The sequence below is a fragment of the Cupriavidus sp. SS-3 genome (assembly GCF_035818815.1).
In the GTDB taxonomy this organism is placed as follows: Bacteria; Pseudomonadota; Gammaproteobacteria; order Burkholderiales; family Burkholderiaceae; genus Cupriavidus; species Cupriavidus taiwanensis_C.
Map to the genome: position 1 here is coordinate 222,747 of NZ_JAYLVT010000010.1, position 42,012 is coordinate 264,758.

Consider the following 42,012-nt stretch of genomic DNA (forward strand, 5'->3'; position numbering starts at 1 on the left):
CGCGTGCGGCGAGGGCAGCGCGCTGCAGGTCACCGAGCTGCAGAAGCCGGGCGGCCGCCGGCAGCCGGCGCAGCAGTTCCTGCAAGCCTTGCCGCTGCCGCCGGGCACGCGCTGCGTGGTGCCAGGCGACGGCGCAGCGGCGGCTTGATCGGGCAGCCGTTTGGCGCACATGACGCTTGATGTGCCGCGCACGGCGCCTCCCTGCCTGCGGCTGAGCAACATTGCAAAGGCCGTTGGACGGCCGTTGAATTTTCTGCGATCGGCCCCTATCTAACGGGCATCGCGTCAGCTTTTCCGGGGCGCGTCACGATTTCACGGAGATCACCGCAATGTTCAACTGGGTCAAGACCTTCATGCTGATGGCGGCCATCACGGCGCTGTTCATCGTCATCGGCGGCATGATCGGCGGACGCAGCGGCATGATGATGGCGCTGCTGCTCGCGCTCGGCATGAACTTCTTCTCCTACTGGTTCTCGGACAAGATGGTCTTGCGCATGTACAACGCGCAGGAAGTCGATGCCGGCACCGCGCCGCAGTTCTACGGCATGGTGCAGGAGCTGGCGCAGCGCGCCGGCCTGCCGATGCCGCGCGTCTACCTGATCAATGAAGACGCGCCCAACGCCTTTGCCACCGGCCGCAACCCGGAACACGCCGCGGTGGCGGCCACCACCGGCATCCTGCACGTGCTGTCCGAGCGCGAGCTGCGCGGCGTGATGGCGCATGAGCTGGCGCATGTGCGCCATCGCGACATCCTGACCTCGACCATCGCCGCGACCATGGCCGGTGCCATTTCCGCGCTGGCCAATATGGCGATGTTCTTCGGCGGGCGCGACGAGAACGGCAACCGCACCAATCCCATCGCCAGCATTGCGGTGGCGATCCTGGCGCCGCTGGCGGCCTCGCTGATCCAGATGGCGATCTCGCGCGCGCGCGAATTCGAAGCCGACCGCGGCGGTGCCGAAATCAGCGGCGACCCGCAGGCGCTGGCCAGCGCGCTGGACAAGATCCACCGCTACGCGCAGGGCATCCCGTTCCAGGCAGCCGAGGAGCATCCGGCCACGGCGCAGATGATGATCATGAACCCGCTGTCCGGCGGCGGCATTGCCAACCTGTTCTCGACCCATCCGGCCACCGAGGAACGCATTGCGCGCCTGATGCAGATGGCACAGACCGGCACCTACCCCGCCTGACCCCCGGAAATCCGGGGCGCGGCCCCGTCACAAGGTAAACTGCCCGCTGTTCCGCGTGGACCGGCGGGCTTTTTTTGGCCCGTGCTCCGCGCCTTCCCGATTCACGCCTTACCCGCTGCCTGATCCGCCGCCTGACCGATATGCGCCTGCCTCCCGATTCGCTTGCCTTCCAGATGCTTGGTGCCGCCACCGCGGTGCGCGCCGTCAGCGAAGGCACGGCCTTGCCCCAGGCGATCGAAGACGCCGCCGCGCAACTGAAGCTGGACCGCGTGCGCGACGCCGCCACGCGCGGCGCGCTGCAGGACATCGCCTACCGCACCATGCGCCAGTTCGGCACTGCGCGCGCGCTGGTGACCAAACTGGTGACGCGGCCGCCCGGCGCGCAGGTCGATTCGCTGCTGGCAGTAGCGCTGGCGCTGTTGCTGGAACACGGGCCGGGCCCGCGCGAGCGGCACGACGGCGCCGACCTGGCGCGCCACGATACCGACTCCGGCCGTCCGGGCTACAGCACCTTCACGGTGGTCGACCAGGCCGTCAGCGCGGCCGCCTCCGAACCCAAGACCGCGCATGCGCGCGGACTGGTCAACGCGGTGCTGCGCCGTTTCCTGCGCGAGCGCAAGGCTCTGCTCGCTGAAGTCAACCGCGACGAGCAGGCGCGCTGGAACCTGCCGCCGTGGTGGCTGCGCATGCTGCGCGAGGCCTACCCCGACCAGTGGATGGCGCTGGCCGCCAGCGCCAACGTGCGCCCGCCGATGACGGTACGCGTCAACACCGCGCGCGTGTCGGTGCAGCAGTACCGCACCGACCTCGCCAACGCCGGCCTGGCCGGGCACGTCGTCGGTCCGCAGGCGGTGCGCCTGGTGCGCGCGGTGCCGGTAAACCAGTTGCCCGGCTTTGCCGAAGGCGCGGTCTCGGTGCAGGACGCCGGCGCGCAACTGGCCGCGCCGTTGCTCGAGGTGGCCGACGGCATGCGCGTGCTCGATGCCTGCGCCGCGCCCGGCGGCAAGACCGGACATTTGCTGGAGCTGGCCGATATCGAAGTGACCGCGGTCGAAAGCGACGCGCAGCGCGCCACCCGCATCGGCGAGAACCTGGCGCGCCTGGGCAAGTCGGCAAAGATCGTGGTCGGCGATGCCAGCCGGCCCGCCGACTGGTGGGACGGGCAACGCTTCGACCGCATCCTCGCCGACGTGCCGTGCTCGGCCTCGGGCATCGTGCGGCGCCATCCCGATATCCGCTGGCTGCGCCGCGAAACCGATATCGCCAAGCTCATCACCGAGCAGCGCCGCATCGTCTCGCAGCTGTGGCCGCTGCTGAAGCCGGGCGGCATCCTGGTCTATGTCACCTGTTCTATTTTTCCAACGGAGGGCGAGGAGCAGGCGCGCTGGTTTGGTGAGCAACTGGCAGATGCGATACGATTGCAGGCGCCGGGACAGCTGCTGCCCGGCACCCATGCAACGCTTGCCGCGGGCGCGGACGGTGACAAGGCCACCCTTGACAGCACCGGCCGCACCGACGGTACCAGCCTGCCATCCGATCACGATGGCTTCTTCTACGCCCGCTTCCAGAAACGCGCCTGATCTGATCCGATGCCGAGCACGCCGCGCCTGTCAGGCTTTCGCGTTGAAGTGGACCTCCGCCACAGACGGCTGGCGCGCTGGGCCCTCGCGCTGCTGCTGGCGCTGGCCGCCGTGCTGTGGCTGCCGCGCGCCGCGCAGGCCCAGGTCATCGAGGCCACCGAGGCCCGCGTCGAATACCAGGACGGCGGCTTCGAGCTTGCCGCCAGCTTCGACTTCGACCTGCCGCCCGCGCTCGAGGACGCGCTGCACAAGGGCATCTCGCTGTATTTCGCGGTCGACTTCCAGCTGTCGCGCTCGCGCTGGTACTGGTTCGACGACAAGCCGGTCAACACCACCCGCAGCGTGCGCCTGTCGTACCAGCCGCTGACGCGCCAGTACCGCATCTCCACCGGCGGCCTGCAGCTGCCGTTCACGCGGCTGAAGAGCGCGCTGCAGTTTATCCAGCGCGTGCGCGGCTGGCGCGTGTTCGAGCGCAACGCGGTCAAGCCCGGCGAGACCTACAACGCCGAAGTACGCATGCGGCTGGACCTGTCGCAATTGCCCAAGCCGTTCCAGATCAACGCCGTCAACACGCGCGACTGGAACCTGGCGTCAGACTGGCGGCGCTTCACCTACACCGTGCCGACCGACCTGAGCACGCCACCCGCGCCACCGCCGCAGCCTCAGCCTCAGCCGCCGGCACCGCCACCGGCATTGCCTGCGTTGCCGGCCTCGCCCGCCATGCCTGCCCCGGCTGCGGCCTCGGCACCCGCCGCGGCCAATGAGCGTGGCCCGATGGAAGGGCGTGGCCTGTACGTGCAGGCCGTATCGTACGCCTTGTCGCCGGCGATGCTGGCGCAGCCGGCGCCGAGCCAGCCATGAGCACTCCGTTGTGGGACAGCCGGTTCCGGCGCGTGCTGTCCCGCGTCGTGGCCGGCATCATCGTGTTCCTGGCGCTGGTGCTGGTGGGCCTGCTGGCCGGCGCCTCGGCCAATACCGAATTCTTCGATCGCTATTTCACCCTGCTGTTCAAGGTGAACCTGGTGATCGGCGCGCTGCTGGTGCTGACCGTCGGCGCGCTCGCGGTCACGCTGTGGCTGCGCTATCGCCGCGGCAAGTTCGGCACGCGGCTGATGACCAAGCTCGCGGTGTTCTTCGGCGTGGTGGGCGTGCTGCCCGGCGTGCTGATCTACCTGGTGTCGCTGCAGTTTGTCTCGCGCAGTATCGAATCCTGGTTCGACGTGCGCGTGGAAACCGCTCTCGAGGCCGGACTGAACCTGGGGCGCTCCACCATCGACAGCTCGCTGGCCGACCTGCAGGTCAAGGCACGGCTGATGTCCGAACAGCTGGCCGGCGCTTCGGGCGTGGCCACCTCGCTGCAGCTGAACCGGCTGCGCGAGCAATACGGCGTGCAGGAAGCCGCGATCTTCACCGGCAGTGGCCGCGTGCTGGCATCGGCTTCCAGCAACTATGCCTCGCTGGTGCCGGACCTGCCTTCCGGCGTGCTGGCGGAACAGGCGCGGCTGGCCGGTGGCTATGCCGCGGTGGAAGGCGGCACCGATCCGTCGAGCGATATCGGGCAGGCTGCCGAGCGTGTCGACAGCAGCCACCTGTATCGCCTGCGCGTGATCATTCCGCTGGGCGCGGCGCCGGGACCCGCGCAGGATACGGTCGGTGCCGCCAGCGCACCGCGTGCGCTGTCCCGCTCGCCGCGCTGGGCCGGCTCGGGCCTGTCGGTGGAGCGCAGCCCCGAAGATTCGCCGTCGAGCGGCTTCGGCCTGGTCGGCGAGACCGTGCGCGAAGAGCGCTACCTGCAGGTACTGCACCCGGTGCCGGCGGTGCTCGCGCGCAATGCCGACGAGGTCCAGCGCGCGTACCAGGAATACCAGGAGAAGGCGCTGGGCCGCACCGGCCTGCGCAAGATGTATATCGGCACGCTGACACTGACGCTGTTCCTGGCGGTGTTTATCGCGGTGATGCTGGCGCTGCTGCTCGGCGGTCAGTTGGCGCGCCCGCTGCTGATGCTGCTGCAGGGGACCAAGGAAGTGGCCGAGGGCGATCTGTCGCCCAAGCGCGAGCTGAAGAGCCGCGACGAGCTGGGCATGCTCACGCAGCAGTTCAACCAGATGACGCGCCAGCTGGCCGAGGCGCGGCTGGCCGTGGAAGAAAACCGCGCCGCGCTGGAACAGTCGAAGGCCTACCTCGAAAGCGTGCTGCAGAACCTCACCGCGGGCGTGCTGGTGTTCGACCGCCGCTTCGTGCTGATTACCGCCAACCCTGGCGCCGAGCGCATCTTCCGCCAGCCGTTCGGCGCGGTGATGGGCCTGCCGATGGAACAGATCCCCGGCATGGGCTCGTTCGGCGAGATCGTGCGCCAGGCCTTCTCGGACCAGAACACCAGCGAGGTGCTGGGCGGCGCCGAGCACTGGCAGAAGCAGATCGAGCTGCCGCAGGGCGAAGAGCAGCCGCTGACGCTGCTGGTGCGCGGCGCGCGCCTGCCGGGCGGCGAGCGCGACGAGCCCGGCTATGTGATCGTCTTCGACGATATTTCCGATGTGATTTCCGCTCAACGCTCGGTGGCGTGGGGCGAGGTGGCACGGCGCCTGGCACACGAGATCAAGAATCCGCTCACGCCGATCCAGCTCTCGGCCGAGCGCCTGCAGATGAAGCTCTCGCCCAAGCTCGAGGGCACCGATGCCGACGTGCTCAAGCGCGGTGCCGCCACCATCGTCAACCAGGTGGCCGCGATGAAGCGCATGGTCGATGATTTCCGCGACTACGCGCGCACGCCGCCGGCGGTGCTGCAATCGCTGCAGCTCAACAGCCTGGTGGCCGAGGTCCTGCACCTGTACGGCATCGACGATCCGGCGGTGCACGAGCACCCGGTGATCCATCCGACGCTGGGCCGTGCGCTGCCCGAGATCAAGGGCGATCCGACGCAGCTGCGCCAGGTCATCCACAACCTGCTGCAGAACGCGCAGGACGCGGCCGCGGAGAACGTCGCGGCCGGTAGGGCGGCGCCCCATATCACTCTGCACACCGAGACTGTAGAATACAAAGATTCTGCCGGCGAGAACCGGCAGGCCGTCAAGCTCACCATTGCGGACAATGGTCCCGGTTTTGCACCACGCATCCTGAGCCGTGCGTTCGAGCCTTATGTGACCACCAAAGCCAAGGGCACGGGTCTCGGGCTCGCGATGGTAAAGAAGATCATTGACGAACACGGCGCGCGCATCGAACTGCGCAATCGCATGGAAGGTGCCGAGATCGTCGGTGCGCAGATCTCGATCCTGTTCGTTAAACTGGCATAGTCAACATTGGCGTCCGGTCCCGGAACGCTGCGGTGGGGTTAAGAGGGGAAGTATGGCAACCATCCTCGTAGTCGATGACGAAATGGGAATCCGGGAGCTGCTCTCGGAGATCCTCAGCGACGAAGGCCATGTGGTCGAACTCGCGGAAAACGCGCAACAGGCGCGCGATTACCGTGCGGCGGGCACGCCCGATCTCGTGCTGCTCGATATCTGGATGCCCGATACCGATGGCGTCACGCTGCTCAAGGAGTGGTCCGCGCAGGGACAGCTGACCATGCCCGTGATCATGATGTCGGGCCACGCCACCATCGATACCGCGGTCGAGGCGACCAAGATCGGCGCGCTCAATTTCCTGGAAAAGCCGATCGCGCTGCAGAAGCTGCTGTCCGCGGTGGAGCAGGGCCTGGCCCGCGGCATCGAACGCCCGCGCAGCACCACCACGGCCGCCGCCGCACCCGCCACCGCGCCGACCGCGGAGCCAGGCACGGCCGCCGCCACGCCCGAGGCCACTGCCGAAGCCGCACCCAACGGCAACCCGGCGCGCGTGCCCGAAGCGGAGATGCAGTTCTCGTTCGACATGCCGCTGCGCGAAGCGCGCGACCTGTTCGAGCGCGCCTATTTCGAATACCACCTGCTGCGCGAACACGGCAGCATGACCCGCGTCGCCGAGAAGACCGGCCTGGAGCGTACCCACCTGTACCGCAAGCTCAAGCAGCTCGGCGTCGAGCTGGGCCGCAACAAGCCGGAACCGGCCGAACACTGAGGCAGTGCCCTACATGACGCTTGACTGGTCCCAAAAGACCAGTTATAGTTTCGCTTCTTTGGCCCGGTAGCTCAGTCGGTAGAGCAGAGGATTGAAAATCCTTGTGTCGGCGGTTCGATTCCGTCCCAGGCCACCAGAACAGGAAAAGCCCGGCTCTTGCAGCCGGGCTTTTTGCATTGGGCGGCCAGTCAGTGTGGCTGCCGTGCCGCCCGCGCTGGCGCCGACGCGACGCAACACCCAATCCAGAAGTAAAAATCTTCTACTTGGCAGCCGATCCATGTCTCTCTAGGATGCCCAGACGCACCGCCACCAGGCGGGACGGGCCAGGCCGGCCAAGCCGCATTGCAACGCGCAGCCATAACGCGGATACCCCGGCCCCGCGCCGATACTTTCTTACCGGGGGTTGGATGGACACACTGATCGGGACGGACAAGCACTGGCCGCCGCAGACCGCGGCCGGCGAGCGTGGCTTGTGGAAGAGCACCGTGGCGGCGGCCAGCCAGGCGCTGGGGGCGGCGGGGCGGATGCAGCAGGCGGTGTCGCAGACGCTGAAGCTGCAGAACAAGATCCGCGCGCTGCGCGACGAGCTGCATCAGATGGAAGCCGAGCGCGATGTCTACCGCGAGCTGCACGCGCGCACGGTGGAAGAGCTGCACCAGGCCATCGACCGCAGCCCGGCGGAGATCAAGCGGCTGCGCGCCGAGGCCGAGGCCATGCAGGTGCGCCATCGCGCCTACAAGCTGCTGGTGCAGCACTACATGCGCATCGGCACGCCGATCGATCCGGCTGTGTTTGCCGAGCAGCGCAGCCGCGTGCAGCAGCACATCCTGTTCCAGCGCCGCAAGGGCATCCCGGTGGCGAATATCGTGGTCGAGGATATTGCCTTCCTGTTGCGCTGAATGGCGCTGAACGGCGCGATTCGAAACCCGGCGTCAGCACACAACATCGCCAGCGCGCATTGACGCGCCCGGGCCGCGGCGGAACACTGTCGCGACCGCGCGCGCAGCCGCTGCGCCGCGGCGTTGCCCTGCTCAGGGCAACGACCTGCCACCGTTCGAGGCGTCGTCTCAGGCGACGTTGTCTACCTTGTTGCTGCGCGCTGTCCCCATCGTTTCCGCTACTGGTCCTGATAAAAGTCCACGGGCGTGCCTTGCTCCCGCCCATGCTTCGCGCCGCTGCGCCGGCGCAGCGCAGCGATGAGTACGCTGGCGCGCCGCCTGGTGGCGGAAGGACTCGGCACCGCGCTGCTGGTGGCGATCGTGGTCGGCTCGGGCATTCGTGCCGAGCGCCTCGCCGCCGGCGATACCGCGCTAGCGCTGCTGGCTAACTCGCTCGCCACCGGCGCCGGGCTGGTGGCCTTGCTGGTGTCGCTGGGGCCGGTCTCGGGCGGGCATTTCAACCCGGTGGTGAGCCTGTCGGCCCTGGTGCAGGGCGTGCTGGCGCCGCGCGACGCGCTGCGCTATGTGCTGGTGCAGCTGACGGGCGGCGTCTGCGGCGTGCTCGCGGCGCATGCCATGTTCGGCGAGCCGGCACTGGCATGGTCGGCGCAGAGCCGCACCGGCGCGTCGATGTGGTGGAGCGAGTTCGTGGCCACCTTCGGCCTGGTCGGCGTGGGCATCGGCACGCTGCGCAGCCGCCCGCAGCTGGTGCCGTTCGTGGTGGCCGGGTATATCACCGCGGGCTACTGGTTCACGTCGTCGACCTCGTTCGCCAATCCCGCGCTGACGCTGGCCTGCGCGCTGACCGATACCTTCACCGGGATCCGGCCGCAGGACGTGCCGGGTTTCATGCTGGCGCAGATCGGCGGCGGGCTGGCGGCCACGCTGCTGTTCCACTGGCTGTTTCGCAAACCCGCCGCGGTGACATCGGCTCCGGTCAGGGTGACTAGCGGCGCAACTACCAGCGCCGATTGAGCTGCACGCCGAAGATCGAGCCGCTTGGCTGCGACGCCCACGCGTCGGCCGGCGCGGTGTAGCCGATGCCATCCACATCGCTGGCGCGGCTGTAGGTGTAGAAAGCGCGCAGGTTGGCATTGCCGGCCGACTTGCCCAGCGTCAGCGTCGGCGCCACCGTCAGCGCGGTGCGCTGGCCGCTGACGCCAAAGCCGGACGAGATCTGGTCGTGCGACACCTCGAAGTTCAGCCGGAACTGGCTGCTGGCGACGTACGCGGGACGCAGGCGCGTGGTGGTCCATTGCAGCGTGCCGACCGGCGAACGGTCGAACTGAAGGCTCTGCTCGACCGCACCGCTCAGCCCCCAGCGGCTCTTCCATTCGATCGAATCGGCCACCCGCGTGCGCGACAGCGACGGTCCCATGCCGGTATAGCCGGTCATGGCGTTGCGTGAACCCGAGCCGAACTGCACCCCCAGCCGGTTGGTGCCGAACAGCACGCCTTTCTGCTCGTGCAGCGCCGACGCCCACCACGCCCCGCCCGAGTCTTCCACCAGCGGCTGGGCTTCCACCCGCGTGAAGCCGAGCTGGACCGAACCCTGTTCATTGGTGGGGATCGGCGCGGTGCGCAGCGAGTGGTAGCTGGGCAGGTTCTGGCCGTTCGAGTCGGCGCGGGCGGTGTACTGGTAGCTCAGGCCGATATCGCCGATCAGCCTGGCGTTGTCCACGCCGAAGCGCATCGCCGTCGAATTGGGCGGCAATAGCCCGGACGACATCAGGAACGGCGCGTTGTCGCGCCGGCCGGCCCACATGGTGGCGCCGTCCAGCACCGCCAGCCCGCTCACCGCCGTATAGAACTGCGGCACCAGCGCATAGGGATCGATCGCCGCCGGGCGGCCATTGACGGTGGTGGCATCCGTGCCGCGCGCCTGCGCGATCAGCATCACCTGGGCGCCGCCGTCGAGGTCCAGCACCGACTCGCGGATCCGGACCTCGCCCGTGCTGCGGCAGGCCAGCCCGCTGCCGATGCCGGTGGACAGCGCACCACCGGGGCAGGCGCGCATGGTGGACGGGCGATCCTCGACCGCGGCGCGTCCGCTGTAGCTCAGGCGCCACACGGACTCGCCCGCCGGGTCATCGGCGGGCAGCTGGGAATGCAATACCGGCGGCGCGTCCGACGGCGTGCCGGCGTCCGCCGCGCCTTGAGCCGGGGCAGGGCGCGCCTCGGCCTGGAACTCGCCAAGCCTGGGCGGGAACAGCACCAGCGGCGGTGGCGGCGGGGCCGGGGGTTCGGGTGGGCCGACCAAGTCGGGTTCGACCGGCGGCAGGGCCGCGGCGACGCTGGTGTCCGCCGAAGCGGGTACGGTGACGCTCGCCGCGGGCGCCGCGTCGCCGGCGATCAGCGCGGCGAGCGGATCCTCGGTGGTGGCCGGCGCGGGCGCTTGCGCTGTTTCGGCGGTCGCCAGCGCTGGGGCGGGTGCCGCCGCTGACGCAGTGACGGTTGCCGGCACCACTGGCCGCGGCGCGATGCGCGGCGGCTGCAAGGCTGCCGCGGATTCGTCAGCGCTCGTCACCGGAGCGCTGGTTTGCGCGCATGCCACCAGACCCCAGGCGGCCAGCACCGCAAAGCCGACGCGGCGCAGCGGCACGCGCCGGCCTGCGCAAGCGCCAGGCGGCTTCAGGGGGGGTCGACGAGAACAAGCAGGCAATTGGTACGGCAACGGGGCGATTCAGCGGGCAACCACGATATCCGGCAGGCAGGGCTCCGGAGGCGGGACTGTTTTTTATCAGCCGAGACCATTTGACCGCAAGCCGGGTTACAAAATCCATCACACCGTGCGGCGTCTCACAATACGAAAAACAGCGGAAATGACGCAATCGACTAGCGAAAACCCGCACTTGCGCGGGGCCCCGTGCCGAAAGGGCCACCGCTATAATCGGCTGGCTTGTCTTTCGGGTAAGACAGCCCTCGGCCGCGCGCGCGGGTCCAGCGCCGGGCATGCGGGGCACGCCGCCGTGCCCGTTCGCCACAGGCACAGCGCTGCGCAGGCTGCCGTACCCCGGCGGCCGGTGCGTCACGGTCCGGCGCGCGGCCTCATGCAAGCCGTGCGCCCGCATCCGAATCAATATCTATAAGAGGAGAAGTGGAGATGGAACGTCGTTCCTTTCTGTTGAAAGCGTCGGCCGTGGCTGCCACCGGGGCACTGGCCGCGTGCGGCAAGGGTGAAGAGAAGGCAGCGCCTGCCGCCGCCAGCGGCCCGGCCGCGCCGGCCGTAGTGGGCAGCAACCCCGCCGTGGAATGGCGCCTGGCCTCGAGCTTTCCCAAGTCGCTCGACACCATCTACGGCGGTGCCGAGCTGCTGTCGGCCCGTGTCAAGGAACTGACCGACGGCAAATTCAACATCAAGGTCTTTGCCGCCGGTGAAATCGTGCCGGGCCTGCAGGTGCTGGACGCGGTGCAGAACAACACCGTGCAGATCGGCCACACCGCCGGCTACTACTACTTCGGCAAGAACCCGACGCTGTGCTTTGACACCACCATCCCGTTCGGCCTGACCGCACGCCAGCAGAACGCCTGGATGATGCAGGGCAACGGCATGAAGCTGATGCGCGAGTTCTTCAAGGAATACAACGTCGTCAACTTCCTGGGCGGCAACACCAACGCGCAGATGGGCGGCTGGTTCCGCAAGGAAATCAAGACCGTGGCCGACCTGCAGGGCCTGAAGTACCGCATCGCCGGGTTTGCCGGCGTGGTGCTGTCGCGCCTGGGCGTGGTGCCGCAGCAGATTGCCGGCGGCGACATCTACCCCGCGCTGGAGAAGGGCACCATCGACGCGGCCGAGTGGGTGGGCCCGTACGATGACGAGAAACTGGGCTTCTACAAGGTGGCGCCGTTCTACTACTACCCGGGCTGGTGGGAAGGCAGCGCGCAGCTGTCGTTCTACGCCTCGGCCAGCGAGTTCGAGAAGCTGCCGGCGCTGTACAAGCGCGCGCTGGAAACCGCCACCATCGAGGCGCACACCAACATGATGGCCAAGTACGACACGGTCAACCCGCAGGCGCTGGCGCGCCTGCTGGAAAACGGCGTCAAGCTGCGCCCGTTCTCCAAGGAGATCATGGAAGCCTGCTTCAAGGCGACCCAGGAGTCCTACGCCGACGAAACCGCGAAGAATCCGTCGTTCAAGAAGATCTACGACGACTGGCGCGTGTTCCGCAACAACCAGGCGGCCTGGTTCAACGTGGCCGAGCAGGGCTACGCCCAGTTCAGCTTCGCGCGCAAGCTTTAAGCCGCGTGGCGCCCGGGCAACCGGGCCCGCCGCAAAACCCCATGGTCCCCCGGGAGCATGGGGTTTTTTGTTGGCGGCGCCCGCACGCGGGGCGCGCCGGCGGGGATGGCGCGGCCCCGGTAGAATCGCCGGCATCGATTGGAAAACCTTATGCAACTCGGCATTCTCTACGCCCTGCTGGCGTACCTCATCTGGGGCCTGCTCCCGCTCTACATCAAGTCGCTTCCCGGCATCGCCCCGATGGAGATCCTGCTGCACCGGATGGTGTGGTCGCTGGTCTTCCTGGGGCTGATCCTGGCCTGGCGCCGCCAGTGGGCGTGGCTGGGCCAGGTGGTCAGGGACCGGCGCCTGTTGCTGTCATTTGCCGCCAGCGCGGCGCTGCTGTGCGCCAACTGGTTCCTGTATATCTGGGCGGTGTCGGCCAACCGCGTGGTCGACGCCAGCCTGGGGTATTTCATCAATCCGCTGTTCAGCGTGCTGCTCGGCGTGGTGTTCCTGCATGAGCGCCTGCGCCGGGTGCAATGGCTGGCGATCGCGGTGGCGGCCGCCGGCGTGGCATGGCTGACGGTGGCGGCAGGACAGCTGCCGTGGATCGCGCTGGGCCTGGCCGCCAGCTTTGGCGGCTACGGGCTGCTGCGCAAGACCGGTGCGCTGGGCGCGCTGGAAGGGCTGTCGCTGGAAACGCTGCTGCTGTTCCCGCTGGCCGCGGCGGCGCTGGGCTGGCTGTTCGCCACCGGCCAGGACAGCTTTACCCACGCAGCGCCGGGTACGCAGTGGCTGCTGTTGCTGGCCGGGCCGGTGACGGCGGTGCCGCTGCTGTTCTTTGCCGCCGGCGCACGGCGCATTCCGCTGTCGCTGCTGGGGCTGCTGCAGTACACCGGTCCGACCCTGCAACTGCTGCTGGGCGTGTGGCTGTGGCACGAGCCGTTCCCGGCGCAGAAGCAGGTGGGCTACGCGCTGATCTGGCTGTCGCTGGCCTTGTATGCGGCCGAAGGACTGTGGATGAATGCGCGGCAGAAGCCCGCTGGCATCCAATCTATCAATGAGACGACCTGAAAATCGATATCAGACATTTATCCCGTTGATAATCCGCAGATAGCCGCTCCGCATCCCGGCCCCAATGTCCGCCCCGCCTGACGCCACTGCCGCGGTCCAGCGCAAGATCATCCATTGCGACTGCGACTGCTTCTACGCCTCGGTCGAAATGCGCGACGACCCGTCGCTGCGCGGCCGGCCGATGGCCGTGGGCGGCGCGCCAGACCGGCGCGGGGTGATCGCCACCTGCAACTACGAAGCGCGTGCCTACGGCGTGCGCTCGGCGATGGCGTCGGCGCAGGCGCTCAAGCGCTGCCCGGACCTGCTGATCGTGCGCCCCGCGATGGACAAGTACCGCGAGGTCTCGCGCCGCATCTTCGCGATCTACCGCGAATACACCGCGCTGGTCGAGCCGCTGTCGCTGGACGAGGCCTACCTCGATGTCAGCCTGTGCACGCACCATGCCGGCAGCGCCACCCGCATCGCCGAAGAGATCCGCCAGCGCGTGCGCGAGGAAGTCGGGGTGACCGTGTCGGCCGGCGTCGGCCCCAGCAAGTTCGTCGCAAAGATCGCCAGCGACTGGAACAAGCCCGACGGCCTGTTCGTGGTCCGGCCCGCCGCGGTCGATGCCTTTGTCGCCGCGCTGCCGGTCGAGCGCATCCATGGCGTGGGCAAGGTCACCGCGGCCAAGCTGCGCCGGCTGGGGGCCGAGACCTGCGGCGACCTGCGGCCGTGGTCGCCGGACCGCCTGCATCGCGAGTTCGGCGTGTTCGGGGCGCGGCTGTACAAGCTGTGCCGCGGCGTCGACGAGCGCGCGGTCACGCCCGAGCGCGAGCGCAAGTCGATCAGCATGGAAGAGACCTATGCCGACGACCTGCCCGACCTGCAGGCCTGCCTGGCCGAGCTGGAACCGCTGATCGCCATGCTGGAGGCGCGCATCGCGCGCGCCCAGGCGCACGACACCATCGACAAGCTCACGGTAAAGCTGCGCTTCTCCGACTTCCGGCAGACCACGGTGGAATGCCGCGGCCATGCCCCGGACCGCGGCGTCTATGCACGGCTGCTGGCCGAGGGCCATGCGCGTCGGGGCTTGCCGGTGCGGCTGCTGGGGGTTGGGGTGGGCACGAGCGACCGGGATACCGCGCAGCTGGAGTTGTTCGATTGATCGCTGGTTTATTTACGTGATTTATCAGCAATGAAGAACTAAGCGCGGGTCGATAATTCCCATCGATAAACCGGCTTACTGCAGGTCGTTGCGCATCACCAGCAACCACGGCATATGCGAGTTGGTGATCCCGTCGAGCCGACCCGAATCGCCCAGCTCGATCTCTTCCATCGATACCGATTGCTGGACGTTGCCGCCGATGGCCCGCACCACGCGCGCCGCCGGATCCACGGCGACCACGATGTCGCAATGCATCGGCGTAGTGCCGAAACCGATCTCGGCGATGTCCTCGAGATAGCGGTCACGGCCGCGACCGGCGCAGATGATGTCGCCGGGGCGGGGCATCGCCGGCACGGGCTCGATGCGGAAGGCGGGGCGGGGCAGGATGCCGTCGCGGGCGTCGACCACGTACATCGAGTGCGACTGGCCAGTCAGGAACTGGCGCTCGTCCAGCCCCGCCTTGCGCAACACCCATGACACAAAGACCGCCGACCAGGCCCAGGCGCCCTGCGTGACCTGCCTGCAGCTGGGCGTTTCGCCGACGATGCCCCAGTAGCGGCGCGCCAGCGTGCAGCCCAGCGGCGTGGCCTCCATGCCGGTGCCGTCCGGGAAAGAAAGGCAGCTGGCTGCCGGCGGCGGGTTGCCGTTGGTCTTGGACTCGGTATCGGTGGTGGCCACGGCGGGCGCTGCGGCGTCGGTCGGGGACGCCAGCGGCAGCTCGGGAGGCAATTCCGGCGCCGGCACCGGACTGTAGGTCACGCAAGAGGTGTCGTCGCGGCCCAGCCGCACCACCTGTCCGCCCCAGCGGGCCCATTCCTTGGTGGCGATCTCGACGATGCGCTCGCGCGGCGTGGCGCCCGGGCTCGTCACCGGCCGCTCGGTGTCCGGCAGCGCCCGCGCTTGCGGCCGGGCCGGTTCGATAACGGTGGTGCAGGCGCTCAGCAGCGCCAGCAGCGCGGCCGCGCCGGCGGCGCGCAGCGGCGCACGCGCCTGTGGAGAACGCTGTGGAATCGGCTGTGGAAAGCGTTGTGCATAACGCTGTGGAGATCTGCGGCGCTGCGGACGGGCAAACATGTTGGCCCCACATGGCACGGCGCCCGGCATGGCGAGTTCTGGCCAAGGCTGGACGCCTGTTGGAAGACTTGGCGCGCGATCGCCCAGGCGCGGAGCGGGCGATGCGGCGGATACTGCAGGATATTCAGGTCACGACTGTGGATAACGTCCCCCGCCTGGCGCGCGCCTGCGCCCTCGGGCACCGGGGCGGCGGCATGGCGGGGTCAGGCAATGCCGGGCTCTGCAGTGCAGCCCGTCGGGATCACTGGTTGACAGCGTCCTTGAACTTCTGGCCCGCCTTGAACTTCACGGTCTTGGCGGCTTCGACCTTGATTTCTTCACCGGTACGCGGGTTGCGCGCCATGCGCTCGCCACGCTCGCCCTTGCTGAACGTGCCAAAGCCGATGAGGCTCAGCGTGTCACCCTTGGCCACAGCGTCCATGATGGCCGACAGGGTCACGTTCAGTGCCTGTTCCGCCTTGGCCTTGGTCAGACCGTCCACCCCGGCTGCGATAGCGTCGATCAGTTCGGTTTTCGTCATGCTTCACTCCGTATCGAGTTGATAAAACACAGGCGTCCGCGGCCGGGCGGCCAGGCTGGCACCGCTCCGGCAAAGACGCCGCGGGCCACATGATACCGTGTCGGACAAGGCGCACCGGGAACAGATTGTTACCTGGCAGTTTCCGCAAGGCCGCGCCAGTACGGGGCTGGAGGCAAATCGCACTCGCTGGAAGGGGGTCCGCCGTCGGCGGGATAGCGGCGCAAACGGCAAATGCGCGGCAAATCCCGTACCTCACGGAACCTGGCTGCCGCGATCGGTGTAGCACGGTATACCCGCATGCCAGGCGCCTTCAGAAGGCCGCTGACAGCCCGGAGATCCGTTCCGAGGGTCTGGGCACCCTCGAGCTCCTGAACGGGCAGGAGGCGCTATACGGGCTGCAACGCATCCAACTGCACTATGGTGCATGCCCAGAAGCAAGTTTCCGCCGGCCTTGCCCGGCGTTATTCGGCGCATGCATGGACCCTCGATCCCACCGAACCGAGATCCGCCGGCATCCGCGTATACCGCGATAGCGGTCCCGCTGCCCGGTATACGGCATCGGCGGTATACGCGGCGCCCGAACGGGCAAACAGAAAGTCTCTCGCAAACCCGCCGTTTACGCCTGTCGCCTTTCGAACGATGCCGCGGGCCTGGGATCGTTCTTTCGGTTTACCTTTTTCTTTCATGTATACAGATAGTAGTAGTAGGTAAACACCCGCAGCCGCTGTGGAAAACCCCGTAAACATCTTTGCCTTCAAGGGTTTACGTAAACGAGAAGTGGTCTCATCGAATGTTGGCCGAAGTGGAAGACTCCGCCCAATGGATGAGGGGTGGGCCGAACCCCCTCCGACTTATGCCCGAGGCGTCCCCATGCCAGCCCCAGGCAGCCCACACCCAATCCGCGTGCTTGTCCACAGATCGGGGCGGGGTTATCCACATGCGGGGTGGTAAACGGGCGCGGCGTATACCGGGTGCGCGACACGGCGGGGAGGGGATGTATACGTCGTTCGTGCCGGCTGCAGCCACGCACGTCAGCGTTGCCACGTATACGTGTCGCGGTCGCCCCGGTATCATCCCCGATCGCGCCGGGCGGCCGGCACCGGCCACCACCCAGGCACAACAGGCGAAAGCACGGAAAGGCAAATGGCGGACAAGGCAAAGCGCAAGGCAGCGGGCGAGGGCAGCAAGAAAACGGCGAGCGACCGGATCGAGGTGCGCCAGTCAGGCGTGCACGGCAAGGGCGTCTATGCCATCGCCCCGATTGCCGAGGGCGAGCGCGTGATCGAATACAAGGGCGAGCACATCTCGTGGAAGAAGGCGCTGGAGCGCCATCCGCACGATCCCAGCGATCCCAACCACACCTTCTACTTCAGCCTGGACGACGGCAGCGTCATCGACGCCAAGTACGGCGGCAACCGCGCGCGCTGGATCAACCACGCCTGCGAGCCCAACTGCGAGGCGCGCGAAAAGAAGGGCCGCGTCTTCATCCACGCGCTGCGCGACATTGCCCAGGGCGAGGAGCTGTTCTATGACTACGGCCTGGTGATCGACGCGCGCTATACCGCCAAGCTGAAGAAGGAATTCGAATGCCGCTGCGGCAGCCCGCAATGCCGCGGCACCATGCTGGCGCCGAAGGAAAAGAAAAAGAAAGCCAAATAAGGCCGCTACCCGCGCAGCCAGGGGTTCAGGCCACCGACCCTGCCGGCTCGCACGGGATCCGGATCACGAAGCGCATCACCGCGCGCCGCTCGGGCGTGCTGTCCGTGACGGAAGGTTGTGTCGCAGCGCCTGGCGCTGGCGGCACGTCCTCGATGCGGATGCTGCCGTGGTGCAGGGTCACGATCTCATGCACGATGGCCAGCCCCAGGCCGGCGCCGCCCGCCTGGTCGGCGCGGCCGCCGCCGGGCTCGGGGGCGCGGTCGCCGCGGAAGAAGCGCTTGAACACCTCCTCGCGCCGCTGCGGCGGGATGCCGGGGCCGTTGTCTTCCACCATCACCACCGCCATGCCGCGGTGGCCCATGGCCTCGCCGCCGGCGCGCACCGTGATGCGCCCGCCCGACGGCACGTATTTCACCGCATTGTCGATCAGGTTGGACAGCGCCTCGCGCATCAGCAGCCGGTTGCCGCGCACCACCGCCGGCGCGCTGCCGGTGAAGGTGGGGCCGGGCAGGATCTCGAAGCCCAGGTCGATGCGGCGCGCCAGCGCCTGCGGCACCCATTCGGCGCCGATTTCAAAGGCCAGCTCGGCCAGGTCGAAGTGTTCCACCGGCCCCAGCCGTTCCAGCGACAGCCCCGGCTCGGCCCGCGCCAGCGACAGCAGCTGGTTGGACAGCCGCACCGCGCGGTCGGCTGCGGTCTGCACCTCGCGCAGCGCATGGCGGGCCACTTCCAGCGAATCGGCGGTCTGCGCCCGGTCGGCATGCAGCTTGACCGCGGTCAGCGGCGTGCGCAGCTGGTGCGCGGCATCGGCAATGAACTTGCGCTGCGCGTCGAGCGCGTCGCGCAGCCGCGCCAGCAGCGCGTTCAGGCCGCGGATCAGCGGCGCCACCTCGGCCGGGACCTGGGTTTCGTCCAGCGCCGCCAGCGAGCGCGCGGTCTGGCGGTTGAGCTTGTCGGCCAGGATCTGCAGCGGCACCAGTTCTTCCTTGAGCACGTGCGACAGGATCAGGCTGCCGACCAGCAGCAGCAGGATCAGCGGCACCGACACCGACAGCAGGATCTCGTTGGCGGCGGTCTCGCGCCGGTCCAGCAGTTCCGCCACTTCCACCACGATGGGCCCGCGCGCGGGCTTGCCGGCCTCGCTGGTGCCAAGCTCGTCGACTGCGGCGCTGGGCAGCATCACCGGCAGCCGTACCGCGCGCACCTGGCGTCCGCTGAACCAGGCGTAGAACAGCCGCGCGTCGTGCAGCGTGGTCTGGCCGGTGCCGTACCCCAGCCAGGTATCCATGCCGCCGATCAACCCGTCGGGACCGTGGATGCGCCAGTAGATGCGGTCGGTGCCCTCGGCCTCGACCAGCGTCTGCGCGATCATCGGGATGTCCTGTTCCAGCCGCGGGCCGGCGATGCGGATCTGCTGGGCGATATTGTTGGCCACCCCGTACAGCGCGCGGTCGAACACCTGCGTGGTGTAGTGCGCCGCCAGCCAGTAAGACAGCGAGCCGCTGGTCAGCACCAGCGCGAACAGCGGCGTGGCCAGTGCGCGCAGCAGGTGCACGCGCAGGCTGATGTTGGAGCCGGGGCGGGCGGCCTGGCGCGGCGATGCGGGCGCGGCGCCGCCGGTGTCAGCCGCAGCGGAAGCGGGAGGCACATTGCGCGTTGCAATGCGCGAGGCGGTGCGCCAGGAGACTCGAGAGGAGGTGCGGGAGCGGGGCCACATTGCCGGTTGGGCCTGGGACAGCGCCGGGGATCAGCGTGCGCCGGGCGGCGCAAGCGGCAGGAGCGCTTTCATTGTCCGGCGCGGATCTGCAGCAGGTAGCCGAAACCGCGCACGGTCACGATCTCGACGTCGCTGTCCTCGAGCTTCTTGCGCACGCGGTGCACGTAGACCTCGATCGCGGTGTCGCCGACGGTATCGCCGCCTTCGCCGGCGGGGTGGGCAAAGGTGGCCAGGTGGTCCTGCAGCTGGGCCTTGCTGACCACGCGGCCCTGGCGTTGCAGCAGCAGCTCCAGCACCGCGAACTCGCGCGGCGACAGCTCCAGCGGGCGCGCGTCGATAAACATGCGGCGATCGTTGCCGGACAGCCGCAGCCGGCCCAGGCGCACGTCGCGCTCGGGCGCGGCCTCGCCATGCTGGCTGCGGCGCAGCAGCACGCGCACGCGCGCTTCCAGTTCCGGCAGCGCGAAGGGTTTGATCAGGTAGTCGTCGGCGCCCGCGTTCAGGCCGGAAAGCTTGTCTTCGAGCTCGTCGCGCGCGGTCAGGATAATGACCGGGGTGGTGCGGTTGCGGGCGCGGTAGCGCGCCAGCAGCGTCATGCCGTCGATACCGGGCAGGCCCAGGTCGAGGATGACCAGGTCGTGCTGCTCGCGCAGCAGGTGTTCGGTGGCATAGACGCCGTCGTGGACGACGCGTACCTGGTGGCCGGCGCGGGACAGGCCGGCTTCGACGCCGCTGGCAATCTGGCGGTCGTCCTCGATCAGCAGGATACGCATGGCGGCAGCTCGGGAAGGACGTTGGGCATGGCAGGCAGGAAAAGGCCCCATGGCACACACGGCGGTGCGGGCCTGCCGCAGATTGTACTAGGCGCCGCCCCGCGCTTCCTTACGGTTAGCCTACAGCCGCCCGCCAGGGCGGCCGCGCCATCAGTTGGTCACCGCGTCGGCGGCGCGCTCGATGAAGTGGGCCAGGTCGATGTCGCGCTGGGTCAGGCCGTTGGCGTCGTGCGTGGACAGCGTGATGTCGACCCGGTTGTAGACGTTGAACCATTCCGGGTGGTGGTCGGCCTTCTCGGCCTGGATTGCCACGCGCGTCATGAAGCCGAAGGCGGCGTTGAAGTCGTGGAAGGTAAAGCGCTTGAAGATCGCATCGCGGTCGGCGACGGTGGTCCAGCCGGGCAGGTCGGCGAGCAGCGTGGCACGGGCTTGCGGGGACAGAGGGGTCATGGTGGGCTCGATCTGGTTCTGGGAAAAAACGAAGGCCGCGCAGTGCGGCGGATGCGCACCATGCGGACAGCCGGCCCGCCCGCGCCTGGGCGGCGGGCATGCCGGCATTGTTTCACAAAGCGGGGAATGGGGCAGGGCGGGGCAGCGGTGTGGCAGGCCGCCCCGGGGTTTGCGCGCGCGCGCCGGATCAGATGTCTTCGGTATCGGCCCAGCCTTCACGGGTGCCGGCGTTGAGCACGAGGTCGCCCTCGGCGATGTCGCCCGCGCCCAGCGTCGGCTGCGCGCGCAGGGCTTCGTACAGCGGCGCGAAATCCGGGCGCGTGGCGTCGAACAACTGCTCGAAGCTGTCGATCACGAAGTAGGTCTTCTGGAAGGTGTCGATGCGGTAGCGCGTGCGCATGATGCGGCGCACATCGAAGCCGATCCGGTTCGGGCTGGCCGAGTCCAGGCTGTAGATCGACTCGCCCTGGCTGGAGACGATGCCGGCGCCGTAGATGCGCAGTCCCTGCTCCGTGCGGATCAGGCCAAACTCGACCGTGTACCAGTACAGGCGCGACAGCATGTCGAGCGCGCCCAGGCCGGCCGCCTTCAGGCCGCCCTTGCCGTAGGCCTCCATATAGTCGGCAAAGACCGGGTTGATCAGCAGCGGCACATGGCCGAACACATCGTGGAAGCAGTCGGGCTCCTGCAGGTAGTCGAGCTGCTCGGGCTTGCGCATCCACCAGCTGGCCGGGAAGCGGCGGTTGGCCAGGTGGTCGAAGAAGACCTCGTCGGGCACCAGCCCGGGCACGGCCACGACCTGCCAGCCGGTGGCGCGCATCAGGGTTTCGTTGAGCTGGTCGAAATCCGGCACGCGGTCCTTTTCCATGCCCAGCGTGGCCAGACCCTGCAGGAATTCGTCGCTGACGCGGCCGCGCAGCATCTCGGCCTGGCGCTCGTACAGCTTGCGCCAGATGGCGTGGTCGATGCTGGTGTAGCGGTGCACCGGCTGGGCGATGGTGAAGTCCGGGCGCAGTTCCTGGCCCGACAGCAGGCCGGCGTCGAACTGTTCCTTGAGTTTGTCGGTCAGGGTGCCCTGGAAGGCGCCGGGGGCTTCGCTGGCCATGGCGATGGACATAGTGCTGGTGTCTCCTGGAATGCGCGCTGGCTGCATAGGCGCCAGCATGGATGCGGATTTACTGCGTAGTTTAGGCGCCGGAAGCCGCAAACTGTCCGCATAGTCCGCTCGATTTCGATGGATCATGCATATAATGCGCATTCATGGATTGAGATATGCGGGATTTGTGTATGGCGGCCCATAGTGTTTCCCTCGATGCGTATGACCTCGCCCTGCTGAGCGCGCTGCAGGCCGACGGCCGCACCACGCACCAGCAGCTGGCCGAGCGCGTGCACCTGTCGCCCAGCCAGGTTGGGCGCCGGCTGGCGCGGCTGGAAGCCGACGGGGTCATCACCGGGTACCGCGTCACCCTGTCGTCGCAGGCGCTTGGTTTGGGCGTGGTGGTCTTTGTCAGCGTCAAGCTGGCGCATCACGGCGATACCATCATCGAGCGCTTCCGCGAAGAGATCCTGCTGCTGGAAGAGGTGCAGGAGTGCTATTCCGTCGCCGGCGAGGCCGACTACCTCATCCGCGTGGTGGTGCCGGACCTGCCCACGCTGGCCGAATTCACCATGAAGCGGCTGATGCGCGTGCCCGGCGTGGAGAGCGTGCGTTCGAACATCGTGCTGACCGCGATCAAGTGCGAGGGGCCGCTGCCGCTGTCGCACCTGCGTTGAAACGCTGGCCGGTGCGCGGCGGCCTTGCGCTCTTGTGGCGTGCGTGTCACCCTCGCCGGGTGCCGCAAACGTGGCGGGAACGGAGGATGGCAGGATGAAGGGAATCGTCGCCCGAGCCGATCGGGGTCTTGGCAGTTCGCTACGGCAATCGCACCTGGCGCGGGCATCCGCGGCGGTGGCCCTGGTGGCCGCGCTGACCAGCCTGGCCGGCGGCGCGCTGGCCGCGCAGGTGAGCCGGTTCTCGCCGGAAGGCACGGTGGGGCAGGTGCGCCAGGTGGCGATCCGCTTCGACGAAGCCATGGTGCCGATGGGCGATGTCCAGGCCACGGCACCCGCGGCGGTTTCCTGTACCGGCGCCAGCACCAGCGGCCAGGCCCGCTGGATCGACGCCAAAAACTGGGTTTACGACTTCGCCAGCGACCTGCCGCCAGGGGTGCGCTGCACCGTGCGCATGCGCGCCGGCCTGCGCAGCGAGGCCGGCAATGCCTATGCCGGCAAGGCCGAATACCGCTTCGAGACCGGCGGCCCGACCGTGGTCTCGAGCCGGCCTTCTGGCGGCGAGATCGAGGAAGACCAGGTCTTCGCCCTGCGCTTCAACGGCGCCGCCACCGCGGCCTCGGTGCGCGAGCACGCCTGGTGCCAGGCGCAGGGGCTGGGCGAGCGCATTCCGGTGCGGCTGCTGTCCGGCAAGGAGCGCGAGGCCGTGCTCGAGGCCATCCGCTGGGATCGCCTGGCCAAGCCGGTGCCCGATGCGGTGCACCTGCTCGCTTGCCAGCAGCGGCTGCCGGCCGCGGCGCGGGTGCAGCTGGTGCTGGGCGCGGGCATTGCCACGCCGTCGGGCGTTGCCACGCGCGAGGAACGCCGCTTCGACTACACCGTGCGCGAGCCGTTTACCGCCAGCTTCAGCTGCGAGCGCGAACACGCGCAGTCACCTTGCACGCCGCTGCGGCCGATGTCGGTGACCTTCTCCGCGCCGGTGCCGCGCAAGCTGGCCGAGAGTGTGGTGCTGAAGACCCCGTCCGGTCCGCGCGCGCCGCAGTTCGACCCCGACCTGGCGCCAGACGCCAGCGTCAGCGCGCTCACCTTTGCCGCGCCGTTCGCCGAGAAGGCGCAGTTCACCATCGAGGTGCCGCGCAAGCTGCAGGACGACAGCGGCCGCGCGCTGGCCAATGCGGACCTGTTCCCGCTCAAGGTGGCCACGGCCTCGATGCCGCCGCTGGCCAAGTTTGCCGCGGCGCCGTTCGGCGTGGTGGAGCGCTTCGGCGAGCTGCCGCGCGGCAAGTCGGCGCAGGACTACCCGCCGCTGCTGCCGGTGACGCTGCGCAATGTCGAAGCTGACCTTGCCGTGCGCGGCGTGCAGGCCCGGGCTGGTACCGTAATGAAGCTGCGCGTCGACGACGACGCCGCCGTGATGCAGTGGCTGGGCCTGGTGCGCCGCCTGCACGAGGCCAGCTATACGCGCGGCGAGCTCGACGCCGTGCTGGCGGGCCGCTCGCCGTACCGCGTCAACAATCCGCGCAACGCGGTGTCGATCGAAACCCGCTCGGTGTCGCTGCTCGAGCGGGCCTCCGGCGTGCAGAAGCTGGCGGTGCCGAAGCCGTCGGGCGATGCACCGCGGCCGTTCGAGGTGGTCGGCATCCCGTTGCCGGAGCCCGGCTTCCATGTGGTCGAGATCGCCTCGCCGATGCTGGGCGAGGCGCTGCTGGGCAAGCGCGCGCCGATGTACGTGCGCACCGCGGCGCTGGTCACCAATCTGGGCGTGCATTTCAAGCTGGGCCGCAGTACCGGCAACGAGGATGACGGCAGCCGCAGCGGGGTGGCCTGGGTCACCGCGCTGGATGACGGCAAGCCGGTGCGCGACGCCGCGGTGGCGGTGCGCGACTGCAGCGGGCGCCTGCTGGGTGAAGGCCGTACCGATGCCGGCGGCGTGGCGCGCTTTGCCAGGCTCGCCGCGGCGCCGGAGAGCGCCTGCGACCAGAACGGGCTGTCTGGCTACTTCGTTTCCGCCCGCATCGCCGCGACGCACCAGCAGGCACGCGGCAAGGCCGACATGGCCTTCGTGATGTCGGACTGGAACCGCGGCATCGAGAGCTGGCGCTTCAACGTGCCGACCGACACCAGCGCCACGCCCACCGTGCGCGCCCACACCATCTTCGACCGCACCCTGCTGCGCGCCGGCGAAACCGTGTCGATGAAGCACCTGATCCGCGCCGAGACCGCGCAGGGCTTTGCCTTGCCGCCGGCGAGCCGTCCGCTGCCCACGCGCGTGACCATCCGCCATGAAGGCAGCGGCCAGAGCTACGAGCTGCCGCTGCAATGGCGCCAGACCGCGACCGGCGGACGCAGCGCGGAAAGCACCTTCCAGGTGCCCGCGGCGGCCAAGCTCGGGGTCTATACGGTCGAGCTGGAGACGCAGAAGGCCGAGGGCGCGCACGACGACGGCGGCGCCCGCAGCTACACCAGCGGCAGCTTCCGGGTCGAGGCCTTCCGCCTGCCGGTGCTGGCCGGCACGCTCCAGGTAGCGGGCAAGGCCGGCCCGGTGGTGGCGCCGGCCGAACTGCCGGTCGGGGTCGAGATCCACTATCTGTCCGGCGGCGGCGCGGCCGGGCTGCCGGTGCGCGTGTCCGCGCTGCTGCGCGACAAATACGTGAGCTTCCCCGGCTACGACGAGTTCTCGTTCACGCCGCCGCGCGCGCAGCGCGAGAGCGGCGGCGACGAGGAGATGGACGAAGACCAGCAAGGCGATGCCAGTGCCGACGGGCAGCAGCTGGTCGCCGACAAGCTGCCGCTGACGCTGGACAAGAACGGCAATGGCAGCGTGACGCTGCGCAAGCTGCCCAAGACCGACGCGCCGCGCGACCTGGTGCTCGAGGCTGGCTTTGCCGATCCCAACGGCGAGATCCAGACGCTGCGCCAGAGCGTGCCGGTATGGCCGGCGACAGTGGTGGCCGGCATCCGCACCGAGGCTTGGGTGTCGGTGAAGCAGAAGCTGGCGGTGCATGGCGTGGTGCTGGACGTCAACGGCAAGCCGGTGGCGGACGCGCCGGTCAAGATCAACGCGCGCGCCCGCATCACCACCTCGGCGCGCAAGCGCGTGGTGGGCGGCTTCTACCGCTATGACAACCGCACCGAGACGCGCGACCTCGGCACCGTGTGCGAAACCCGCACCGATGCGCAGGGGCGCGCGCGCTGCGAGGTGACGCTGGAGCAGGCCGGCCAGATCGAACTGGTGGCGAACGCGCGCGACAAGGATGGCCGCACCGCGCAGGCCGCCACCACGGTGTGGGTCACGCGCCAGGGCGAGCTCTGGTTCGGCGGCGAGAACCATGACCGCATCGACCTGCTGCCAGAGAAGAAGTCCTACGCGCCGGGCGACACCGCGGTGTTCCAGGTGCGCATGCCGTTCCGCCACGCCACCGCGCTGGTGGCGGTGGAGCGCGAAGGCATCTACCAGACCGAGGTGGTGGAACTGCACGGCAGCGATCCGACCGTGCGCGTGCAGGTCAAGCCGGAGTGGGGGCCCAATGTCTACGTGTCGGTGCTGGCCTTGCGCGGGCGCCTGCACGAGGTGCCGTGGTATTCGTTCTTCAGCTGGGGCTGGCGCCAGCCGGGCGAGTGGTGGCGCGCGTTCCGCAGCGAAGGGCGCGAGTATGCGGCGCCGACCGCGCTGGTCGACCTGTCCAAGCCGGCCTTCCGGCTGGGGCTGGCCGAGATCCGCGTCGGCAATGCCGGCCACCGGCTCGACGTCGCGGTGACCCCGGACAAGACCAGCTACCCGGTGCGCGGCAAGGCGCGCGTGGCGATCCAGGTCAGGCTGCCCGACGGCAAGCCCGCCGCCAACGGCGAAGTCGCGCTGGCCGCGGTGGACCAGGCGCTGCTGGAACTGATGCCCAACACCAGCTGGGACCTGCTCGACGCGATGCTGCAGCGGCGCGGCTACGGCGTGGAAACCTCGACCGCGCAGATGGAAATCATCGGGCGCCGCCACTATGGGCGCAAGGCGGTGCCGGCGGGCGGCGGCGGCGGCAAGAGCCCCACGCGCGAGCTGTTCGACACGCTGCTGGTGTGGAACCCGCGCGTGCAGCTCGATGCCGAGGGCCGGGCCAGCGTCGAGGTGCCGCTCAACGATTCGCTCACCAGCTTCCGCATCGTCGCGGTGGCGGACCTGGGCCTGGGCCGCTTCGGCACCGGCAGCGCCACCATTGCCGCCACGCAGGACCTGCAGGTGATCTCAGGCCTGCCGCCGCTGGTGCGCGAGGACGACCGCTACCGCGCCATGTTTACGCTGCGCAATACCACCAGGCGTGCGATGACGGTGCAGGCCAGCGCGCGCGGCACGCTGCTCGGCAATGAAGCCGGCCTGCCCGCGCAGACCGTGCAGATTCCCGCGGGCGAAGCGCGCGAGATCGGCTGGGACGTGACCGCGCCCTGGCTGCTGGCCTACGCGCGCAGCGGCACCGTGATGTGGGAGGTGCAGGCCAGCGAGCAAGGCGCCGGAGGCGCTTCCGACCGCATCAAGGTATCGCAGCAGATCGTGCCGGCGGTGCCGGTCACGGTGCAGCAGGCCACGCTGGCACAGGTGGCGCCGTCGCTGTCGATCCCGGTCAAGGCGCCGCCGGGCGCGCTGGCCGACCCGGCCGGCAAGGTGCGCGGCGGGGTGCAGGTCAACTTCCAGTCGTCGCTGGCAGGCGGCATGCCGGGGGTGCGCGAGTGGTTCCGCAACTACCCGTTCACCTGCCTGGAGCAGCGCGCCTCGAAAGCCATCGGCCTGAACGACGGCGCCGCCTGGGAGGCGCTGATGGCGCAGCTGCCGTCCTACCTCGATGCCAACGGCCTGGCCTCGTACTTCCCGCTGAACAGCGACAGCGACCACGGCAGCGAAGTGCTGACCGCCTACCTGCTGGCGGTGACCGACGAGGCCGCGCGCGCCGGGCAGGCGCTGCGCATTCCCGACGCGCAGCGCGCGCAGATGGAGCGCGGCCTGGCCGACTTCGTCGAGGGCCGCATCCGCCGCGACAGCTGGTCGCCGGCAGGCGGCACGCAGTACCTCGAGGTGCGCAAGCTGGCCGCGCTCGAGGCGCTGTCGCGCACCGGCCACGCGCAGGCGCGCATGCTCGGATCGATCCAGATCCTGCCGGCGCAATGGCCGACCTCCGCGCTGCTGGACTGGACCCTGCTGCTGACGCGCGTGCAGGACATCCCGCAGCGCGAACAGCGCCTGGCCGAGGCGCAGCAGCTGCTGCGCTCGCGCCTGACGGTGCAGGGCACGCGCCTGGCGTTCTCCACCGAGCGCAACGACAACTGGTGGTGGATGATGGCCGGCGGCGACGTCAACGCCGCGCGCCTGCTGGCGCTGGCGTCGGAACTGCCGGGCTGGAAGGACGATGCGCCGCAACTGGCCACCGGGCTGCTGGGACGCCAGGTGCATGGCGCCTGGGGCACCACCACCGCCAATGCCTGGGGCATGCTGGCGGTGACGCGCTTTGCGCAGGCGTTCGAGAAGACGCCGGTGGCCGGCACCACGCGCGCCAGCATCAGCCATGCCGGCGACGCCGCGCGCAGTTTCGATTGGGCGCGCGCACAGCGCAGCGACGGCGTGGCGCAGGGCAGCGTCGAGCTGCCGTGGCCGGCTGGTGCCGAGGGCGGCACGCTGCAGGTGGAACAGGCCGGCGCCGGCCAGCCGTGGGCCACGGTGCGCGCCATGGCGGCGGTGCCGGTGACCGCGCCGCTGGCCGCGGGCTACCGCATCCAGCGCACCGTGACGGCGCAGGAGCAGGCGGTGCCGGGCAAGTGGTCGCGCGGTGACGTCTATCGCGTCAAGCTGGAGATCGATGCGCAGGCCGACATGACCTGGGTGGTGGTCAGCGATCCGGTACCCGCCGGCGCCACCATCCTCGGCAGCGGCCTGGGCCGCGACTCGGCCATCGCCACGCGCGGCGAGCGGCGCCAGGGCGCGGCCTGGCCGGCCTATGTCGAACGCACGCCGCAGGCCTACCGCGAGTACTTCGGCTACTTGCCCAAGGGCAAGGTCTCGGTCGAATACACGGTGCGGCTGAACAACGCCGGCGACTTCGCGCTGCCGCCAACGCGGGTCGAAGCGATGTACGCGCCCGACGTGTTCGGCGTGGCGCCCAATGCGCGGCTGGCGGTCGGGGCGCGCCCATGAGCTGGCTTTCCGCGATGATGCCGGCGCGCGTGCGCGAGTGGTGGCTCGCGGGCGCAATGGCCGGCCTCATCTACGGTGCGCTGCTGGTGCAGGTGGCGCTGGACCTGCCCGACGGCGCGCCGCTGACCGGGCATATCGCCATGCAGCCGGCATGGAAGACGGCGATGGCGGTGCTGCTGGCGCGCGCCGCGTGGTTCCATCGCGTGCCCGGCGAGCGCCGCTGGCTGGTCACGGCGCTGCTGTGCTCGGCGCTGGGCGATTTCCTGCTGGCGGTGCCGACGCTGTCGTTTTCGTTCGTCGGCGGGCTCGGCGCCTTCCTGCTGGCGCACCTGGCCTACCTGCGCCTGCTGGTGCCGCTGGCGGGCGACACCCGCCCGCACCGGCTGATTGCCTGCGGTGCCATGCTCGGCGTGGCGGGCACCATGCTGGGCCGCTTCTGGCCCAACCTCGGCACGCTCGCGGTGCCGGTGACACTGTACGTGGGCGTGCTGGCCGCCATGGTGTGCAGCGCGCTGGTGGCGCGCCTGCCCACGCCGCTGGCGGCGCTGGGCGCGCTGTGCTTTGCCGCGTCGGACCTGATGATCGGCATCGCGCGCTTTTTGGTGCCGTTCGAATCGTTCCAGCTCGGCATCTGGTGGGCCTACGCCGCGGCGCAGGTGCTGCTGGTGGCCGGGCTGGTGTCGGGACGCACGCAGCCATGACGCGGCGCCTGGCCCTGGTTGCGATGGCGACGGCGCTGGCCTGGCCGGCGCTGGCCGCGGCCTTGCCCACCTTCGCGCAGGTGCGCGCCGACTGGCGCAGCGCCGACGTGGTGGTGCTGGACCGCGACGGCGAGCCGGTGGGCCGTGTGCGCGACGACTTCGGCGCCCGCCGCGGCGACTGGGTGGCGCTGGCCGAGACCTCGCCCGCGCTGCGCACGGCCATCGTGCTGTCGGAGGACCGGCGCTTCTATGCGCACAGCGGCGTCGACTGGCACGGCGTGGCCGCTGCGGCCTGGGCCAACCTGTGGAACACGCGCACGCGCGGGGCTTCCACGCTGACGATGCAGCTGGCCGGACTGCTCGACGAGGACCTGCGCCGGCCCGGCGCGCCGGGGCAGGGGCGCAGCCTGACGCAGAAGCTGGGGCAGGCCGCCGGTGCCGCGGTGCTGGAACGCAGCTGGAGCAAGGACCAGATCCTCGAGGCTTACCTGAACCTGGTGCCGTTCCGCGGCGAACTGGTGGGCCTGTCGGCGATGTCGCAGGTGCTGTTCGGCAAATTCCCCGAGGGGCTCGATGCGCGCGAATCGGCGCTGGCGGTGGCGCTGGTGCGCGCGCCCAATGCGCGCGCCGCGCAGGTGGCCAGCCGCGCCTGCGGCATCCTGCGCGAGATGCGCCTGCCGCGCGAGTGCGACGGCCTGGAAGGCTTTGCGCAACTGGCGCTGCTGCGCACCGGCCCGGTGGCGCAGCGCGCCGCGGCGGCCGCGCCGTCGGCGGGGTTCCGGCAGCTGGCGCCGCACCTGTCGCGGCACCTGGTCGGCGAGACGCGCGCCCAGCTGCCGGCCGGCGCCGCCATGCCGGCGCGCATCGCGTCGACGCTCGACGCCCGCCTGCAGCGCGCTGCCGTGGCCAGCCTGGACCGCCACCTGCGCGAACTGGCCGGACGCAATGTCGAGGACGGCGCGGTGGTGGTGATCGACAACGCCAGCGGCGACGTGCTGGCCTACGTGGGCTCGTCCGGCACGCTGTCCGGCGCCGCACAGGTGGACCACGCGGCGGCGCTGCGCCAGGCGGGATCGACGCTCAAGCCGTTCCTGTACGAGCAGGCGCTCGAAGAGAAGCGGCTGACCGCGGCCTCGCTGCTCGATGACCGGCCGGTGAACCTGCCGGTCGGCGGCGGGCTCTACGTGCCGCAGAACTACGACCACCGCTATGCCGGCTGGGTCAGCCTGCGCGCGTCGCTGGCGGCATCGCTGAACGTGCCGGCGGTGCGCACGCTGGTGATGGTGACCCCGCACCGCTTCCACAAGCGCCTGGTGGCGCTGGGGCTGCCGCTGACCGAGGCGGGCGACTACTACGGCTACAGCCTGGCGCTGGGCAGCGCCGATGTGTCGCTGCTGGCGCTGACCAATGCCTACCGCGCGCTCGCCAATGGCGGCAGCTACGCGCCGCCGCGCTTGCGGCAAGGCGCGCCGGCCGTGCCGGCAAAGGTCGTGATGCAGCCCGGGGCCAGCTACCTGATCGCCGACATCCTGTCCGACCGCCACGCCCGCGCCCGCACCTTCGGCCTCGACAGCCCGCTCACCACGCGCTTCTGGACCGCGGTCAAGACCGGCACCAGCAAGGACATGCGCGACAACTGGTGCATCGGCTGGTCGCAGCACTACACCGTGGGCGTGTGGGTCGGCAACGCCAGCGGCGCCAGCATGCGCGACGTGTCCGGGGTGTCGGGCGCGGCCCCGGTGTGGCACGACGTGATGGAAGTCCTGCACCGCGCGCAACCAAGCCAGGCGCCGGCCATGCCTGCCGGCGTGGAGCGCGTGGCGCTGCGCTTCGACGACGGGCTGGAGCCCGCGCGCGATGAAGTGTTCCTGGCAGGCACCGCGGTCCGGCACGTCAGCATGGCGGCGCCCGCCGCGCGCCCGGGCGCGCCCGTGATCGCCACGCCGGCCGACGGCACCGTGTTTGCGCTCGATCCCGACATGCCGCCGGCCGCGCAGCGGGTGTGGTTCCATGCGCAGGGCGTGGCCGGCCAGTCGGCGCGCGCGGTCAGCTGGCGCATGGACGGCAAGCCGCTCGGGCGTGGCGGCGAGGTGGCGTGGCTGCCCTGGCCGGGCCGGCACCAGGTGGAGCTGCTCGATGCCGCCGGCAAGGTGGTGGACCGCATCGGCATCGAAGTGCGCGGCGCTTCGGTGCGCGCGCCCGCGGCCAGGCGCTGAGACCGGTATCGAAGTGTTCGGACCCGGTGCCGCGGCCAACGCCGCTGGCCGTGGGCAATAATGGCGCTTCGTTATATCCCGCAGGAGCCCGCGCATGTCCCTCGTTGCCCTCGATGCCGCCGCCACCGCGGCGCGCCTGCCGTATCCCGAACTGGCGCAAGCCATCGCCGACATGCTGGCCGAGCTGCGCGACGGCAGCGCCATGGCGCCGCCGCGCATCGCGCTGCCGGTCGGCGATGCGCAGCAGGGCGCGGGCACGCTGCTGGTGATGCCCGCGCGCAACCGCGGGCTGGTGATGACCAAGAACATCACCGTGCATCCCGGCAACCCGCAGCGCGGCTTGCCCAGCATCCTCGGCGAAGTGGTGGTGGCCGACGCGCATACCGGCGCGCGCATCGCCATGCTCGACGGTCCCACCGTGACGGGGCGGCGCACCGCGGCGGTGTCGCTGCTGGCGGCGCAGCGCTTTGCCGCGCGCCCGGACGGCGAGCTGCTGATCGTCGGCGCAGGGGTGCAGGCGCTGACGCACCTGGAGGCCTTCGTCGCCGGGCTGGGCGTGCGCCGGCTGTGGCTGCATTCGCGCACGCGCCACAAGGCCGAGGCACTGGCCGCGCATGCACGCACGCTGGGGGCGGAAGCGCAGGTGGCCGAATCGGTCGCGGCGGTGTTGCCGCGCGTGTCGATGGTGGTCACGGTGACGTCCAGCCGCAGCCCGGTGCTGCCGGACCTGGACAGCGGGCTCTGGCGTGACCATCACTTCATCGCCGCGGTTGGTGCGTTCCGGCCGGACATGTGCGAGCTGCCGCCGGCGCTTTGCCATGCCGCCGCGGACCATGGCCGTTTGCTGGCCGATACCCTGTTTGGCATCGAGGACGAGGCCGGCGACCTGCTGCAGGCCGGCATCGACTGGGCAGAGGTGCAGCCGTTCGAGAGTGCGATCCTGCAGGCCGACGCGATCCGCGCGCGCACCGGCAGCCCGCTGGTGTTCAAGAGCGTGGGCTATGCGCTGTGGGACCTGGCCGCGTGCGTGCTCGCCAGCCGCGCCTGATCAACGCTCGCGGTCGCGCTCGCGCAGCCAGTCGCCGAACAGTTCGCGCGCCGGCGCCAGGAAGGCGGCGATCGGTTCGCTGCGGTCGCTGGCATACCAGTGGCAGTAGCAGCCGTGGATGGTGGCGATCATCAGGCGCGCCATCGACGCAGGCAGCGGTCGGCCGGGGGCCGACAGCGCCGCCACCAGGTCTTGCACGTGGCTGTCCCAGCTGCGGCGGATTTCCTCGCGCACGCTGGCCGGCACGCTGCCTGAGAAAAGCAGCGCCAGCACCACGCCCTTGGCTTCGGGATTGGCGGTGAGGTAGTCGGCGACCCGGTCGAAGCTGTTTTCGAGCCGGCGTGCCGCGGTCCTGCCCTGGTGCGGTTCGGCGCCCAGCGCTTCGCCGATCTGTCGGAACAGGCTGGTGGCGGCCTCCGCCAGCAGCATCTCCTTGCTGCCGAAATGCCAGAGCAGGCTGCTCTTGGCCACGCCGGCCTCGGCGGAAATCTGGTCGAGCGTTACCTCGGCATAGCCGTGCGCGCTGATCAGACCGCGCGTGACCGCGAGTACCCGTTCGCGGGTTTCCAGCCCGCGGCGGTTCTTGGCGACCGGCGCGGAAGGGGTGGGAGCGGCGAGCTCGGAGGACTGGCGGATCGAAGGCATGGGCGGGGGCGGCAAGTGGAGCGGGACCCGGCCAACGACGGCAGGCGGGATCCGCGGCAGGGCTCTATTTGACGGCAGGGCTCTATTTGACAGTAGACGAGGTCTGCCAGCAAACTCTGGAATTGTACTGAACGTTCAGCACAATTTGTGAGTGTTGCCGGCCGCACAACAGCGTCCCGGCGCATGAACCAGGAGACCAGGATGCCGTATCCGACCGCCTTTGCCGCCGCCGCCACCGCGCTGGCCGCCGCCACCTTCAGCCTTGCCGGGAGCGCCGCTGCCGCCACCGCCGCGCCCGACGCCGGCAAGCCCGCCACCGATGCCACCGCCCGCGCCAACGCCGCGGTGCTGCAACAGCTGCCGTTCCAGGACCGGCGCGACTTCGACGCGGCGCGCCGCGGCTTTATCGGCACGCTCGACACCACCGAGATCCGCGACGCCAAAGGCAACGTGGTGTGGGCGCTGGCCCCCTACGATTTCCTCAAGCCGGAAACCGCGCCGGCCACGGTCAATCCCAGCCTCTGGCGCCAGGCCCGGCTCAACCTGCACCACGGCCTGTTCCAGGTCACGGACCGCATCTACCAGGTGCGCGGCTTCGATATCGCCAACATGACCATCATCGAAGGCGAGTCCGGACTGATCGTGATCGACCCGCTGACCGCGACGGAAACCGCGCGCGCCGGCCTCGAGCTTTACTTCCGGCACCGGCCGAAGAAGCCGGTGGTGGCGGTGATCTACACCCACAGCCATGGCGACCACTTCGGCGGCGTCAAGGGCGTCATCAGCGAGGACGACGTCAAGGCCGGACGGGTCAGGGTGCTGGCGCCGGAAGGTTTCATGGAGGAGGCGGTCAGCGAGAACGTCTTCGCCGGCACCGCCATGAGCCGGCGCGCGCAGTACATGTATGGCATCAACCTGCCGCGCTCGGCCACCGGCCAGGTCGATGCCGGCCTGGGCAAGGCCGTCGCGCATGGCACGCTGACACTGATCCCGCCGACCGACCTGATCCACAAGACCGGCGAGACCCGCACCATCGACGGCGTGCAGATCGAGTTCCTGATGGCGCCGGGCACCGAGGCCCCGGCCGAGATGCTGATGTACTTCCCCCAATGGAAGGCCTTGTGCGCGGCCGAGGACGCCACCCACAACCTGCACAACCTCTACACCATCCGCGGCGCCCAGGTGCGCGACGCCAACCAGTGGTGGCGCGCGCTGGACGAGACCATCGACCGCTTCGGCGCCCGCACCGAGGTGCTGTTCGCGCAGCACCACTGGCCGACCTGGGGCCGCCAGGAAATCGTCACCTACCTGGGCAAGCAGCGCGACGGCTACAAGTACATCCACGACCAGTCGCTGCGGCTGGCCAACCTGGGCTATGTGCCGGCCGAGATTGCCGAGCGCGTGAAGCTGCCGCCGTCGCTTGCGAGCGAGTGGCACCTGCGCGACTACTACGGCACCGTCAGCCACAACGCCAAGGCGGTGTATCAGCGCTACCTGGGCTGGTATGACGCCAACCCGGCCAACCTGAACCCGCTTCCTCCGGAAGAGGCGGGCAAGCGCTATGTCGAATTCATGGGCGGCGCGGCGCGCGTGCTGGAGCAGGCTCGCAACGCCTACGCGCGCGGCGAGTATCGCTGGGTGGCCGAGGTGGTCAAGCACGTGGTCTTTGCCGACCCGTCCAACCAGGCGGCGCGCCAGCTCGAGGCCGATGCGCTGGAGCAGCTCGGCTACCAGGCGGAATCGTCGACCTGGCGCAACGCCTACCTGAGCGGCGCCGCCGAGCTGCGCAGCGGCCCGCCCCGGACCGGCCGCCGGGCCGGCAGCCCGGACGTGCTGCGCGCGATGACCGACACCATGTTCCTGGACTACCTGGCGATCAGCCTGAACGGCGACCGCGCCGCCGGCAAGACGCTGGCGCTGAACTGGGTACAGCCGGACACCGGCAAGCGTTTCGCGCTGACCGTCGAAAACGGCGTGTTCCGCTACAAGGCCGACGCGCAGCATGCCGCGCCGCAGGCCACGCTGACCATGCCGCGCGCCGTGCTGATGGGCGTGCTGGGCGGCCAGACCACGCTGCAGGCCGAGACCCAGGCCGGCCGCGCGCGCGTCGAGGGCGACCCGCAGGCGCTGGCGGCGTGGGCGGGGCTGATGGACAAGGCTGAGCCGAACTTCGCCATCGTCACGCCCTGACGGGTTGCGCGCAGGCCAGGCGCGCGGCCGCTGTTGCGCGCCTCGCGCCTAAAACCGCTTCCATGTGAGGGTTTTTTCCGGCGTGTGGCATAAACCGTTGCGTGGATGCTGCGGACGGTGGTCCGGGGAGCCGCTGCCACCTCTTTTTTTCATGGTTAACCCTTCCTTTAGGGGGCTGCCTCTACGAATCCGTGTCATTGATGAAACAACCCCGCGCGGGCTCGCCGGATAATGCACGCGGCAGTTACCGAAAGAGGAGTAAGAGGATTATGAAATCGACCTATAAGAAGATGCTGGCCGCGGGCGCCGTGATGGCGCTGACCGGAGCCGCACACGCGCAGTCCGCGGGCAGCAATATCGTCAGCATGGGCTGGTTCCGCGTGATGCCGAACAGCTCCGCCGATCCGCTGACCGTGGACAGCATCGGCGGCCGCCCGGTTGGCATGACCCGGCCGAACACCGGCGCGGAAATCGAGTCCGCCGACACCCTGGGACTGGCCTTCACCCATTTCTTTACCGACAACATTTCCGGCGAGATCGTCGCGGGCATTCCGCCCAAGCATGATGTCAAGGGCACCGGCAACTATGCCCAGTACGGCAAGCTCGGCTCGGTCAAGCAGTGGAGCCCGGCGCTGGTGGTCAAGTACCACTTCTTCGACGCCAAGACCAAATTCCGACCCTATGTCGGCATCGGCGTGAACTACACCTGGTTTACCGACGAAACCATTACCAACCAGAACTTCGTCAACCACGAGTTCGCGCCCGGCGCGCGCATGACCGCCAGCGCCAAGCCGTCGTGGAATCCGGTTTTCAATATCGGCGCCAACTATGCCATCAACGACAACTGGTTCGTCGGGCTGTCGGTGTCCTACGTGCCGCTGTCGACCCGGGCGTCGTTTACCACCCAGGCGGGACCGGTGACGATCCAGTCGCACACCAAGATCAAGATCGATCCGGTGGTGACGTACCTGAACGTGGGCTACCGCTTCTGAGCGCGGCATACGGCAGGCTGAAGAAAAGGGCGCCCGGGGGCGCCCTTTTTGCTGGCGAGGCGACGGCTCAGGCCACCGACCTGACCGGATAGCCGGCTTCCTCGATCGCCTCGCGCAACGCCTGCGCGTCGACGCCGCTGTCGACGCGCACGGCCTGGGCCGGCACGTCCGCGCTGACGCGCGCGGCGGGGTCGACGGCGAGCACCGCGCGCGTGATGGCGCCGACGCAGTGGTTGCACGTCATGCCTTCTACCTGGAACTGGATCATGTTGGAACGCTCCTGAACGGGATGGAAACGCGGCATCGGGCCGCGACAGACACAGTGTGAACCTTGCCACGATGGGAAGCGCAAGGGGAAATTTGTGGTGTTGAGGTGGTGCCGGCGGCATCTGCAGGAGGGCTTGACCTTCCAATGATGGTAAGGTCCATGATGCTGACATCGACACTGTGGATGACTCAGAACCATGCCAGATTCCAGCGCTGTGCTCGCTTCCCAACCGGTCCGCACCGACCGCAACCCGCCCGCCGAAGCCATGCCGGAGTGGCGGCTGCCGGTCGAAGGCATGACCTGCGCCTCCTGTGTGGGACGCGTCGAAAAGGCCCTGGCCAAGGTGCCGGGGGTGCGCGACGTGGCCGTCAACCTTGCCACCGAGGCCGCCACGCTGCGCGCGGCGTCCGCCGCGGTGCTGCCGGCCGCCGCGCGGGCCGTGGCCGACGCCGGCTACGCCGTGCCCCACGACACGATCGCACTGCATATCGCCGACATGACCTGCGCCTCGTGCGTGGCGCGGGTCGAAAAGGCGCTGCGCGCCGTGCCGGGCGTGGTCGAGGCCACCGTCAACCTGGCGACCGAGCGCGCCAGCGTGACGCTGCTGCGCGGCGCCGCCGATGCCGTGGCGCTGGCGGGCGCGGTCGTGCGCGCCGGCTATGGCGCGACGCCGGTGGCGGATGCGGCGCAGGCGGGCGCCGGGGCCCGGCCCGGCCAGCCGGGGCAGGCTACGCGCCCGGCCTTCTGGGATGGCCCCTGGCCGGTGGCGATCTCGGCGGCGCTGTCGTTGCCGCTGGTGGCGCCGATGGTGCTGGAATGGTTCGGCGTGCACTGGATGCTGCCGGCGTGGGTGCAGTGGCTGCTGGCCACGCCGGTGCAGTTCGTGTTCGGCTGGCGCTTCTACAAGGCCGGCTGGAAGGCAGTGCGCGCCGGCGCGGGCAACATGGACCTGCTGGTGGCGCTGGGCACCACGGCCGCCTATGGGTTGTCGCTGTGGCTGATGTGGCGCACGCCGGCCGATGCCATGCCGCACCTGTACTTCGAGAGCGCGGCCGTGGTGATCACGCTGGTGCGCCTGGGCAAGTGGCTGGAAACGCGCGCCAAGCGCCAGACCGCCGATGCCATCCGCGCGCTGGCGGCGTTGCGTCCCGACACCGCGCGGGTGCGGCGCGGCGGCGTCGAGCAGAGCGTGCCGCTGTCCGTCGTGACCGTCGGCGATGAAATCGTGGTGCGCCCCGGCGAGCGCATCCCGGTGGACGCCGAAGTGGTCGAAGGCACCAGCCATGCCGACGAATCGATGCTGACCGGCGAAAGCCTGCCGGTGCCGAAGCAGCCCGGCGACCGCATCACCGGCGGCGCCATCAATTTCGAAGGCCTGCTGGTGGCGCGCACCGTGGCGGTGGGTGCCGAGACCGTGCTCGCACGCATCATCCGCATGGTCGAGCACGCGCAGGCGGCCAAGGCGCCGATCCAGCGCCTGGTCGACCGGGTCAGCGCGGTGTTCGTGCCGGTGGTGCTGGCGATTGCGCTGGTGACCGTGCTGGGCTGGGGCCTCTTTGCCGGCGACTGGGAGGCGGCGCTGCTCAATGCCGTGGCGGTGCTGGTGATCGCCTGCCCGTGCGCGCTGGGGCTGGCCACGCCCACTGCGATCATGGCCGGCACTGGCGCCGGCGCGCGCGCCGGCATCCTGATCAAGGACGCCGAGGCGCTGGAAGTGGCGCACCGGGTGGGGGTGGTGGCGTTCGACAAGACCGGCACGCTGACGGTCGGCAAGCCCGAAGTGGTGGCGCTGCATGCGGCAGATGCTGCCGACGCCGACGGCAGCGCGTTGCTGGCGCAGCTGGCCGCGCTGCAGGCCGGCAGCGAGCATCCGCTGGCGCGGGCCGTGCTGGCTGCGGCGCAGGCGCGCGGCATCGCCGTGCCACCGGCCAGCGGCGTGCAGGCCCTGCCGGGCCGCGGCATTGCCGGCGTGGTCGACGGCCAGGCCCTGCAACTGGGCAGCGAGCGCCTGCGCGAGTCGCTGGGCGCGCCGGCCGGCGCGCTGGCCGCGATCGCGGATCAGCTGCAGTCGGAAGGCCGCACCGTGTCGTGGCTGGTGCAGACCACGCCGCCGCGCGTGGCCGGGCTGGTTGCGTTCGGCGATGCCATCAAGCCGGGCGCACCGGCGGCGATCGCCAGGCTGCGCGCCGCCGGCGTGCGCACGGTGATGCTGACCGGCGACAACGCCGGCGCCGCGGCGCGCGTGGCGCAGGCGCTAGGGCTGGACGACGTGCAGGCCGAGGTCCTGCCCGAAGACAAGGCGGCGCGGGTGCAGGCGCTGGGCCGCGATGGCGCGGTGGTGGCGATGGTGGGCGACGGCATCAACGATGCGCCGGCGCTGGCCGCGGCCGATGTCGGCATTGCCATGTCGACCGGCACCGACGTCGCCATGCACGCCGCCGGCATCACGCTGATGCGTGGCGACCCGGCGCTGGTGGCCGATGCGCTGGCGGTCTCGCACCGCACCGTGCGCAAGATCCGCCAGAACCTGTTCTGGGCCTTTTTCTATAACGTGGTGGGGATCCCGCTGGCCGCGGCCGGCATGCTCAATCCGGTGGTGGCGGGCGCGGCGATGGCGTTCTCCAGCGTCAGCGTGGTCGGCAATGCGCTGCTGCTGCGCCGCTGGCATGCCCAGGCCGGCACCGCCGCCGCGGGCACGTCCGGCACTGCGCAAGGAGCCGAGAAATGAATATCGGCGAAGCGGCACAGGCCTCGGGCGTATCGGCCAAGATGATCCGCCACTATGAATCGATCGGACTGGTGGCGGCGCCGCCGCGTACCGAAGGCGGCTACCGCCGCTACGACGAACGCGCGGTGCATACCTTGCGCTTCGTGCGGCGGGCCCGTAATCTGGGATTTTCGCTCGACGAGATCCGCAACCTGCTGTCGCTGTGGCACGACCGCGACCGCGCCAGCGCCGACGTCAAGGCGCTGACGCTGCGGCACGTGGCCGACCTGGAGCAGCGCATCGCCGAACTGGCGGCGATGCGCGACACGCTGCGCGAACTGGCGCAGCACTGCAGTGGCGACGACCGGCCGGACTGCCCGATCCTGGCCGACATGGCGCAGCCTGACGTGCCGGCCTGCCACGGCTAGCCATGGTCAAGCGAGGGTTTAAGCCCCGGTTGTAGCCATGGCAGGGCCGGCACGCGCCGGCGCAGCGGACTCCATAACAACAACGATAGCTGGCGTCGCGCCTGGCCCGCGCGCGCCCGCAGGAGACCTGTGCAAATGGAACAGCCGATGACGGACGAGCCGGCCCTGGCCGGCGTTGCCAGCAAGCCCGCCGCGAGGCCGGCGGGGACCCATGCGCCGGTGCAGAGCCGCCAGCGCATGCGCGACGGCACCGAACTCTTGCTCCGTACCTGGCAACCCGACCCGGCACGCTTTGCCGAACCGCTCGGCTCGGTGCTGCTGGTGCACGGACTTGCCGAACACGCCGGCCGCTACCAGCATGTCGCCGATCTGCTGTGCGGCCTGGGGCTGCGCGTGCGCGCCTTCGACCTGCGCGGCCACGGCGCCAGCGGCGGCGCGCGCATGGTCGCGGACCATCCGGACGCGTACCTGAACGACCTCGCCGAGATCTACGATGCCGCGGTGCCGGGCTGGCATGAATTGCCGATCCTGCTCGGCCACAGCATGGGCGGGCTGATCGCGGCGCGCTTTGCCACCGCGCGGGTGCGGCCGGTGCGCGCGCTGGTGCTGTCGTCGCCGGCGCTGGCACTGCGGCTGTCGCGGCCGGCGCTGGCGCTGCACCGCGTGCTGCTGACGCTGGCGCCGCGGCTGCGCGTGCCCAATCCGATCGATGCACGGCACCTGTCGCATGACCCGGCGGTGGTCGCCGCCTACCGCGCCGATCCGCTCGTGCAGACCACCATCACCGCCGGCGTGCTCGAAGGATTTATCCGCGGCATGGCGCAGGCGCAGGCCGACGCAGCGCTGCTGGAGGCGCCCATGCTGATGCTGGTCGGCGGCGCCGATCGCGTGGTCGACCCGGCCGGCAGCCGCACCTTCTTCGACAGCGCGCCGCCCGACCTGCGCGAACAAGTCTGGTTCGACCAGGGCTACCACGAGATCTTCAATGAAGCGCAGCCGCTGCGCGGCGAAGTGTTCGCGGCACTGACAGGCTGGCTGCAGCGCCGGCTGGACCGCCCGCAGCGCTAGGTACGGAATACGGACTCGGCCACGCCGAACACCGCCGCAACCACAGGGTCGTCGCGGCGCGCGGCCAGGCAGACCAGCGTCAGCTCGGTCTGCACCGAGACCCCTTCGACAATCACCAGCCCGTGCGCATGCGACTCGCGCAGCGCGATCGCATCGCGCACCAGTGACAGCCCCACGCCGGAGCGTACCAGGTCGCGCATCGACGCCTCCTGGTCGACGTGCGCCACCTTGGGCACAGTGGCCGGATCCACGCCTGCCTGTGCGAAATGCGCCGACAGCAGCCGGTTGTGCGCCGACTCGGGCGGGGTCCAGATCCATGGCAGCGTCGCCAGCTGCGCCCACGAGCGCAGCGCGGTGCGCTCCTTCCAGCCTTTGGGCGCGACCACGTAGTACGAGAACGGCGTCAGTGTCAGCGCATGGAAGCCTGCTTCGGATGGCTGGCCCAGGTAGAAGCCCACATCTAGCGCGCCGCTGCGTATCTGCTGCAGCACCCAGCCCGACATGCCGTGGCGCAGCTCCGTGCCGATCTGCGGATGGCGCTCGACCAGCGTGCGCAGCATCGGGCCCAGCCGCGTGAATTCCGGATCGAGGATGGTGCCGATCGCCAGCCGCCCGCGTACGGTGTGATGCATGGCGTTGACGGTGTGCTGCAGGTCGCCCACGCCATCGAGGATGCGCTCGGCCAGCGGCAACAGCGCGGCGCCATCGGCGGTCAGCGTCAGGCCCGCCGCGGTGCGCTCGAACAGCCGGATGCGCCACGCCGACTGCAGCGCTTTCAGCTGCAGGCTGACCGCTGGCTGGGTCAGGTGCAGGCGCTGTGCGGCGCGGGTCAGGTTGCCTTCGCGCGCGACGGCGACGAAGGCGCGCAGGTGGTGGAGGTCCAAGGGGCGGAAGCAGTATGGTGTTGCGCCGCAATATTTTGCGCGGCTTATATTGCGATTGACGATAAATCATTGGACGGGGCCGCGCAACTGCACCAAGCTTGCGCTCAACCATGGCCCGAAGTCTTGTGCCGCACGGCATACGTGGGGCGGCCGATGCGCGCCGCTGCGCGCCGCTGCGCGGCAGCGTCTTCACCGGACGCAAAGATGGACCGGGCTGACCGAGCGGGCCGCAGCGCCCGGAGAACCAGCATTCAGGAGCGGAAGTGGAAGACATCCTTGCAGAGGCCAGCGCGGTGCAGGCCATCATCGGCCATAACATCGCGGGCCGGCAGACACGCGGCGCCTCGCAGCGCCTTGCCGACGTATTCAACCCCGCCACCGGCGAAGTCGCCTCACGCGTCGCGCTGGGCACCGCCCAGGACGTGGCCGATGCCGTCGCCGCCGCCCAGGCCGCTTTCCCGGCGTGGGCCGACACTCCGCCGCTGCGCCGCGCGCGCATCCTGTTCAAGTTCAAGGAACTGCTGGACCAGCA

General features: G+C 69.7%; 33 protein-coding genes and 1 tRNA gene (1 of these 34 cut by a window edge). 24 read left to right on the top strand and 10 right to left on the bottom strand.

All coding sequences use genetic code 11. The annotated features are described in order from the left end of the window. The 9 genes from fmt to U9J39_RS17530 form a co-directional block, all read left to right on the top strand. Positions 1-148 carry the 3' end of a methionyl-tRNA formyltransferase gene (gene fmt / locus U9J39_RS17490; protein WP_326347634.1) on the top strand. It extends 866 nt beyond the left edge of the window, so 148 of the gene's 1,014 nt are visible here — the last part of the coding sequence; the start codon falls outside the window, past its left edge; its stop codon occupies positions 146-148. 181 nt (positions 149-329) lie between these two features. After that, positions 330-1,190: a zinc metalloprotease HtpX gene (htpX, locus tag U9J39_RS17495; protein ID WP_326347635.1), complete on the top strand. Its 861-nt coding sequence runs from the start codon at positions 330-332 to the stop codon at positions 1,188-1,190. A gap of 140 nt (positions 1,191-1,330) precedes the next feature. Continuing rightward, complete coding sequence (gene rsmB / locus U9J39_RS17500) at positions 1,331-2,770, top strand: 16S rRNA (cytosine(967)-C(5))-methyltransferase RsmB (protein WP_115711398.1); 1,440 nt, start codon at positions 1,331-1,333, stop codon at positions 2,768-2,770. Between the two features lie 9 nt (positions 2,771-2,779). Continuing rightward, a complete protein-coding gene (locus tag U9J39_RS17505; RefSeq protein ID WP_326347636.1) occupies positions 2,780-3,631 on the top strand; it encodes a DUF4390 domain-containing protein in 852 nt (283 codons plus the stop codon). Then, a complete protein-coding gene (locus U9J39_RS17510; RefSeq protein ID WP_116311923.1) occupies positions 3,628-6,060 on the top strand; it encodes a sensor histidine kinase in 2,433 nt (810 codons plus the stop codon). Before U9J39_RS17505 ends, U9J39_RS17510 begins: the two co-directional genes overlap by 4 nt. 52 nt (positions 6,061-6,112) lie before the next feature. Further along, complete coding sequence (locus tag U9J39_RS17515) at positions 6,113-6,823, top strand: response regulator (protein WP_115678963.1); 711 nt, start codon at positions 6,113-6,115, stop codon at positions 6,821-6,823. A 60-nt stretch (positions 6,824-6,883) separates the two neighbouring features. Beyond that, a tRNA-Phe gene (locus U9J39_RS17520) sits at positions 6,884-6,959 on the top strand. Positions 6,960-7,230: 271 nt separating this feature from the next. Further along, positions 7,231-7,722, top strand: coding sequence for a hypothetical protein (locus tag U9J39_RS17525; protein ID WP_115678962.1), 492 nt, complete (start codon positions 7,231-7,233; stop codon positions 7,720-7,722). A gap of 297 nt (positions 7,723-8,019) precedes the next feature. Continuing rightward, positions 8,020-8,736, top strand: a complete 717-nt coding sequence (locus U9J39_RS17530) for an aquaporin (RefSeq protein ID WP_115711392.1) — start codon at positions 8,020-8,022, stop codon at positions 8,734-8,736. Here U9J39_RS17530 and U9J39_RS17535 read toward each other — a convergent pair. Next, positions 8,720-10,363 carry a carbohydrate porin gene (locus tag U9J39_RS17535; protein WP_326347637.1) on the bottom strand — a complete coding sequence of 548 codons (1,644 nt, stop codon included), beginning with the start codon at positions 10,361-10,363 and terminating at the stop codon, positions 8,720-8,722. The genes U9J39_RS17530 and U9J39_RS17535 overlap by 17 nt on opposite strands. Positions 10,364-10,864: 501 nt before the next feature. Between U9J39_RS17535 and U9J39_RS17540 the strand changes: the two genes are divergently transcribed. From U9J39_RS17540 to dinB, 3 genes are all read left to right on the top strand, one after another. After that, a complete protein-coding gene (locus U9J39_RS17540; RefSeq protein WP_115678957.1) occupies positions 10,865-12,001 on the top strand; it encodes a TRAP transporter substrate-binding protein in 1,137 nt (378 codons plus the stop codon). A 150-nt stretch (positions 12,002-12,151) separates the two neighbouring features. Next, entirely contained in the window at positions 12,152-13,057 is a 906-nt protein-coding gene (gene rarD, locus U9J39_RS17545; RefSeq protein WP_115678956.1) for an EamA family transporter RarD, read from the top strand. Positions 13,058-13,121: 64 nt separating this feature from the next. After that, positions 13,122-14,201, top strand: coding sequence for a DNA polymerase IV (gene dinB / locus U9J39_RS17550; protein WP_326347638.1), 1,080 nt, complete (start codon positions 13,122-13,124; stop codon positions 14,199-14,201). Between the two features lie 75 nt (positions 14,202-14,276). On the opposite strand, the gene U9J39_RS17555 is transcribed toward dinB, so the two are convergent. Together U9J39_RS17555 and U9J39_RS17560 are read right to left on the bottom strand one after the other, a co-directional pair. After that, on the bottom strand, positions 14,277-15,275 hold the full coding sequence (locus U9J39_RS17555; protein ID WP_115681346.1) for a DUF2272 domain-containing protein: 999 nt from the start codon (positions 15,273-15,275) through the stop codon (positions 14,277-14,279). Positions 15,276-15,516: 241 nt separating this feature from the next. Beyond that, complete coding sequence (locus U9J39_RS17560) at positions 15,517-15,795, bottom strand: HU family DNA-binding protein (RefSeq protein ID WP_012354324.1); 279 nt, start codon at positions 15,793-15,795, stop codon at positions 15,517-15,519. A 1,143-nt stretch (positions 15,796-16,938) separates the two neighbouring features. Here U9J39_RS17560 and U9J39_RS17565 point away from each other — a divergent pair. After that, a complete protein-coding gene (locus U9J39_RS17565) occupies positions 16,939-17,454 on the top strand; it encodes an SET domain-containing protein (protein WP_012354323.1) in 516 nt (171 codons plus the stop codon). Positions 17,455-17,479: 25 nt separating this feature from the next. Here U9J39_RS17565 and U9J39_RS17570 read toward each other — a convergent pair whose 3' ends face one another. The 4 genes from U9J39_RS17570 to phhA form a co-directional block, all read right to left on the bottom strand. Beyond that, positions 17,480-19,171 (bottom strand): sensor histidine kinase, encoded by a 1,692-nt coding sequence (locus tag U9J39_RS17570; protein ID WP_115711388.1) that lies wholly within the window; start codon positions 19,169-19,171, stop codon positions 17,480-17,482. 68 nt (positions 19,172-19,239) lie between these two features. Continuing rightward, complete coding sequence (locus tag U9J39_RS17575) at positions 19,240-19,944, bottom strand: response regulator transcription factor (protein WP_012354320.1); 705 nt, start codon at positions 19,942-19,944, stop codon at positions 19,240-19,242. A 150-nt stretch (positions 19,945-20,094) separates the two neighbouring features. Further along, positions 20,095-20,394, bottom strand: a complete 300-nt coding sequence (locus tag U9J39_RS17580) for a 4a-hydroxytetrahydrobiopterin dehydratase (protein WP_240987632.1) — start codon at positions 20,392-20,394, stop codon at positions 20,095-20,097. Positions 20,395-20,581: 187 nt separating this feature from the next. Then, positions 20,582-21,511 (bottom strand): phenylalanine 4-monooxygenase, encoded by a 930-nt coding sequence (phhA, locus tag U9J39_RS17585; protein WP_326347639.1) that lies wholly within the window; start codon positions 21,509-21,511, stop codon positions 20,582-20,584. A 170-nt stretch (positions 21,512-21,681) separates the two neighbouring features. Between phhA and U9J39_RS17590 the strand changes: the two genes are divergently transcribed. The 5 genes from U9J39_RS17590 (at position 21,682) to U9J39_RS17610 (ending at position 32,298) form a co-directional block, all read left to right on the top strand. Then, entirely contained in the window at positions 21,682-22,167 is a 486-nt protein-coding gene (locus U9J39_RS17590; protein WP_115711382.1) for an Lrp/AsnC family transcriptional regulator, read from the top strand. A 94-nt stretch (positions 22,168-22,261) separates the two neighbouring features. After that, positions 22,262-28,333 carry an MG2 domain-containing protein gene (locus tag U9J39_RS17595; protein WP_326347640.1) on the top strand — a complete coding sequence of 2,024 codons (6,072 nt, stop codon included), beginning with the start codon at positions 22,262-22,264 and terminating at the stop codon, positions 28,331-28,333. Next, on the top strand, positions 28,330-29,034 hold the full coding sequence (locus U9J39_RS17600) for a lysoplasmalogenase (RefSeq protein WP_326347641.1): 705 nt from the start codon (positions 28,330-28,332) through the stop codon (positions 29,032-29,034). The genes U9J39_RS17595 and U9J39_RS17600 overlap by 4 nt, the downstream gene beginning before the upstream one ends. Further along, positions 29,031-31,250: a penicillin-binding protein 1C gene (gene pbpC, locus U9J39_RS17605; RefSeq protein ID WP_326347642.1), complete on the top strand. Its 2,220-nt coding sequence runs from the start codon at positions 29,031-29,033 to the stop codon at positions 31,248-31,250. The genes U9J39_RS17600 and pbpC overlap by 4 nt, the downstream gene beginning before the upstream one ends. Before the next feature lie 94 nt (positions 31,251-31,344). Next, positions 31,345-32,298 carry a delta(1)-pyrroline-2-carboxylate reductase family protein gene (locus U9J39_RS17610; protein WP_326347643.1) on the top strand — a complete coding sequence of 318 codons (954 nt, stop codon included), beginning with the start codon at positions 31,345-31,347 and terminating at the stop codon, positions 32,296-32,298. Here U9J39_RS17610 and U9J39_RS17615 read toward each other — a convergent pair whose 3' ends face one another. Next, the gene (locus tag U9J39_RS17615; RefSeq protein WP_116311916.1) at positions 32,299-32,943 is read right to left on the bottom strand and encodes a TetR/AcrR family transcriptional regulator; all 645 of its coding nucleotides are present in this window, start codon (positions 32,941-32,943) and stop codon (positions 32,299-32,301) included. It abuts the gene before it with no gap. Between the two features lie 201 nt (positions 32,944-33,144). Between U9J39_RS17615 and U9J39_RS17620 the strand changes: the two genes are divergently transcribed. Together U9J39_RS17620 and U9J39_RS17625 are read left to right on the top strand one after the other, a co-directional pair. Beyond that, positions 33,145-35,133, top strand: a complete 1,989-nt coding sequence (locus U9J39_RS17620) for an alkyl/aryl-sulfatase (RefSeq protein ID WP_326347644.1) — start codon at positions 33,145-33,147, stop codon at positions 35,131-35,133. Between the two features lie 269 nt (positions 35,134-35,402). Continuing rightward, positions 35,403-36,125, top strand: coding sequence for an OmpW/AlkL family protein (locus U9J39_RS17625; RefSeq protein WP_115711370.1), 723 nt, complete (start codon positions 35,403-35,405; stop codon positions 36,123-36,125). A 67-nt stretch (positions 36,126-36,192) separates the two neighbouring features. On the opposite strand, the gene U9J39_RS17630 is transcribed toward U9J39_RS17625, so the two are convergent. Next, on the bottom strand, positions 36,193-36,393 hold the full coding sequence (locus tag U9J39_RS17630) for a heavy-metal-associated domain-containing protein (RefSeq protein ID WP_115711368.1): 201 nt from the start codon (positions 36,391-36,393) through the stop codon (positions 36,193-36,195). A 196-nt stretch (positions 36,394-36,589) separates the two neighbouring features. On the opposite strand from U9J39_RS17630, the gene U9J39_RS17635 reads away from it, so the two are divergent. The 3 genes from U9J39_RS17635 (at position 36,590) to U9J39_RS17645 (ending at position 40,596) form a co-directional block, all read left to right on the top strand. Further along, complete coding sequence (locus tag U9J39_RS17635; protein WP_326347645.1) at positions 36,590-39,121, top strand: heavy metal translocating P-type ATPase; 2,532 nt, start codon at positions 36,590-36,592, stop codon at positions 39,119-39,121. Continuing rightward, positions 39,118-39,528, top strand: coding sequence for a Cu(I)-responsive transcriptional regulator (cueR, locus tag U9J39_RS17640; RefSeq protein ID WP_115678941.1), 411 nt, complete (start codon positions 39,118-39,120; stop codon positions 39,526-39,528). Before U9J39_RS17635 ends, cueR begins: the two co-directional genes overlap by 4 nt. 135 nt (positions 39,529-39,663) lie before the next feature. Continuing rightward, on the top strand, positions 39,664-40,596 hold the full coding sequence (locus U9J39_RS17645) for an alpha/beta fold hydrolase (RefSeq protein ID WP_326347646.1): 933 nt from the start codon (positions 39,664-39,666) through the stop codon (positions 40,594-40,596). Here U9J39_RS17645 and U9J39_RS17650 read toward each other — a convergent pair. Then, on the bottom strand, positions 40,593-41,480 hold the full coding sequence (locus tag U9J39_RS17650) for a LysR family transcriptional regulator (protein ID WP_115711363.1): 888 nt from the start codon (positions 41,478-41,480) through the stop codon (positions 40,593-40,595). The two genes, U9J39_RS17645 and U9J39_RS17650, sit on opposite strands and share 4 nt — an antisense overlap. A 293-nt stretch (positions 41,481-41,773) precedes the next feature. On the opposite strand from U9J39_RS17650, the gene U9J39_RS17655 reads away from it, so the two are divergent. Continuing rightward, a partial coding sequence (locus tag U9J39_RS17655) for an aldehyde dehydrogenase family protein (protein ID WP_442784904.1) occupies positions 41,774-42,012 on the top strand: 239 nt, incomplete at its 3' end.

Excerpts from the sequence above, each read along its gene's own strand:
- rsmB (WP_115711398.1), top strand. The coding sequence starts at position 1,331 with ATGCGCCTGCCTCCCGATTCGCTTGCCTTCCAGATGCTTGGTGCCGCC.
- U9J39_RS17635 (WP_326347645.1), top strand. The coding sequence starts at position 36,590 with ATGCCAGATTCCAGCGCTGTGCTCGCTTCCCAACCGGTCCGCACCGAC.
- U9J39_RS17630 (WP_115711368.1), bottom strand. The coding sequence starts at position 36,393 with ATGATCCAGTTCCAGGTAGAAGGCATGACGTGCAACCACTGCGTCGGC.
- dinB (WP_326347638.1), top strand. The coding sequence starts at position 13,122 with ATGTCCGCCCCGCCTGACGCCACTGCCGCGGTCCAGCGCAAGATCATC.
- rarD (WP_115678956.1), top strand. The coding sequence starts at position 12,152 with ATGCAACTCGGCATTCTCTACGCCCTGCTGGCGTACCTCATCTGGGGC.
- U9J39_RS17525 (WP_115678962.1), top strand. The coding sequence starts at position 7,231 with ATGGACACACTGATCGGGACGGACAAGCACTGGCCGCCGCAGACCGCG.
- U9J39_RS17510 (WP_116311923.1), top strand. The coding sequence starts at position 3,628 with ATGAGCACTCCGTTGTGGGACAGCCGGTTCCGGCGCGTGCTGTCCCGC.
- U9J39_RS17570 (WP_115711388.1), bottom strand. The coding sequence starts at position 19,171 with ATGTGGCCCCGCTCCCGCACCTCCTCTCGAGTCTCCTGGCGCACCGCC.
- U9J39_RS17590 (WP_115711382.1), top strand. The coding sequence starts at position 21,682 with ATGGCGGCCCATAGTGTTTCCCTCGATGCGTATGACCTCGCCCTGCTG.
- U9J39_RS17515 (WP_115678963.1), top strand. The coding sequence starts at position 6,113 with ATGGCAACCATCCTCGTAGTCGATGACGAAATGGGAATCCGGGAGCTG.
- U9J39_RS17620 (WP_326347644.1), top strand. The coding sequence starts at position 33,145 with ATGCCGTATCCGACCGCCTTTGCCGCCGCCGCCACCGCGCTGGCCGCC.
- U9J39_RS17645 (WP_326347646.1), top strand. The coding sequence starts at position 39,664 with ATGGAACAGCCGATGACGGACGAGCCGGCCCTGGCCGGCGTTGCCAGC.
- U9J39_RS17565 (WP_012354323.1), top strand. The coding sequence starts at position 16,939 with ATGGCGGACAAGGCAAAGCGCAAGGCAGCGGGCGAGGGCAGCAAGAAA.
- U9J39_RS17540 (WP_115678957.1), top strand. The coding sequence starts at position 10,865 with ATGGAACGTCGTTCCTTTCTGTTGAAAGCGTCGGCCGTGGCTGCCACC.
- U9J39_RS17580 (WP_240987632.1), bottom strand. The coding sequence starts at position 20,394 with ATGACCCCTCTGTCCCCGCAAGCCCGTGCCACGCTGCTCGCCGACCTG.
- phhA (WP_326347639.1), bottom strand. The coding sequence starts at position 21,511 with ATGTCCATCGCCATGGCCAGCGAAGCCCCCGGCGCCTTCCAGGGCACC.
- U9J39_RS17560 (WP_012354324.1), bottom strand. The coding sequence starts at position 15,795 with ATGACGAAAACCGAACTGATCGACGCTATCGCAGCCGGGGTGGACGGT.
- htpX (WP_326347635.1), top strand. The coding sequence starts at position 330 with ATGTTCAACTGGGTCAAGACCTTCATGCTGATGGCGGCCATCACGGCG.
- cueR (WP_115678941.1), top strand. The coding sequence starts at position 39,118 with ATGAATATCGGCGAAGCGGCACAGGCCTCGGGCGTATCGGCCAAGATG.
- U9J39_RS17615 (WP_116311916.1), bottom strand. The coding sequence starts at position 32,943 with ATGCCTTCGATCCGCCAGTCCTCCGAGCTCGCCGCTCCCACCCCTTCC.
- pbpC (WP_326347642.1), top strand. The coding sequence starts at position 29,031 with ATGACGCGGCGCCTGGCCCTGGTTGCGATGGCGACGGCGCTGGCCTGG.
- U9J39_RS17555 (WP_115681346.1), bottom strand. The coding sequence starts at position 15,275 with ATGTTTGCCCGTCCGCAGCGCCGCAGATCTCCACAGCGTTATGCACAA.
- U9J39_RS17530 (WP_115711392.1), top strand. The coding sequence starts at position 8,020 with ATGAGTACGCTGGCGCGCCGCCTGGTGGCGGAAGGACTCGGCACCGCG.
- U9J39_RS17575 (WP_012354320.1), bottom strand. The coding sequence starts at position 19,944 with ATGCGTATCCTGCTGATCGAGGACGACCGCCAGATTGCCAGCGGCGTC.
- U9J39_RS17595 (WP_326347640.1), top strand. The coding sequence starts at position 22,262 with ATGAAGGGAATCGTCGCCCGAGCCGATCGGGGTCTTGGCAGTTCGCTA.
- U9J39_RS17600 (WP_326347641.1), top strand. The coding sequence starts at position 28,330 with ATGAGCTGGCTTTCCGCGATGATGCCGGCGCGCGTGCGCGAGTGGTGG.
- U9J39_RS17610 (WP_326347643.1), top strand. The coding sequence starts at position 31,345 with ATGTCCCTCGTTGCCCTCGATGCCGCCGCCACCGCGGCGCGCCTGCCG.
- U9J39_RS17625 (WP_115711370.1), top strand. The coding sequence starts at position 35,403 with ATGAAATCGACCTATAAGAAGATGCTGGCCGCGGGCGCCGTGATGGCG.
- U9J39_RS17505 (WP_326347636.1), top strand. The coding sequence starts at position 2,780 with ATGCCGAGCACGCCGCGCCTGTCAGGCTTTCGCGTTGAAGTGGACCTC.